Annotated in this window: 51 protein-coding genes (1 of these 51 running past the window's edge); 33 read left to right on the top strand and 18 right to left on the bottom strand. The window is 43.6% G+C overall.

The genetic code is table 11. From position 1 onward, the window contains the following. The 10 genes from ACFPA1_RS26940 to kduD form a co-directional block, all read left to right on the top strand. Nucleotides 1-32 carry the 3' portion of an ABC transporter permease gene (locus ACFPA1_RS26940; RefSeq protein ID WP_378587690.1) on the top strand. The gene continues 940 nt to the left of window position 1, outside the view, so only the last 32 of its 972 coding nucleotides appear in the window; its start codon lies off the left edge, out of view; it ends in the stop codon at nt 30-32. A 20-nt stretch (nt 33-52) separates the two neighbouring features. Beyond that, on the top strand, nt 53-928 hold the full coding sequence (locus ACFPA1_RS26935; RefSeq protein ID WP_213146328.1) for a carbohydrate ABC transporter permease: 876 nt from the start codon (nt 53-55) through the stop codon (nt 926-928). Between the two features lie 66 nt (nt 929-994). Continuing rightward, nucleotides 995-2,587 (top strand): extracellular solute-binding protein, encoded by a 1,593-nt coding sequence (locus ACFPA1_RS26930; protein WP_378587687.1) that lies wholly within the window; start codon nt 995-997, stop codon nt 2,585-2,587. 112 nt (nt 2,588-2,699) lie between these two features. Next, nucleotides 2,700-5,534 carry a hypothetical protein gene (locus ACFPA1_RS26925; protein ID WP_378587685.1) on the top strand — a complete coding sequence of 945 codons (2,835 nt, stop codon included), beginning with the start codon at nt 2,700-2,702 and terminating at the stop codon, nt 5,532-5,534. A gap of 132 nt (nt 5,535-5,666) precedes the next feature. After that, nucleotides 5,667-6,683 (top strand): NAD-dependent epimerase/dehydratase family protein, encoded by a 1,017-nt coding sequence (locus ACFPA1_RS26920; protein ID WP_378587683.1) that lies wholly within the window; start codon nt 5,667-5,669, stop codon nt 6,681-6,683. A 2-nt stretch (nt 6,684-6,685) separates the two neighbouring features. Then, nucleotides 6,686-7,729 carry a dihydrodipicolinate synthase family protein gene (locus ACFPA1_RS26915; RefSeq protein ID WP_378587680.1) on the top strand — a complete coding sequence of 348 codons (1,044 nt, stop codon included), beginning with the start codon at nt 6,686-6,688 and terminating at the stop codon, nt 7,727-7,729. A 47-nt stretch (nt 7,730-7,776) separates the two neighbouring features. Continuing rightward, nucleotides 7,777-8,670 (top strand): Gfo/Idh/MocA family protein, encoded by an 894-nt coding sequence (locus tag ACFPA1_RS26910; RefSeq protein ID WP_378587677.1) that lies wholly within the window; start codon nt 7,777-7,779, stop codon nt 8,668-8,670. Further along, nucleotides 8,654-9,820 (top strand): glycoside hydrolase family 88 protein, encoded by a 1,167-nt coding sequence (locus tag ACFPA1_RS26905; protein ID WP_378587675.1) that lies wholly within the window; start codon nt 8,654-8,656, stop codon nt 9,818-9,820. Before ACFPA1_RS26910 ends, ACFPA1_RS26905 begins: the two co-directional genes overlap by 17 nt. 56 nt (nt 9,821-9,876) lie before the next feature. Continuing rightward, entirely contained in the window at nt 9,877-10,707 is an 831-nt protein-coding gene (gene kduI / locus ACFPA1_RS26900) for a 5-dehydro-4-deoxy-D-glucuronate isomerase (RefSeq protein ID WP_213146334.1), read from the top strand. An 82-nt stretch (nt 10,708-10,789) separates the two neighbouring features. Further along, nucleotides 10,790-11,572, top strand: coding sequence for a 2-dehydro-3-deoxy-D-gluconate 5-dehydrogenase KduD (kduD, locus tag ACFPA1_RS26895; protein ID WP_378587671.1), 783 nt, complete (start codon nt 10,790-10,792; stop codon nt 11,570-11,572). 209 nt (nt 11,573-11,781) lie between these two features. On the opposite strand, the gene ACFPA1_RS26890 is transcribed toward kduD, so the two are convergent. From ACFPA1_RS26890 to ACFPA1_RS26880, 3 genes are all read right to left on the bottom strand, one after another. Next, nucleotides 11,782-12,882, bottom strand: coding sequence for a GerAB/ArcD/ProY family transporter (locus tag ACFPA1_RS26890; RefSeq protein ID WP_378587669.1), 1,101 nt, complete (start codon nt 12,880-12,882; stop codon nt 11,782-11,784). Nucleotides 12,883-13,146: 264 nt separating this feature from the next. After that, nucleotides 13,147-14,331, bottom strand: coding sequence for a Ger(x)C family spore germination protein (locus ACFPA1_RS26885; protein WP_213146337.1), 1,185 nt, complete (start codon nt 14,329-14,331; stop codon nt 13,147-13,149). Next, complete coding sequence (locus tag ACFPA1_RS26880; RefSeq protein ID WP_378587666.1) at nt 14,328-15,905, bottom strand: spore germination protein; 1,578 nt, start codon at nt 15,903-15,905, stop codon at nt 14,328-14,330. The genes ACFPA1_RS26885 and ACFPA1_RS26880 overlap by 4 nt, the downstream gene beginning before the upstream one ends. 111 nt (nt 15,906-16,016) lie before the next feature. Here ACFPA1_RS26880 and guaD point away from each other — a divergent pair, with 111 nt between their 5' ends. Beyond that, a complete protein-coding gene (gene guaD / locus ACFPA1_RS26875) occupies nt 16,017-17,381 on the top strand; it encodes a guanine deaminase (RefSeq protein WP_378587663.1) in 1,365 nt (454 codons plus the stop codon). A gap of 133 nt (nt 17,382-17,514) precedes the next feature. After that, nucleotides 17,515-18,351, top strand: coding sequence for a pentapeptide repeat-containing protein (locus ACFPA1_RS26870; RefSeq protein WP_378587661.1), 837 nt, complete (start codon nt 17,515-17,517; stop codon nt 18,349-18,351). Between the two features lie 170 nt (nt 18,352-18,521). On the opposite strand, the gene ACFPA1_RS26865 is transcribed toward ACFPA1_RS26870, so the two are convergent. Next, entirely contained in the window at nt 18,522-19,175 is a 654-nt protein-coding gene (locus tag ACFPA1_RS26865) for a carboxymuconolactone decarboxylase family protein (protein ID WP_378587658.1), read from the bottom strand. 416 nt (nt 19,176-19,591) lie between these two features. On the opposite strand from ACFPA1_RS26865, the gene ACFPA1_RS26860 reads away from it, so the two are divergent. The 3 genes from ACFPA1_RS26860 (at nt 19,592) to ACFPA1_RS26850 (ending at nt 23,873) form a co-directional block, all read left to right on the top strand. Further along, nucleotides 19,592-21,514: an FUSC family protein gene (locus ACFPA1_RS26860; protein ID WP_378587655.1), complete on the top strand. Its 1,923-nt coding sequence runs from the start codon at nt 19,592-19,594 to the stop codon at nt 21,512-21,514. 161 nt (nt 21,515-21,675) lie between these two features. Beyond that, nucleotides 21,676-22,575: a DUF2971 domain-containing protein gene (locus ACFPA1_RS26855; RefSeq protein WP_213146344.1), complete on the top strand. Its 900-nt coding sequence runs from the start codon at nt 21,676-21,678 to the stop codon at nt 22,573-22,575. Between the two features lie 299 nt (nt 22,576-22,874). Further along, a complete protein-coding gene (locus tag ACFPA1_RS26850) occupies nt 22,875-23,873 on the top strand; it encodes an NADP-dependent oxidoreductase (RefSeq protein WP_378587652.1) in 999 nt (332 codons plus the stop codon). Between the two features lie 143 nt (nt 23,874-24,016). On the opposite strand, the gene ACFPA1_RS26845 is transcribed toward ACFPA1_RS26850, so the two are convergent. Next, complete coding sequence (locus ACFPA1_RS26845) at nt 24,017-24,343, bottom strand: antibiotic biosynthesis monooxygenase family protein (protein WP_378587650.1); 327 nt, start codon at nt 24,341-24,343, stop codon at nt 24,017-24,019. 246 nt (nt 24,344-24,589) lie between these two features. Between ACFPA1_RS26845 and ACFPA1_RS26840 the strand changes: the two genes are divergently transcribed. After that, a complete protein-coding gene (locus ACFPA1_RS26840; protein ID WP_378587648.1) occupies nt 24,590-27,748 on the top strand; it encodes an SNF2 helicase associated domain-containing protein in 3,159 nt (1,052 codons plus the stop codon). Nucleotides 27,749-28,711: 963 nt separating this feature from the next. On the opposite strand, the gene ACFPA1_RS26835 is transcribed toward ACFPA1_RS26840, so the two are convergent. The 7 genes from ACFPA1_RS26835 to ACFPA1_RS26805 all read right to left on the bottom strand — a co-directional run bounded on the left by ACFPA1_RS26835 (nt 28,712) and on the right by ACFPA1_RS26805 (nt 34,597). Beyond that, the gene (locus ACFPA1_RS26835) at nt 28,712-29,806 is read right to left on the bottom strand and encodes a sulfate/molybdate ABC transporter ATP-binding protein (protein ID WP_378587646.1); all 1,095 of its coding nucleotides are present in this window, start codon (nt 29,804-29,806) and stop codon (nt 28,712-28,714) included. 19 nt (nt 29,807-29,825) lie between these two features. Then, entirely contained in the window at nt 29,826-30,677 is an 852-nt protein-coding gene (cysW, locus tag ACFPA1_RS26830) for a sulfate ABC transporter permease subunit CysW (protein WP_417611986.1), read from the bottom strand. Nucleotides 30,678-30,692: 15 nt separating this feature from the next. Next, nucleotides 30,693-31,529, bottom strand: coding sequence for a sulfate ABC transporter permease subunit CysT (gene cysT / locus ACFPA1_RS26825; RefSeq protein WP_378587643.1), 837 nt, complete (start codon nt 31,527-31,529; stop codon nt 30,693-30,695). A 17-nt stretch (nt 31,530-31,546) separates the two neighbouring features. Continuing rightward, complete coding sequence (locus ACFPA1_RS26820; protein WP_378587641.1) at nt 31,547-32,608, bottom strand: sulfate ABC transporter substrate-binding protein; 1,062 nt, start codon at nt 32,606-32,608, stop codon at nt 31,547-31,549. Nucleotides 32,609-32,732: 124 nt separating this feature from the next. Beyond that, the gene (locus ACFPA1_RS26815) at nt 32,733-32,927 is read right to left on the bottom strand and encodes a YezD family protein (protein WP_213146352.1); all 195 of its coding nucleotides are present in this window, start codon (nt 32,925-32,927) and stop codon (nt 32,733-32,735) included. Continuing rightward, entirely contained in the window at nt 32,905-33,360 is a 456-nt protein-coding gene (locus ACFPA1_RS26810) for an RrF2 family transcriptional regulator (protein WP_378587639.1), read from the bottom strand. Before ACFPA1_RS26810 ends, ACFPA1_RS26815 begins: the two co-directional genes overlap by 23 nt. A 322-nt stretch (nt 33,361-33,682) precedes the next feature. Next, nucleotides 33,683-34,597 (bottom strand): phosphotransferase, encoded by a 915-nt coding sequence (locus ACFPA1_RS26805; RefSeq protein ID WP_378587637.1) that lies wholly within the window; start codon nt 34,595-34,597, stop codon nt 33,683-33,685. Between the two features lie 216 nt (nt 34,598-34,813). On the opposite strand from ACFPA1_RS26805, the gene ACFPA1_RS26800 reads away from it, so the two are divergent. Together ACFPA1_RS26800 and ACFPA1_RS26795 are read left to right on the top strand one after the other, a co-directional pair. Beyond that, nucleotides 34,814-34,996 carry a hypothetical protein gene (locus tag ACFPA1_RS26800; RefSeq protein WP_378587635.1) on the top strand — a complete coding sequence of 61 codons (183 nt, stop codon included), beginning with the start codon at nt 34,814-34,816 and terminating at the stop codon, nt 34,994-34,996. After that, entirely contained in the window at nt 34,989-36,413 is a 1,425-nt protein-coding gene (locus ACFPA1_RS26795; protein ID WP_378587633.1) for an amidase, read from the top strand. Before ACFPA1_RS26800 ends, ACFPA1_RS26795 begins: the two co-directional genes overlap by 8 nt. A gap of 21 nt (nt 36,414-36,434) precedes the next feature. Here ACFPA1_RS26795 and ACFPA1_RS26790 read toward each other — a convergent pair whose 3' ends face one another. Next, nucleotides 36,435-37,337: a DMT family transporter gene (locus tag ACFPA1_RS26790; RefSeq protein ID WP_378587630.1), complete on the bottom strand. Its 903-nt coding sequence runs from the start codon at nt 37,335-37,337 to the stop codon at nt 36,435-36,437. A 253-nt stretch (nt 37,338-37,590) separates the two neighbouring features. Here ACFPA1_RS26790 and ACFPA1_RS26785 point away from each other — a divergent pair, with 253 nt between their 5' ends. The 11 genes from ACFPA1_RS26785 to ACFPA1_RS26735 all read left to right on the top strand — a co-directional run bounded on the left by ACFPA1_RS26785 (nt 37,591) and on the right by ACFPA1_RS26735 (nt 50,159). Then, nucleotides 37,591-38,574, top strand: a complete 984-nt coding sequence (locus tag ACFPA1_RS26785) for an ABC transporter ATP-binding protein (RefSeq protein WP_213146358.1) — start codon at nt 37,591-37,593, stop codon at nt 38,572-38,574. Next, nucleotides 38,571-39,581 carry an ABC transporter ATP-binding protein gene (locus tag ACFPA1_RS26780; protein WP_378587626.1) on the top strand — a complete coding sequence of 337 codons (1,011 nt, stop codon included), beginning with the start codon at nt 38,571-38,573 and terminating at the stop codon, nt 39,579-39,581. The genes ACFPA1_RS26785 and ACFPA1_RS26780 overlap by 4 nt, the downstream gene beginning before the upstream one ends. Continuing rightward, complete coding sequence (locus tag ACFPA1_RS26775) at nt 39,578-40,390, top strand: IclR family transcriptional regulator (protein ID WP_213146360.1); 813 nt, start codon at nt 39,578-39,580, stop codon at nt 40,388-40,390. The genes ACFPA1_RS26780 and ACFPA1_RS26775 overlap by 4 nt, the downstream gene beginning before the upstream one ends. A gap of 15 nt (nt 40,391-40,405) precedes the next feature. Further along, nucleotides 40,406-41,989: an ABC transporter substrate-binding protein gene (locus ACFPA1_RS26770; protein ID WP_213146361.1), complete on the top strand. Its 1,584-nt coding sequence runs from the start codon at nt 40,406-40,408 to the stop codon at nt 41,987-41,989. A gap of 151 nt (nt 41,990-42,140) precedes the next feature. Then, entirely contained in the window at nt 42,141-43,076 is a 936-nt protein-coding gene (gene nikB / locus ACFPA1_RS26765) for a nickel ABC transporter permease (protein WP_378587622.1), read from the top strand. Further along, nucleotides 43,073-43,987 carry an ABC transporter permease gene (locus ACFPA1_RS26760; RefSeq protein WP_378587619.1) on the top strand — a complete coding sequence of 305 codons (915 nt, stop codon included), beginning with the start codon at nt 43,073-43,075 and terminating at the stop codon, nt 43,985-43,987. The genes nikB and ACFPA1_RS26760 overlap by 4 nt, the downstream gene beginning before the upstream one ends. A gap of 9 nt (nt 43,988-43,996) precedes the next feature. After that, a complete protein-coding gene (locus tag ACFPA1_RS26755; protein ID WP_378587617.1) occupies nt 43,997-46,981 on the top strand; it encodes a M14 family metallopeptidase in 2,985 nt (994 codons plus the stop codon). Nucleotides 46,982-47,140: 159 nt separating this feature from the next. Next, nucleotides 47,141-47,752, top strand: coding sequence for a pyroglutamyl-peptidase I (gene pcp, locus ACFPA1_RS26750; protein WP_378587614.1), 612 nt, complete (start codon nt 47,141-47,143; stop codon nt 47,750-47,752). After that, nucleotides 47,745-48,488 carry a 5-oxoprolinase subunit PxpB gene (gene pxpB, locus ACFPA1_RS26745; RefSeq protein ID WP_378587612.1) on the top strand — a complete coding sequence of 248 codons (744 nt, stop codon included), beginning with the start codon at nt 47,745-47,747 and terminating at the stop codon, nt 48,486-48,488. The genes pcp and pxpB overlap by 8 nt, the downstream gene beginning before the upstream one ends. Nucleotides 48,489-48,522: 34 nt before the next feature. After that, on the top strand, nt 48,523-49,287 hold the full coding sequence (locus tag ACFPA1_RS26740) for a LamB/YcsF family protein (RefSeq protein ID WP_378587610.1): 765 nt from the start codon (nt 48,523-48,525) through the stop codon (nt 49,285-49,287). Continuing rightward, nucleotides 49,284-50,159, top strand: coding sequence for a biotin-dependent carboxyltransferase family protein (locus tag ACFPA1_RS26735; RefSeq protein WP_378587608.1), 876 nt, complete (start codon nt 49,284-49,286; stop codon nt 50,157-50,159). The genes ACFPA1_RS26740 and ACFPA1_RS26735 overlap by 4 nt, the downstream gene beginning before the upstream one ends. A gap of 79 nt (nt 50,160-50,238) precedes the next feature. On the opposite strand, the gene ACFPA1_RS26730 is transcribed toward ACFPA1_RS26735, so the two are convergent. Next, a complete protein-coding gene (locus ACFPA1_RS26730; RefSeq protein WP_378587605.1) occupies nt 50,239-51,252 on the bottom strand; it encodes a S66 family peptidase in 1,014 nt (337 codons plus the stop codon). Nucleotides 51,253-51,856: 604 nt separating this feature from the next. Beyond that, a complete protein-coding gene (locus tag ACFPA1_RS26725) occupies nt 51,857-52,291 on the bottom strand; it encodes a cell wall hydrolase (RefSeq protein WP_378587602.1) in 435 nt (144 codons plus the stop codon). A 170-nt stretch (nt 52,292-52,461) separates the two neighbouring features. Here ACFPA1_RS26725 and ACFPA1_RS26720 point away from each other — a divergent pair, with 170 nt between their 5' ends. Beyond that, on the top strand, nt 52,462-52,725 hold the full coding sequence (locus tag ACFPA1_RS26720) for a YiaA/YiaB family inner membrane protein (protein ID WP_213146370.1): 264 nt from the start codon (nt 52,462-52,464) through the stop codon (nt 52,723-52,725). 54 nt (nt 52,726-52,779) lie between these two features. Here the strand turns inward: ACFPA1_RS26720 and ACFPA1_RS26715 are convergent, their stop codons facing one another. Beyond that, nucleotides 52,780-53,415 (bottom strand): pentapeptide repeat-containing protein, encoded by a 636-nt coding sequence (locus ACFPA1_RS26715; RefSeq protein WP_378587598.1) that lies wholly within the window; start codon nt 53,413-53,415, stop codon nt 52,780-52,782. Nucleotides 53,416-53,422: 7 nt separating this feature from the next. Further along, nucleotides 53,423-53,689 carry a YggT family protein gene (locus ACFPA1_RS26710; protein ID WP_213146743.1) on the bottom strand — a complete coding sequence of 89 codons (267 nt, stop codon included), beginning with the start codon at nt 53,687-53,689 and terminating at the stop codon, nt 53,423-53,425. A 244-nt stretch (nt 53,690-53,933) separates the two neighbouring features. On the opposite strand from ACFPA1_RS26710, the gene ACFPA1_RS26705 reads away from it, so the two are divergent. The 3 genes from ACFPA1_RS26705 to ACFPA1_RS26695 all read left to right on the top strand — a co-directional run bounded on the left by ACFPA1_RS26705 (nt 53,934) and on the right by ACFPA1_RS26695 (nt 56,507). Continuing rightward, nucleotides 53,934-55,181, top strand: coding sequence for an esterase/lipase family protein (locus ACFPA1_RS26705; RefSeq protein WP_378587596.1), 1,248 nt, complete (start codon nt 53,934-53,936; stop codon nt 55,179-55,181). A 125-nt stretch (nt 55,182-55,306) separates the two neighbouring features. After that, on the top strand, nt 55,307-55,822 hold the full coding sequence (locus ACFPA1_RS26700) for a DinB family protein (RefSeq protein WP_378587593.1): 516 nt from the start codon (nt 55,307-55,309) through the stop codon (nt 55,820-55,822). 73 nt (nt 55,823-55,895) lie between these two features. After that, nucleotides 55,896-56,507, top strand: a complete 612-nt coding sequence (locus tag ACFPA1_RS26695; protein WP_378587590.1) for an FMN-binding negative transcriptional regulator — start codon at nt 55,896-55,898, stop codon at nt 56,505-56,507. Nucleotides 56,508-56,581: 74 nt separating this feature from the next. Here ACFPA1_RS26695 and ACFPA1_RS26690 read toward each other — a convergent pair whose 3' ends face one another. Further along, a complete protein-coding gene (locus tag ACFPA1_RS26690) occupies nt 56,582-57,670 on the bottom strand; it encodes a CdaR family transcriptional regulator (protein WP_378587588.1) in 1,089 nt (362 codons plus the stop codon). Between the last annotated feature and the right edge of the window lies 1 nt (nt 57,671).

The raw sequence follows: 57,671 nt of genomic DNA, 5'->3' as shown, positions 1-57,671 counted from the left end.
CGAAAAAATTTGGTGAAGATGGTTTGTATTAGGAAGGAAAGGAGGAAATTGAATGGACAGAAATACGTTAAGCTCTAAAATTTTTGATAAAATGAATGCTTTGCTCCTTGTGTTGATCGCTTTGACGATGGTCTTTCCTTTTTTCTATGTGTTTTCTGTTTCTTTTTCATCGGTAAGCGACTTTTTGGAAAATGACTTTCTCTTATGGCCGAAGGAATGGGTAACGGATGCCTACGAGTATATTTTAAGCTCCGACCGCTTCCTCCACTCTTTGCTTGTCACCATCTATATTACGGTGGTTGGTACAGCGGTTAACCTAATCTTTACAGCAACGATGGGCTATGCCTTGACAAGGTCAGTCATTGGCCAGCGAGCGATCCTGATGATGGTCATTTTCACCCTGTTGTTCTCTGCAGGAATGATTCCGACCTATATGATTGTCAAAGCTACCGGGTTGATTAACAGCCTTTGGGCCTTGATTATTCCGGTTGCCATCAGCCCATTTAACCTGATCATTATGAGACAGTTTTTCTTGAGCATTCCTGATGAGTTAAAGGAGGCTGCGATTATTGATGGGGCAAATGAGATCCAGATTTTCAGCAAGATTATCCTGCCGTTATCGAAGCCATCATTGGCGGCCTTTGGATTGTTTTATGCAGTTGGCCATTGGAACAGTTATTTTACTGGCGTTCTTTATTTAAGTGATCCGGCAAAATGGCCGATTCAGGTTATATTAAGACAAATCGTCATTGTTAACGAACCAAATGCAGCCTTGGGAGCAAATGAAATGATGCTCGAAACACTGCCGCCGCCGGTAACCATCCAAATGGCAGCCATTCTTCTGGCGACACTTCCGATTTTGGTCGTCTATCCATTCTTACAAAAACATTTTGCTAAAGGGGTGATGCTGGGTTCAGTAAAGGGATAAGCAGTCTCAGCTCTATGGCATCTGTAAGCGCTTTAGAAAAATAATTAAACTACAGGGGGGATTAGGTTGAAGATAGGTAAGATTTCACTCACTATGCTGTTAATACCATCACTACTTCTAGCCGCATGTTCGTCAGAAACGAACCAAGCCAGCAATAAGGAAAAGGAAAAGGAAACAAAGAAAGTAGATCCATTTGATCATTCTAAAAAATATACGATTACAGGGATGACCTTCCGCTTTGGCGATCCGCCGCCAGCTTCAAGTCCCGGACTTGATATGATCAATGAGCGCTTCAATGTGGATTATAAGCCGGAAATTATACCTCAAGGTGACTACGTAGAAAAATCTTCTGCCATCGTAGCTTCAGGATCGATGCCTGATTTGGTCGGTTTCCCAGCGAATGATGCAAGATTTTACCAATGGGCTTCAGAGGGAGCATTTCTTCCTTTAGATGATTATCTAAAGCATTACGAAACATTAGGGGAAATTCCAAAGCATATTTACGATGCGTTTAAAGTGAATGGAAAAATTTACGGAATTCCACGTTATACGCCTGAGTATCCAGTCACACCGATTATCCGAAAAGATTGGCTTGATAACCTTGGCTTAGAAGTTCCGACAAGCTATGAGGAGCTCAAAAAAGTAGCAATCGCCTTTACTGAGAATGACCCAGATCAAAACGGCAAGAAAGATACTTACGGACTCGCGATTGGCGAGAACATCAATCCAAACTTCAATATGGGAACATATTGGGATTTCAGTGCCTGGTACCACCAAGATAAAGATGGAAACTATATTCCTGGGATTATCTCTAAAGGAAGAAAAGATTTAATTGGCTTCTTTGCGGATTTATATGCAAAAGGTGCAATGACGAAAGACTTTGCGGTTCTTAACTGGCAGGATACGAATGCTGAGTTCTATAAGGGCAAAGCAGGAATTTTCATCGGCGGTGTAGCTGGTATGTCAGAACCATATTTACAAGGACTACTGGACCTTAATCCTAAGGCTGAATTAGTTGCCATTCCTCCATTTAAAGCACCAGATGGTTCTGTTGGCTTTACAATGGGTTCAGGTAACTCTGGTATTCTAGCACTTAATGCCAAAATGGCTGACGATGAAGGGAAAATTTATCGTGCCCTTGAATTGGTTGATTTCGGTAAGAAGTTCTATACAAGAGAAGAAATGACCCCGCAAAATAAAGACTTTGATTTCTTCTGGGGTAAAGAGGGCGTCGGTTACAAAATGGAAAATGGAGCGCCAGTACGTGTTCCTGAATTCTCTACTGCTGGTTTAGCGCCGTCTACTTATTTCTTAGACAACCGCGGCCATTTACCTGAGGGTGGAAAGGTTCGTTTTGCGGATGACTACAAGCTTGAACCTATGAAAAACCTGGTTAATTCCCTGCAGGATATGTTTGAGGCCAACAAGCTTTATGTCAATCCTTCTAATGGCGTCATTTCTAAAACAGAGCAAGAAAAAGGTACAGATTTAACGCAGTTCATTATGAATGAGCAGGCGAAAATGATTGCCGGTCAACGTCCGATTTCCGATTGGGATAAGCTTGTAGATGAGTACATGGCCCGCGGCGGTAAGGAAATCATACAAGAAATGAATAAAGGGATTAAAGAAAAGGGCTACAAGAAAAAAGAGTGGAAATAAATAGCACCATGATTAAATAGAGGAGTGAATTAGGAACTCCTCTATTTTCTTGAGAAAGTTAAGTTACAATCTATCAATCTATTAAGACTAACTCATTCTAAAGGAGGAAGTAATGAAAAAGTTTCGTCCTTATTCTACGGCTATTCTTATTGTAGGCCTCATTCTGGCATTACTGTCACCCGCTTTTGAATCATTTGCAGGTGCAGCGGGCGCTCCGCCGCAGTTGTCCCTAGTTAACGGGGGATTTGAGCTCGATGACAGCGGCAATATGCCCGGCTGGCACCCCGATGGTGCTGCAGAAAAGGTATTCAGCAGCCAAGAAAAAGTTTTTGAAGGAAAAAGCAGTTTGTTAATCAAGGATGAATCCACATCTGGTTCTTACGGTGCCATCAGCGATCCGGTAAAAACAGCACCATTTGGGAACGTGGTTCTGACTGCTCAAGTATTCAAGGAGTCTGGTGCAGGGGGCAAGGCCGACCTTCGTTTCTTTAAACAGGACGGTACCCTGCTGTCAGTGGTCAGCGCCCTGGTTGATTCCTCTGTAAGTGAAACAGGGAAATGGAGCAGCCTAAGACTGGCGGCTGCTGCACCAAAGGACGCAGCTTATTTTCAAGCGGCATTCTATACACCTAACGAAAGTGTCGGCGTGTTTTATGCGGATGAAGCCAAAATTTCGACTTCAACAGCTCCAGGAACGATTACAAATCTTGGCCCTCAATCAACTAGTCTTACGATCATGACAGGAGCGTACGGTAAAGATAAACTTGGCCGTGATGTCATGTACACGGTGGCCCAGGGAGATCCGGCGCAATTTATTGTCAGCGATGTGAAAACGAAGGAAATTTACGACCAGGAGCCGTTAGTAGCCCTTGATGGCAGCAACGCAACCGCCGCATGGGCGATTACTGTTGCCACTGATGGCAAGGTATATGTTGGCAGTACACCAAATGGGACGTTATTCCAGTATGATCCAAATACACAGGCCATGCGTACAATCGGCAAGCCAGTTCCATCCGATACCGTCATTTGGGTGCTTGTCCCGGGTAAAGACGGAAAGGTATATGGCGGCACGGGCTATTCTCAATCCATTTTTGAATATGATCCGGCAACAGATAAAGCAACCGTCTTAACATCGTTTAAGACAGCTACTAAGGAACAGCATGTCCGCTCACTGGCCTACGATGCTGAACGCAATACACTGTACGTCGGCGGTGCCGATGTGGCGAAGCTGTATAGTTATAATCTGACCACGGGAGAAAAAAAGCTGATTACAGGGTTCGGCGGCAAGACCTCTGTTTATGACCTTCAATACACTGCCGGCAAGCTGTTTATCCGTGTCGACCCGGGTCCTGTAATGTATGTCTACACCCCAGAAAACAACACCTTAATTGTCAAAAACAACCCTGAATATAATACAAGAGGATTTTCACCGGTTTCACCAGATGGCCGCGTGTTCTACACCTATTATGAGCCAAAGCCGGATGGCGGAAGCCAATGGTCCCTATACGCTTACGATGTCAATACTGGCCAATATGGTTCGCTTGGCATTGATGTAAAAGGACCGGCGATTGCGTTTCACTATGTGGAGTTAAATGATCCAAAGTTCCCTGGCGTGACTTTGGTGGGATTGGCCGGTAACAGCGGACGCGCCTTCTACTATAACTTGGAAACAGGCTATACAGAAACACCGGAACTTCCACTGCCGCCGCAATTTGTCGAACTGTTCAATATCGGCAAGAGTGTCGACGGAAAAATACTTAGCTCAGGCTTTATCTCAGGAGGCGGATTAGGCGTTTACTCTCCGACCCAGGACAAAACAACGCTTTATTCTTCACTTGGGCAGGTAGAGGGATATGCGACATTGAATGGCAAAGTGTATTTTGGTGTCTATCCTCGTGCTTCCATTTTTGAATATGACCCGGCAAAGCCTTGGAATCGCCTTGATCCAAGCGAGCCGTTAAATCCGCCGCGTCTTGCACAGCTTGGACAGGATCAGGATCGCCCTGTTGCGATGGTTGGGGTCGAGGAGGAAAACAGGCTTTATATAGGAACCTATCCGATTGCCGGTAAAACCGGCGGAGCGCTGAGTATCTATAACCCAGAGACAGGAGTATTCGATGTCAAACGCAACATTATTCCGGAGCATTCCATCAATACACTTCTTTACCGTGATGGGAAACTGTATATGGGTAGTGGTGCGATGGACGGCGGCTCTGGCAAGCTGGCCATTTATGATACGACAACAGACACAATCGAATATGAAACCATTCCGGTTGAAGGGAAAAAGACGCTGACTTCATTCATTTGGGGTCCAGACGGAAACCTTTGGGGAATGGCACTCGGAACGCTGTTTATCTTTGACCCTGATACAAAAAAGGTAATCTATAGCGATGATAAGTTTCCAACAGCAGACTATGCCCATTCCAATCCGCGTTTGATGATTGGCACAGACGGCAATGTGTATGCATCTATTTTCATTGGCTATGTTGCGGATAAAACCTATACAAGCAAATTCATTAAAATTGATGCAGCGACCAAGGAAGTATCCGTGATTCTTGAAGGAAACGTAGAAAAATTGGCACAGGACGACTTTGGAAATTTCTATTTTAAATACGGCAGTGAATTGATGAAGTACAGCGATCAAAATCTTGTTGTGAACTTAAGCGAGGTAAAGGCAGAGGTTGAAAAAGCAAGGCTGAAGCCGGGCGACAAAACGTCCATTAAGTTTACAGCACTACTGGAAAAAGGACGCACCACAAAGGAACTGTCTGGTGCAGTGATCAAATACGAATCTAGTAAACCGAAAGCGGCTGAAGTCAGTGAGGATGGAACCATCACTGCCAAACAGCCTGGTAGGACAGAAATAACGGTAACCGTTACGCTGAACGGGGTAACCGTCACTTCAAAACCGATTCCTGTGCTTGTAACAGGACCGTTCCCAGAATAAAGTTGACTAAAAAATAGCGGGCTGCCTTTATCTCTTCAAAAGAGGTAAAGGTGGTCTATATTTTACTAGAATTGTATACAGGTAAAGTACAGGTTACAAAAAATCACTTTAACAGGTAAAGGGGTAATCCTAATGAAGACAGTCGAACAGCTTGAATATGTAATGACAGAGCCATCAGCAGCTTTGGTTGAAGATATGAAGAAATTGGATGGAAATATCCTCATTCTTGGTGTAGGCGGAAAAATGGGCCCGACCTTGGCGAAAATGGCCAAACGAGCCATCAATGCAGCTGGTGTGGATAAAAAGGTCATCGGTGTCTCAAGGTTTTCGTCCGGTACTTTACAAGAGGAACTAGAAATGGCCGGGATTGAGACGATTGCCTGCGATTTATTGGATGAAGAGCAATTATCTAGACTGCCCCATGTGAAAAATATTATCTATATGGCTGGAAATAAATTTGGCACAACGGGCAATGAACATTTTACATGGGCAATGAACACTTATCTGCCGGGCCGGGTGGCTGAGAAATTCAAGGGCTCAAGGATTGTGGCCTTTTCAACGGGGAATGTGTATCCACTGGTTCCCGTTTCAGAAGGCGGATGTGATGAATCCCACCCAGTGAACCCTGTCGGAGAGTATGGTCAGTCATCGTTAGGAAGGGAGCGAATCTTCACTCATTTTGCACACCGTGACAATACACCGTTGACGATTTTCCGGTTGAACTATGCGATTGACATGAGATATGGCGTACTGCTGGAAATTGCCCGGGCTGTTAATGAAGGCAGGGAAATCGATGTGTCGATGGGCCATGTGAATGTCATTTGGCAGGGGGATGCCAATGAATACGCCATCCGTTCGCTGCTTATTGCTGATGTGCCGCCGCAGATTTTAAACGTAACAGGTCCTGAGCAGCTGCCGGTTCGCTGGGTTGCCAAGCAATTTGGCAAACTATTAGATAAACAGCCTATTTTTACGGGAGTAGAGCAGCCAACCGCATTATTAAATAATTCCGGAAAGGCTCACCGCCTGTTTGGTTACCCGAGGGTAGCCATCAATCAATTGATTGAATGGACTGCAGAATGGGTGAAGAACGACGGTGTTACAAGCAACAAGCCGACACATTTCCAAGAGCGAAAGGGGGCCTTTTAACCATGCTTTCCCCAGCTTTAAAGAAATTTCTGCATGAGGGTGCTGCCATCCCGGCTCACCCGCTTGCCCTGAATGAAAAAAGAGAACTCGATGAAGCGGCACAACGACGGCTGACTCATTATTATATTCAGGCAGGTGCTGGCGGGATTGCGGTTGGAGTTCATACCACCCAATTTGAAATCCGTGACCCTGAACATAATCTGTTAGAACCAGTTCTTAGAATGGCTGCCGAAGAAGTGGCAAAGGCAAAGCTAGACCGGCCGTTTTTAAAAATTGCCGGTGTTTGCGGCCCGACAGAACAAGCCATTCAGGAAGCCGAACTGGCTAAATCGCTTGGCTATGATTTGGTGCTTTTGAGCAATGGAGGGCTGACGAACTTCAGCGAGGTGGAACTATTGGAACGGACGCGGCGTGTTGCCGACATCATGCCTGTGTTTGGGTTTTATTTACAGCCATCTGTTGGCGGACGCATCTTTACGTACGATTTTTGGAAGGAATTCGCCGAAATTCCAAACGTGATGGCCATTAAAATCGCTCCATTTAATCGCTATCAAACGCTCGATGTAGTAAGGGCTGTATGTGAATCATCGAGACGGGATGAAATTGCCCTTTATACCGGCAATGATGACAATATTGTTCTTGATCTGTTGACGAAATACTCATTTACGGTAGATGGAAAAGTGGTAACCAAGGAAATTGCAGGTGGGCTGCTTGGTCACTGGGCTGTCTGGACAAGAAAAGCGGTGGAACTGCTGGAGGAGTTAAAGCAGGTCCGGAGCGGCGGTTCGATTGATGCGAAGTATTTGACCCTTGCCCAGGCTGTTACCGATACGAATGCTGTATTCTTTGATGCGGCCCATCAATTTAAAGGCTGTATTGCTGGAATTAACGAAGTATTGGCACGCCAAGGATTGCTTCAAGGCAATTGGTGCCTGTCTGATTATGAAGTCTTATCCCCAGGGCAGGCGGAGGAATTAGACAGAATCTACCGAATGTATCCAGACCTGCATGATGATGAATTTGTAAGAAACTTTTTGGCCGAATAACAGAATCAGTAAGGCTCGTTACGGGATTATTGATAGGAGAGGTTTACATGCAAATTGGAATGATTGGCCTTGATACGTCCCATTGTGAAATTTTTACAAAGCTTTTAAACGATAAAAGCGACCCGTTCCATATACCTGGAGCAAAAGTGGTCAAAGCCATCCCGTTTTACTCTCCGGAGTTATCGATTAGTGCAGATAGGGTGGGGCATTTTACCACCCTATTGCGGGACAATTACAATGTAGAACTTGTTGAAGATCTCGCTGAGTTTTGCAGTGAACTTGATGGCATATTGATTACCGCTGTTGACGGTAGTACCCATCTTGATTGGCTCAAGAAGATCGCACCATTTGGACTCCCTGTGTTTATTGATAAACCGATTGCACTTTCGAGTGAGGATGTAAAGGAAATAAGGGGAATTGCTGAAATACACCGAATTCAAGTGATGAGTTCTTCCTCATTGAGATATGCAGATGAGCTGGTAAAAGCGATGAACAGTATAAAGGATTCTAGTATTCAATCTGCCTATATATACGGACCGCTTCCGATGCAGGAGGGAATCCGGGGGTATTTCTGGTACGGCATTCATATGCTTGAGCTGGCTTTTGCCATGATGGGTAATAATGTGCAAACTGTCGAGGTGGAGAGGTTTAAACACTATGAACTGTGCCGGTTAACCTATGACGGGGGTCGCAGCGCTGTCATCCACGGTGATTACAATATGCATGGCCGATTCGGCTTCGTTGCCCATACACCCTCCAATACCTTAAGTGCAGAGCTTTGGAAGGATGAGAAGCCATACTACGCTGGGTTATTGGAGAAGATCATTGACTTTTTCCAGACCGGAATTCCGCCGGTCAGTTTGCAAGAAACGCAAAAGTTAATTGAAATAATCGAAGATATTAATAGAAAGAGAGAGTACGGCCATGATTCAGCCTATTAATAAATATGAAAATCCTCCAGCTGTCGACCGAGAATTTGTAGAACAAGCAATAGAGCATGTACTGGCAAAAATCGACCAAAATCTAGCTGTGTTCACAGATAAGTTTCCTGATTCCAGCAGTATCAATCAAGTCTATCAGCCCATTGATAATGTCGAATGGACGGCGAGCTTTTGGACGGGGATGCTCTGGCTTGCCTATGAATATACGGGAGATGACAAATACCGAATAGCGGCCGAAAAGCAGGTGGAGAGTTTTAAAGAAAGGCTCGAGAAGCGGATTGAGATTGACCACCATGACCTTGGTTTTTTATACACCTTATCCTGCGTCAGTGCCTTTAAGCTAACAGGTAATGAACAGGCAATGGAAACCGCCATTAAGGCGGCTGACCTGTTAATCACCCGCTATTATGACAAAGCAGGGATTATCCAAGCGTGGGGGAACTTACATGACCCGAAACAGCGTGGCCGGATGATTATCGATTGCAACATGAACCTTCCATTACTTTACTGGGCTTCAGAAGTGACAGGGAAGTCCGTTTACCGTGAAGTGGCAGAGTCTCATATTAAGCAAGCGGCAAAATATATCGTCAGGCAGGATGACTCAACCTTCCATACATTTTATATGGACCCCGAGACAGGGGCTCCGCTGTATGGGAATACCCACCAAGGATACTCGGATGACTCCTGCTGGGCACGCGGTCAGGCATGGGGAATATACGGATTCCCATTAAGCTATTACTATACGAAGGATTGGAACCTAATTGAGTTATCGAAAAAATTGACAGACTACTATTTAGCGAGACTCCCTGAAGATGATATCTGCTACTGGGATTTAATTTTTACCCATGGGGATGAAGAACGTGACAGCTCCGCGGCAGCTATTGCGGTTTGCGGACTGCTAGAACTGGCAAAACATTTGCCATTAACAGATCCGGACAAAAGAATCTATGAAAATGCAGCCCTAGCCATGGTTCAGTCACTGTATGAAAATTACACCACAGATATTGATAGTCCGGCAAATGGAATCTTAAAGCATGCCGTCTACTTTAAGCCAGGCGGCAACGGTGTCGATGAAAGCTGTATTTGGGGAGATTACTACTATTTTGAAGCATTAATCAGGCTTGTGAAAGACTGGAATAGGTACTGGTAAGAAATAAAAAAATGAAGGAACTCTTCGAGAAAAATGGTCAAAAGGAGATTTGAAAAATGGAAACACGTTATGCCCATCATCCGGAGGATATGAAAAAATATACAACGGAAGAATTGCGTCGGGAATTCCTTGTAGAAACCTTGTTTGAAGCGGGTTTTGTTCATTTAACCTATACGCATGTTGACAGGATGATTTTTGGCGGAGTAACACCGGCTGAAAAAGAGTTAACCATTAAGCTCGATAAGGAATTAGGTGTGGAGTATTTCTTAGAACGCCGTGAGCTTGGCATCATCAATATTGGCGGCGGAGGCTCTGTGGTACTCGATGGGAAGGAATATGAAATGCAGCAGCGTGACGGCCTGTACGTTGGAAAAGGTACGAAAGAAGTGTTATTCCGTTCCAAGGATGCAGCCAATCCGGCGAAATTCTATATTAATTCGGCACCGGCCCATCATACGTATCCGACCGTGAAGATTGATATTAACAAAATTGATCCGCTGCAAATGGGTGCCCCTGAAACATTAAATGAGCGGAAAATTTACCAATACGTTCATCCTAATGTTTGTGAGTCCTGCCAGCTGCAAATGGGCTTAACAATGCTTGCTCCTGGTAGTGTATGGAATACGATGCCATGCCATACCCATGAACGCCGGATGGAAGTGTACTTATATTTCGATATGGAGCCCGAAACCCGCGTCTTTCACTTTATGGGAAAACCGGATGAAACAAGACATCTTGTTATGAAAAATGAACAGGCGGCCATCTCTCCAAGCTGGTCCATCCATACAGGAACAGCCACAAGCAACTACACCTTTATCTGGGGAATGTGCGGAGAAAATATCACGTATAGTGATATGGATCATGTAAAAATGGAAGATTTACGATAAAGAGAATTTTGGCCTCGACAAACAGGCGTGCTTTGTTTGTCGGGGGTGGGTCAGGACGGTCTTTTTTAGGAGGTAAAATAGAATGACAAAACAGCTGGATTTATTTTCGCTGGATTACTTCAGCCTTAAAGGGAAGACGGCGATTGTAACAGCTGCGAACAAAGGATTAGGGCAAGCATATGCGGTGGCACTTGCCAAGGCAGGTGCTGACCTTTTTGTTGTTTCAAGGAGTGGAGATTGGGAAGAAACAAGGACATTAATTGCTGGTACAGGGCAAAGGGCAGAATTTTTTCAGGCGGATTTAAGTGACCGGCAGGCGGTTAAAAAAATCGCGGCGGAGTGTCTGAAAGCTTATGGAAGGATTGATATCTTAGTCAATAATGCTGGAACCATCCTGCGTTCGCCCATTCTTTCGTATAAGGAAGAAGATTGGGATAAGGTTATGGAAGTCAATCTTCATTCCTTGTATTTGTTAAGCCAGGAAGCCGCCAAAGTGATGGTGGAACAGCAAAGTGGAAAAATCATAAATATAGCTTCGATGCTCTCATTTCAGGGCGGAAAATTTGTCCCTCCCTACACCGCAAGCAAGCATGCAGTTGCCGGGCTGACGAAAGCCTTTGCGAATGAATTGGCTGAACAGAATATTCAGGTCAATGCTATTGCTCCTGGATATATTGCCACTGATAACACTGCCGCCATTCGCGCGGATGAAAAGCGCAACACGGAAATTCTCTCCAGGATCCCTGCAGGCCGCTGGGCAGACCCATCGGATCTGATGGGCGCTGTTGTCTTTTTAGCAAGTAAAGCCTCCGACTACATGAATGGTCACATTTTAGCAGTAGACGGAGGGTGGCTGGCGCGGTAGTATTGTTTGCCGGTGAGCGGCGTTGTCGTGTTTGGTCTGCTGCAGTTAAAAAAATAATAGAAGTGTACGATGTGGTGTTTGTGCCAGCTTGGGACCCGCTGTAACGAAACATCAGCGGGTCTATTTTCTGTTCGGTAAGCTGTAAACGGGTGTGAGAAGTTAAAAAAAACCAAGGTACGCTGGCTGCCTATGTGGCTTTCCATAATAAATTAGATCGAGGCCGATTTCGCCCTTTTTCTACGTATTACTGCCACACACAAAAGGAAAATGGGTATCAGCAGCTGAACCGTTAGAAAATAATAAGGCACGGTTGTACCCATCCCCCGAATCATGTCCTCAAACGACGGGATGGACCAGATTGAAAATAGAATAATTAAAAAACCAATTGGCAAAACAAATGGTTTATAACTAGGCAATGTCAGCCATTGGGAAGTACCAAGAACGAGCATATAGAAAAAAGAGGAAAGCTGTACGAAACCACCAAGAACCCAAACGGCGATGAGAACGGACTCGATATGTTCAAAAAAAGAACCAATACTAATGAATCTTGCAGCCTCAAACACAGGGAACTGCAGGTTTGAAATAATTCCCCCAAATAAAAAAAGGTTTCCCAGATTAATAAATATCATGGTCAAGACACTGGCAATCACTGAAAACATTCCCCATTTCATGACCTTTTGTTGATTCGATAATAAAGGAATGAGGAACGACATCAATGAAAATTGGCTTAACCAGGCGTGTGGTGCAAGAGAACCTTTAAAGGAAGGCATCACCCCATCTTGCATGATTGGAAAAATATTTTTCACATTCAAGTCAGGAATTAGAAAAACATAAATCAGTACATAGAGAGCCACAACAATGGGCAAAAAAATTAAAGCACATCGTCCAACCGTTTCAATCCCGCCATGAACAGCAATGGCGCAGGAAAGGGCAATACTGGCTGTCACAAAAATCATGGGCGTTTTATGTAAAAAGGCACTTTCAATGAACTCACCGTATTCCCTAAAAGCGATTGCCGTATCATGTAATAGAAAGAACAAGTAAATGAACGCAATGATCTTTCCAAAGGCACGGCCAAGAATAAGATCACAATATTCAATGAGTGTTTTCCCAGGAAAAAGCTTTGAAAGCTTGACAATAATCAAGACGATGAGAAAGCCGCTCAAAGAACCCCAAATCGGAGACAGCCACAAGTCACGCTTTGCATGCTGTGCTGTTACATATGGAATATAAAGAATGGCTGTTGCGACAACAGTTGCATACATTATTAAGGCTAGCTCCAAATGGGAAATTTTACCTTTTTCAATCATATTTGTTCATTCCTTTTCTAAAAGGAGTCTATTACCAAAACGGTTTAAAGGACTTATAGAGAAAATCTATGAATTGCCCAGGTCCCGGCATTTCAGGAAAGAAGACAAGTAAAACAGCTAGGCCCCAGTTCACCACCATCAATGAAAAAAAGGCTATTTTCACCTTTCTCTCATTTTTCTTCAACTTGGGCCATTGGAATAAAAGGATAAGCACGAGTATAACTGTTACCCCTAATATCCCTCCAACCTTCATCGCTCTTCACCTCAGTTATGTTTCGCAGTTCCCAAACCGGTTCTTTCAATCTTTACCTTCGTGTCAAAGGTAACGGCTACCTTCGGGAAAATTTCATTCCATTCAGCCTTCTTTTGTTTCCATATTTGTGGATACTTTCTCTCGAATTCTTCAGCAAACCCAAAAATATCGGCATTTAATTTTTTCTGTACTTCCGAAAAAGCCAACCGCTCTCTTTGTTCAACTTCCAAAACAACCTTCTCCTGGGCTTCTTTTATAATCTTTGGATCGAATAAGTTTCGTTTTGTCGTATTTTGAATGACTTCTAGGTCCGCCATTGTTTTGATGTGCATACGCCACTTGCCGCTTTTGATGGTTGGGGTCAATTCCGTTTTGCTTCTCAAAAGATTTAAGGAGATGAAGCCTTTTTCGTTTTTAAAAGAGATTGTAATGACGCCGTGTTTCATTTCATTTCTTGTCCAAAGAATGCCCCTTGTTTCCTTATCACTTAAGATTCCTGCCAGTTTGCCTTGCTTGAATATGGCTGCTCCGCTAATGATCGGAATGGTTTTTTTCGTTGTATCCATTTGCGAGTGGGGCAGGTTTACAACCCATGGCAGCACTGCTGCACCGGATGCACCGGAAAGCATCTGCGATAAATCCTTCACCGTTACTTTCACCCCTATATGGGTTTTCACGATTTTGCGCAGCTGTTTGGCTGCGTCCTGTTCCAGTTCAGGCATGGCCTTCAATACAGTCTTCGCCTCACCATTTGAAACAAACACGTCGGCACGAATCCGTGGTTCCGAGTGCCGCATCCAAAAATCAATCTGATCGCTTATTCCTTCCTTAGCTAACTTTTCGCCAATCAAAAGTACTTCATTTTGCCCCCAAAAAATCTCCCTCGTGAGTGATTCCTGAAGCCGTGCCATCGCATCTGCAATGGTTTCTCCTTCAGCTGATCTCACAAACGACCGGCCGCTGCTGCTCCCGCCCGACATCCCGGTTTCTTGTCCGCTTTGTTTGGGGCTTGGAATAAAAATAAGGGCAGAAAGTTCTATATTCTCGCTTTTGCTTTTATCCACACCAGCCGCCAAAATAAGCGCCAAATCATTTACCTCAGCACGATCCCAACATCCTGTCAGAACAATCGAGGTGAGGCCAAACAGCAGGAATAAAGTGAATAGCTTCCTTTTTTCTCGAAATTTACATCTCAACCTCCACCGCCACCTTTGCTTGGGCCAGGCTTTTGGGTACTGGACTCACGCCTTAAGTAACTAATATCTTGTGAAAAAAAGTCAGGACGAGTATTCATGGCCCACCATGGAGCCCGAATGAGGACATCCTTCAAATTGTGTATCTTAAGCGGTGCTGCTGAATTGAAATAGGGTACACCAAAGGATTTGAGCGTACACATATGGGCGACAATCGCTGTGATCCCGAGCATAACACCTAATAACCCCAGCATGCCGGATAAAATCATGATCGGAAAGCGGAGAATCCGAATCGAAATGCCAGTCGCATATCTTGGCATTAAAAACGAGGCAACTCCTGTGATGGCGACCACCATGACCATCGGTGACGAGACCAGTCCGGCTGCCGTCGCTGCTTGTCCGATGACGAGCGCTCCGACAATACTGACAGCCGCCCCGACTTGTTTTGGCAGCCTCACTCCGGCTTCCCTTAGCGCCTCAAAAGTGATTTCCATAATAAATGCCTCTACTAAGGCTGGAAAGGGGATTTGTTCACGGCTTTCGGCGATTGTTAGAAGCAAAGAGGTTGGAAGCATTTCCTGATGAAACGTTAAGATCGCCACATACGCCGATGGTGCCAGTAAAGCGATAAAAAAGAAGATATAGCGCAGCCAACGGATAAAGGTACTAATGTAAAATTGATTATAATAATCTTCAGGTGCCTGCAAGAGACTTGCAAACGTACAAGGAGCGATCAGGGTGATGGGGGTGCCGTCAATCAAAATAACAACACGTCCTTCTAAAAGGCAGGCAGCGGCGACATCCGGGCGTTCCGTTGTTAAAAGCTGCGGAAAAGGCGAAAATGGGTAATCTTGAATCAACTCCTCAATATATCCGCTTTCTAAAATACCATCAATTTTGATTCGCTTTAATCTATTGGTCACCTCATCAACTAAAGTGCTGTCAGCAATTCCTTCGATAAAAGCTACTATGACTTGTGTTTCGGTGTAGCCGCCAATATCCATTTGTTTCATTTTTAATAATGGATGACGAATTTTCCTCCGTAACAGGGAGGTGTTCACTCGTAAAGTTTCAATAAAACCTTCTCTAGGGCCACGAATGACAGATTCGGCGTCTGGTTCCTTAATGCTGCGTTTTTCCCACTTCGGCAGGCCAATCGATATTCCCTTCGTTTGTTTTTCAATTAGAATAATTGGGTTGCCAATTGAAATTTGTTTAAAAACATCAGGAATAGAGTGAATTTCCTTAAGGCCGGAAACGGATATTTCCTTTTTCGTGCTCTCCAATATGGAGCTGTAATCAAGGTCTTTTATTCGTAAGAGAGGCATTAACACATGCTGGTCGACCTCTTCCGTATTCGAAAGGCCATCAATGTAAAGAAGAACGGCATTGACACTGCCAGCGATACGAAATTCACGAAATACCACATCAGAGCAATCTTTATAAGCCGACTTTAGTATTTCGATATTTCTATTTAACTCCGAATCAAGAGGAATTTCCGGTAACGTATCCAACGATTCATTTAATTGTTTACTTGGAAAATCAAAATTCTTTTTCCCATTCCCCAAAAATTTCATTAACTGGTTCCCCTTGACCGTATTTACATGTATTCTTTGCAATTTTATATTGATTATGCTAATTTCTAAACCAGTTAGAATCTATGTAAACAATAAAAAGGACGGACAAACATGAAGAAATATTCACAGATTTTCCAAGGGACTGCTTTTTCAAGCAAGTCCCCAAAAGAAGTAGAAATTTTAAAAGATCATCTGTTCTTCGTTAACGATGACGGAGCCATTGAAAAGGTTGTCTCTCCTGACGATCAAAACTATCAAAATTTATTATCAGAACATCAAGGCGGAGCAAACTTTCATCGTTTAACCGAAGGACAATACATCCTGCCAGGCTTCGTCGATTTGCACGTGCACGCGCCGCAGTGGGCTCAATCTGGAACGGCGCTAGATATCCCGCTCTATGATTGGTTAAATACATACACCTTCCCAATTGAAGCAAAGTTTTCGGATTTGGATTTTGCCAAAAGGGTCTATCAGGATGTAGTCAGCACCCTGCTGGCTAACGGCACAACCACCGCGCTTTATTTTGCTACCGTCCATAAAGAAGCGAGCCTGCTGCTGGCAGAAATATGTGCGGAAAAAGGGCAACGTGGCTTAGTCGGAAAAGTGGTTATGGATAACCCTGACCAGACTCCGGAGTATTATCGGGACTCGGACACAGCAACCGCCTTGGCAGATACAGAGGAGTTCATCAAAGCGGTAAAAGAGGTGGCAAAGCGGACGAAACAAGGGGTTTACCCGGTGGTGACACCACGCTTTATTCCAAGCTGTACCGACGAAACTCTAAAAGGATTAGGTGAATTGGCAGCTAAGTACGATGTACATGTCCAGTCACACTGCAGTGAAAGCGATTGGGCACATGGCTATGTGCAGGAACGCTTCGGAAAAAACGATGCCTTTGCTTTAAGTGATTTCGGCTTGTTGCGCGAAAAGTCTGTTATGGCGCATTGCAATTTTTTAAGTGATGACGATGCAGGTTTATTCGCAGAAACAGGGACGGCAATCGCTCATTGTCCTATTTCCAATGCTTATTTTGCCAACAGCGTTATTCCAATTGCCCGTTTCCAGGAGAAAGGGGTCGAGATCGGCTTAGGGTCTGATATTTCCGGCGGTTTCTCACCAAGCCTCTTCGATAATGTCAGGCAAGCCGTGATGTCCTCAAGGATGCTCGAAGATGGAGTGAATCCGGATCTACCGGCTAAAGAACGAGGAGTCCCGAATTCCCGTATCACCATTGATGAAGCGTTCTATCTTGCCACTGCAGGCGGCGGAGAAAGCCTGTCTCTCCCAATCGGCCGCCTTGAGGAAAACTATGTCTGGGATGTCCAAATCATCGATACGACCATAGAAACGGCCCGGCTGCCACTCTATAATGCTGAAGAAAATTTGCATGATATTTTCCAAAAAATCATGTACCTTGCCCGGCCGGAAAACATTCGCGAAGTTTGGGTTCAAGGGGAAAAGGTCCACGTGCGGTAAAATACTAATTACCCTGCTAAAAGCTGGCAGGGTTTTGTTGTTTTAAATATTTTTTACTAATTGACAAAGGAATTTCTGAATAAATAATCGAATTGGAAATAGTATTTTTTTATTTTAAAAGGAAGTGTAAGGGTTGCCTAATCAGAGTGTAATTTTAAAAAATTTAAAGGCCGACTGTGAAAAATGTTTTGCTTTATGCTGTGTGGCGCTGCCTTATGCCAAGTCGGCTGATTTTGCGCTTGATAAGGATAGCGGAACTCCTTGCAAAAACCTGCAATCCGATTTTCGCTGCAAGATCCATCAAAATCTTAGAGATAAAGGTTTCCGCGGTTGTTCCGCTTATGAATGCTTTGGTGCAGGTCAACAGGTTTCTCAACATACATATGGAGGCAAAGATTGGCGCGAGAGCCCGGAGTCAGCTAAAGAAATGTTTAATGTGTTTCCAATTATGCATCAACTTCATGAAATGCTTTATTACTTAAATGAGGCAATGAGTTATGAAGAAACGAAAGCCATTCATCATGAACTGCATGAGGCTTTTGAGGAAATAGAAAGCTTGACCAATTTAACTCCGAAGGAAATCTTGAACCTTGATGTACCATCACACCGGTCAAAGGTAAATAAGTTATTTTTACGTACCAGTGAACTAGTCCGCGCAAAGATTTCACCTGGAAAAAATATAAACAAAATTCGCAAAGGCAGTGACTTGATTGGGGCTAGATTAAGAGGCTCCGACCTAAGAGGAGCAAATTTAAGGGGTGCTTTGTTGATTGCGGCGGACCTCCGGGAAGCGGACCTGAGAGCTGTCGACTTTATCGGCGCTGATTTAAGAGACACAGACTTAAGCGGAGCCAATCTTACAGGGAGTATCTTTCTTACGCAGGCACAAGTGAACGCAGCAAAGGGCGACCGTCACACGAAATTGCCTGCCGCAATAAAGACTCCTGAGCATTGGGCACATCACAAATAAAATAATAGGAAAAAAACGGCTTAGCATCTAGGCCGTTTTTTATGTCGAAGTTGCTGGGCATTAGCTTCCATAATATCTCTGACTGATGTCGCTTAGTACCCTTATGTGGTCATCATCTCTCAGGATATTCGTATAATTTCCTGTTTTTAGAAAGAAATAATATAACAACCTCAGTCTTGATAACTTTGAATCATATTAGCCATATGAACATAGGAACCGCCAGCACGTAATGCGGAAGTAACCATAATAGCTTCTGCGAGTTCCTCGCTTGTTGCACCGAGTTGTTCGGCTTTTTTCGTATGTACGTCAATGCAATATGGACATTGACTGGCTATCCCAGAAGCAGTTGCGATTATTTCTTTAAATTTAGCGGAGAGTTTGCCTTCTTTAGTGGCGGCTGCACTAAACGCTGTATAGCCTCTGAATCCTACATGAGCAAATTTACCAAGCTTGCTTAAATTTTTCAAATTGGAACGGGCATAAAGAACGTCTGATGCATCTGCATTTTTTGCATTATGTACATGTGTACTATGGGTGACCGCACCACCTGCTTCCACAGCCGCAGCAACAAATGCAGCTTCAACTAATTCTTCTAGTGACGCTCCTGCGCTTTTTGCCTTCCTTGTATGAGCATCAATGCAATACGGACACTGAGTAACATGAGCAATTGCCACAGCAATGATTTCTTTCTCTTTAACAGTAAGAGCACCTTCTTTAAATACTGCGGCATTAAAATCGTTAAAAGCTTTTAATTGTTCTGGTGCTAAATCTTTTAATTGAGCTAGGTTTTGAATGTTTTCTTTTGCATATAGGTTTGTTGACATTTTTAAAAACTCCTTTTGAACTTTTTATGATTAGTTTAGCCTTAAAGGTTTATAGAATATCCAATCAAACCAACTAAACAAACCATAATGTTCTAAATTAAAAATGGAATTATCAAATTTTTCCAAAAATGTAAGAGTTGATGGTAAACTTAAGGTAAGAACTTATAGAAAAGAGTGGTCCCTTTGATCAAGGATAAAAAGTCCTTATCTATTTCTATTATTCTATATTTAGCCGTACAATTCAGGCAGTCCATTAATCGGTTACTACAGAACAATATAGGAAATAATAAAAAAGCCTAAATCATCCTGTGATTTAGGCTTTTCTATTCCGATAATATAAGCATTATTTCCTCCTTAAAAAAACATTTGGTTTAGAATGTATTTTGTGACTTAAGTTTTAGAAAGAAGTGGTCGGTATGGAGAAATCTCCATCTATATTAAAACAAGCTTTGACCGTTAATAGGAAGCCATTTCCGTGGCTAAAGGCCTTTACTGCAGGGGTGGCTGCGGCTTTGCCTATTTTGATTGGCTTGTTATTTGGCAACCTGGAATATGGATTAATTGCCGGATTGGGCGGATTTACATATCTATATGTGTTTAATGTTCCCTACGCGCAAAGAGCGAAAAAGATATTTTGGATTGTCATTGCCCTCACTTTTCTTACCGCGTTAGGTACACTGGTGGCCCCTTATCCTATTATGGTAGCGATTTTTATGGGAATCATCGGTGCTTCGGCCATCTTTATTTTCGGAGCATTAAGGATTGCAGGCCCTGCTGCCATCTTCCTGGTCCTTGTTTTTTCGATGGTAACAGGGATGCCGCAGGCACCAGAGCTTGCTCCATTAAGAGCAGGCCTAGTCTTCCTGGGCGGGAGTCTATCGTGGATTTTGGCCATGCTTGGCTGGTTTTCTGATCCTCATGGTCCTGAAACAGGAGTAGTTAAAAGGGGCCTGTTAGAGCTCGCAGCCTTGCTTGATTCAGTAGGGACAGACCGATTCCACGAGTCACGGCACTGTGTCATGTCAGCCTTAATGGATGCGGACGAAACATTGGCATCGGGGCAAACTCCTATCAGGCAAACGAACTATTTCAAACATTTATATGTATTAAACAATTCGGCTCATAATATTTTTACTTATTTACTTGAGGATTTTCCAGAACACCGAGTACCACTACCGCCAGAAGCAGCGCAGTCTGTCCGAAAAATAGCAAACTCGTTAGGCAAAAAAAATAAAAGTGATTCTGCTTCAGAAGTCATTTTACAGCCTGAAGAGATGGATGCTTCGGTCGCTCATTTATTTAAATTGATTTATGATGCAGATGCAGTTATGAATGAACCCAATTCCAAAATCAATCAAGAGGTTGAATTCTCAAAGTTGTCACTTAAGACTGTCTTTGGCGGTGCCTTTGATAAAAACTCGATTATTTTTATTGCTGCCATGAGGTTTGGGATCATCACAATCATTGCTGCTATCTTCGCGTTTGAGGTCGGATTTGCCCGTTCCTTTTGGGTCCCGTTGTCCTGCGTGGCCGTCATGTCAGGCTACTCCATTGTCGCCACTTTCCATCGGGCCGTTCAACGAGGAATCGGTACATTGCTTGGAATTCTGATTGCCAGCTTGATTCTTTCGATTCATCCTGATGGATACATAATCGCTTTATTAGTTTTACTGTTTACGTTCATTACTGAGCTATTTATCGTGAAAAATTATGCGTTAGCGGCATTATTTTTCACCCCTAATGCGTTACTCATGGCAGAAAGCACAAGCCACGGGAGCTTTAGCTTTGCCTATTTTGCCTCGGCAAGAATGATGGATGTTTTAATCGGCAGTATCATTGGTCTAATAGGAGTATGGCTGGTCGGGAGGAGGTCCGCCTCAAGCCGCCTTCCTCACTTAATCAGCAAAACCATTCGCAGTCAGTCGCAATTTTTATTTGTACTTTTCTCTGACCAAGGAAAGGGGTTTAATGCTAGAAATAGCACAGAGTTAAAGAAAATGAGAACAAACATTTTGAATTTGAAAATCCTGTATAATACTGCTTCAGGTGAGATTCCAGTCAATCGTGATGTATTGGATTATTACTGGCCGGTGGTCCATTCTATTGAACATCTAGGTTATCTGCTGGAGAATGCAGCTAAACTAAGCAGCCGTCCGATTCTGGCAGATGATGAACTTGCCCAGCTGCTCTTAGCGTGTGAAACGATGGCGATTGCGGCCCATTTGAAAAAAACACCGCCATTAAAACCGATTCCTAAAATAGAATCATTCTTCAGTATCCAAAAAGAGCTCCGTTACTTACAAAAAGCGCTGCAAAATAATGAAGGAGTTCCTTTATAGTGCGGTTTCGTAAAATTCGTCCCAAAAAGCTAAGCGTGGTCCTGAAGCGGCCACGCTTTTAATTTGGAATTCGGAAGTTTTTCCAAAAAACTGACCCAAACCGATATGTTCACTCCAAAAAATAGAAATACTATAAGAAAAATTTGAAGGAGGAGCAGTCTTTGGGACAAGTCATTTTAGACGATTTCAGCCAAGAAATGGCGGAATACTTTAAAGAGCATATTTTTGAAAACCTGGACAAGATTATGCAGGGCCCGCTGCTTTATCATTATACGTCCATGAAAGCATTGAATAATATCCTGGACCGGGAAAAGTGCTTTTGGATTACCCGTGTGGACTTCATGAACGATTACAAAGAGATCGCCTATGTGACGGAAGTAGTTCGGGCGATTATTGGCGAGATTGAGGACAGCAAAGAAAAAGAGACCTTTATTGCCTTATACAAGGATTTTGCCTCCACCGAAAGTTATTATAAGGATTTAAACATCTTCGCCTTTTCCTTAACGGAAAACCCTGATTCGTTGCCGCTCTGGTATAACTACGGGGCGAATGAGGGCTGCAATATCGGAATCGACGCCTCGAAATTTTTTGGGCAATCATTTAACTCACAAATTACCTTTGTTGGAAAAGTGGTTTATGATGAGGAGAAACAAAGGCAAATTGTGAAAGAAGTGATTACCAGACTGCTGAAATTGGTAAGAAACGCCAATTTATCAGAGGAAAGTTTTTCGCGTGTGCTGTTATTTACTTTCGGAACATTAGGCTGCTTTATTAAGCATCCAACCTTTGCCTGCGAAGAAGAATTCAGATTCATTTTCATCCCAAAATCCGATGAACACATCCATTTTCGGGTGTCCCGAGGGGCATTTATCCCGTTTATTAAAGTACCTGTGGTTGACCAAAAAGGTGAATCACGGGAAGGCAAGCTTTTGGTTCGCAAAATAACGATCGGCCCCCGAACCAAATTAGATATTGTCAAGTCCGGGTTAGAATTCTATTTGTCCGTAAAAAAACTGGAAGGGATAGAACTTTGTACGTCTAAAGCCCCATTAAGATTTTAAGAGGCGAACGGTAAATTGGTGCTGTTCGCTTTTTTCTACTGATATGAAGAGTTGCTGTGTACAGTGTGGGCTGAGTGTTACAATGTTTGGGGCTCCCTAGAAGGGGATGTTAAGGGCAAAGCAGCGTGCAAACTGGAGTCAATATAACAAGGCGAAACAAGAAATCAATCATTCTTACAACTCCTTTGGATTTGAGTTTGATAAACTCAGTATATACGAATTTTGTTAATCCATTTTGGGGGAATTGTAAATTTATTGTCAATTTTATTCCGATAACAGAAGGGAAGATAAACTACAAAATGAAAGCAATGGTCATAGATCGATATGGTAAAAATGTTCCTTTACGCTTAATGGAGAGACCGACGCCTCTGGTTGGTGAACATGAGGTGTTGGTTGAAATTCATGCAGCCAGCATTAATCCTATAGATTTTAAAATTAGAGATGGAATCGTGAGGCTGCTCGCGAAATATGAATTTCCTTTAACGTTGGGGAATGATTTTTCGGGGACGATCATCCAGGTGGGATCGAAGGTAACAAAGTTTTCAAGCGGAGATGAGGTGTTTGGCCGGCCTAGAAAAACCAGAATCGGGACCTTTGCTGAGATGATTGCGGTTCATGAGGATGATATCGCCTTAAAGCCTGCCAACTTATCCTTTGAAGAAGCTGCCTCAATCCCATTGGTGGGATTAACGACAATCCAAGCTTTTGAGATGATGGGGCTAAAAGCAGGACAAAAAGTCTTTATACCTGCAGGTTCAGGTGGGGTAGGCACGTTTGCAATCCAGCTGGCTAAAGAAATGGGGGCATTAGTGGCAACCACTGTCAGCGAAAAGGGATACGACCTCGTTAAGTCCCTAGGGGCGGATGTAATCGTTAATTATAAAAAAGAAAGTTTTGCAGAGATTTTAAAAAATAACGATGCAGTGTTTGATACGGTAGGAAAAGATACGCTGGTCAAGTCGTTTGAAATTTTAAAACCGCTTGGAAAAATTGTTTCCATTGCCGCATTGCCTGATGCCAAATTTGCTAGAAAAGAAAATTTAGGTTTATTTCGAATGATTCTCTTTTCACTCGTCAACCTCAAAACTGCATCATTAGAAAATAAGTATAACGTAGAGTATCTCTATCATTTCATGAAACCAAGCGGTAAGCAGTTAACCTTTATTAAAGGTTTAATCGAGCAGGGCAAAATCATCCCTGTAATCGACAGAGTTTATCCGTTTGTCGATACACAGGAAGCATTGGATTACGTGGAAACAGGACGATCCAAGGGGAAGGTTATTGTTAGGATAAAGTAGAGAGGGCACTGAATCTTTTGTAGAGCTAGTATAATTGAAACGCTCTTTTCTGATAGATTGTTGCTTATAAGGGTCGCTCCTACGGACTAAACTCACTTTGGAATCGATCAAAATCTGGCTCACACTCTGAGCAATGTGCGCCACTATTTATCGAAAGAGTAAGCTCTCTCCACCCTGCAGATTCTCACTTTGTAATGCTTATACCATTCAGTTTGGCCCTTTTCCTGCGCCGCTTTATGTGCTGTATGTTCCTTCCATGCCTTTATCGCCTCCAAAGAGTCCCAGTAGGAGACGGTAATTCCTGTCTCTTTGTCACGGGCACTTTCAATTCCTAAGAAACCTTTTTGCCTTGAGGCTAATTCGACCATTTTTTCTGCCATCTTCTCGTAACCATTGTCACCATCGGTTCGTACCGATGTAAAAATGACCGCATAGTATGGTGGTGCTGGAGTTTTGTCGGTATTACTCAATGTTTCTTCCCCCCCTTAAAAATTGTGGGCTTTATAGAATTTTAGTAACTCGGCAAACGGACGATCATCCTTATTAAATCAATTAAGAGGCAAAAGAGAAATAAACCAAAAGTTGTATTTGATCTTTATATATGATTATAAGGTTGGAACAAATGATAAAGTCTCCTGTATTTCCTTATGTATGAATTTGGGCTGCCCTTATGATAAAATCGTACTATTGAAATCTCTTAACGAAGGAGCGACCGCATGAACATAGAGTTAAATTATAAAATCATCACAGATATGTGTGGAGCAGTCTCCTTCAAAAGAGGAGATTATTTTTATCGGACGAATAAAGTGACCTTCACGGAATATGGTCTGTATCGCTGTCAGGCGACAGTTGATGGCGATTTTCATGTAACTGTTGAAACGGATGCAGATGGTGAGATTCGTACAAATTGCAGCTGCCCAAAGCTAGCTTCTTTTCAAAAGGATTGTCAGCATATTGCGGCGGTTTTATTGGCGATATACGATCATCAACGGCAAGGAACAACACCGAATTTACTGAATCAGGAGCTGACCGCCAGTTTGCTGACTATTTTCGATAATAAGCCCGTCCAGACCAGCGGACACCAGAATTATTTTGAAAAAAGAACCGTGCTGGATGCGAGGTTTAGCTGTAAACCAGTCGCTGCAGGCGAGGGCCGGCGTATTCTGGGCATTGAGATAGAGGTAGAAGAGAACGAGGTTCAAAATATCAGAGAGTTTTTGGACAAGGTCAGTAGTGGAAATCGATATGTTCTATCGGATTCCTTTACTTACGACCCGAGCCTTCATTGCTTTCAAAAAGAAACCGATGCCGTTATTCAGCAGCTGATTAACATGGTTCGAGATGAACAGGCTTATGGAAAGGAAGCTTTGGATCCGCAAGTCCTGCCGATTTCGGCATCCTTATGGGACCGGCTCCTGCCATTACTTATAAAGGCTCCCAGGGGCAAAATACAGTACAATGGCCAAACCTATGAAGAACTCCAGCTGTCAGACGGTTCGCTGCCATTACAGTTTGCTTTTACGGAAAATCTACTGGTGGTTGAAGGATTTGACCAGATACTAATTTTGGAAACCTATCGCTCCGTTCTTTACGACGGGAAAATAACACAATTGAAGAATCAGGATTTCCAGAGGTTATTGGAACTAAAACGAATGCTCCATGGTTCCGGGACCAACAAAATCCCTATCCCGCACGAACAAATTCCGTTTTTTCTTGAAAAAGTCGCCCCGGGATTAAAAGAGCTGGGGCAGGTGCAGATTGCCGATTCCATCACAAAAACCTGGATGAAAACACCGTTGAAGGCCAAGCTCTACTTAGATCGGGTGAAAAACCGGCTCCTTGCCGGAGTCGAGTTTCACTATGAACACATGTTGATCAATCCGCTTGAGGGAAGGGAACTTCCGGCAGGCTCGATGATTGTAAGGGATGTCGAGAAGGAAGCGGAGATCTTGCAAATCATGGAGGACAGCTCATTCGCCAAGACGGATGGGGGCTATTTTTTGCATAATGAGGATCTTGAGTACGAATTTCTGGTCTATGTCGTACCGCGGCTGCAAAAGCTTGCCCAAATTTATGCGACCACGGCTGTCCGCAGTCGAATTTTTCGAGAAAATGTTTTTCCGAAAATCAGGGTGAAGGTAAAGAGGGAGCGGACCAATTGGCTGGAATTCAAGTTTGAAATGGACGGTATTTCCGACAATCAGATTCGCGATATCTTGGAGGCGCTCGAGGAAAAACGGAAGTATTATAGATTGCCGAATGGCTCTCTGCTATCCTTGCAAACCAGGGAATTCGAGGAGATTCAGCGGTTTCTCCATTCACCACTTATGAAGGCCGGTGACTTGGAGAATGGACTGGCCTTGCCTATCGAACAGTGTCTGCAGCTGCTGGATACGGTGGAGGTGAGCGATGCCTTTAAACTGGAGGAATCCTTCAGGAAGTTTATGGAACAGCTCCGAAACCCGGGCAGCCTGGACTTCAAGGTTCCTCGCAGCCTTGAGCCTATTCTCAAAGATTATCAAAAAGTTGGCTTTAAATGGATGAAAACACTCGCTCACTTTGGCTTCGGGGGAATCCTGGCCGATGATATGGGACTGGGAAAGACGATTCAAAGCATCGCTTTTATTGTCTCAGTGCTGCCGGAAATTCGCGAGCAAAAGCAGCCGGTCCTCGTTGTCTGTCCGTCCTCTCTGACCTATAACTGGCTAAGCGAGTTCAGGAAATTTACCGGGAACTCCCAACTGCGGGCAGTGGTCATCGATGGTTCAAAGGAAGAGCGGACCAAGCAGCTTCAGGATCTTTCCGATGTCGATGTCCTTATCACTTCCTATCCATTACTGCGTAAGGACATCCTATGGTTTGAAAAACAAACCTTTCATACCGTGTTTTTTGACGAGGCCCAGGCCTTTAAAAATCCGTTGACGCAAACAGCCCGGGCGGTAAAAAAGCTTCATGCCCATCATCGTTTTGCGCTGACTGGAACGCCGGTTGAGAACTCATCGGAGGAGCTGTGGTCGATTTTCCATGTCGTTTTTCCAGAACTTTTCCTTGGGCTGAAGGAATTCAGCCAGCTGACCCGAAAGCAAATCGCTCGGAGAATCCGGCCATTCTTGCTGCGCAGGATGAAGGAGGATGTCTTATCCGAACTCCCTGGAAAAATCGAATCGCTAGTAGCAGTTGAACTGCTACCCGAACAAAAGAGGTTGTACGCCGCTTATTTGGCCAAGCTTCGGCATGATACATTAAAGCATCTGGACAAAGACACGATTCGAAAAAATCGCATCAAGATTTTAGCAGGGTTGACACGCCTGCGGCAGATTTGCTGCCATCCGGGCTTGTTCGTAGACGGCTATCAAGGCGGGTCGGCAAAATTTGACCAGCTCATGGAAATATTAGAGGAATCACGGCTTTCTGGGAGACGGGTGTTAATTTTTTCACAGTTTACGAAAATGCTGGCGTTGATTGGACGGCGGTTAACGGCAAAAGGACAACCATACTTTTACCTTGATGGGCAGACTCCATCTGAAGAGCGGGTGGACATCTGCGAACGGTTCAATCACGGTGAACGTGACCTTTTCCTAATTTCCTTGAAAGCAGGGGGAACCGGCCTTAATCTGATGGGGGCGGATACCGTTATTTTATATGACACTTGGTGGAACCCTGCTGTTGAGGAGCAAGCCGCGGACCGTGCGCACCGGATGGGCCAGCAAAATGAGGTTCAGGTGATCAAGCTTGTTGCCCGTGGCACCATCGAGGAAAAGATTAATGAACTGCAGGATAAAAAGAGGCACTTAATAGAGGAAATCATTGATTCGGATGAGAAAGCGATGGGGACACTGACGGAAGAGGATATTAGAGAGATACTGATGATATAGTTGTGTGGGGGAACCTAGATAGGCAATTTATTAAACGTATATAAAGGCTTTATACCCCCGAACCGGCTGATTTACCAAACAACCGGTCGCATAGAAAGGGTCTATGCTCCTGAACTGGCGAATTTACTAGACATTCGGTCGCATAGAAAGGGTTTATGCTCCTGAACTGGCGAATTAACCAAAGGTTCGGTCGCATAAAAGGGGTCTATGCACCTGAACCAGCAGATTTACTAAAAGTTCGGTCACATAGAGATCACATAGAAAGGGTCTATGCTCCTGAACTGGCGGATTAACCAAACGTTCGGTCGCATAGAAAGGGTTTATGCTCCTGAACCAGTGGATTTTCCAAACAATCGGTCGCATAGAAAGGTGCTAGTCGACCGAATAAGAAAGGCCGCGCCATCCCGGGTAGTTATGAAAGCTTTATAACGCCTGAACGGGAAAGGCTACGCCCACCCGGGTAGTTATGAAAGCTTTATAACGCCCAAACGAGAAAGGCCGCGCCATCCCGGGTAGTTATGAAAGCTTTATAACGCCCGAACGAGAAAGGCCGCGCCACCCCGGGTAGTTATGAAAGCTTTATAACTCCCGACCGGGAAAAGCCGCGCCACCCCGGGTAGTTATGAAAGCTTTTATAACTACCGAACGAGAAAAGCGGCGCCCACCCAGGTAGTTATGAAAGCTTTATAACGCCCAAACGGGAAAGGCCGTGCCATCCCGGGTAGTTATGAAAGCTTTATAACGCCCGAACGGGAAAGGCGGCGCCCACCCAGGTAGTTATGAAAGCTTTATAACGCCCGAACGGGAAAAGCAGAGCCAGCTCGGGTAGTTATGAAAGCCTCATAACGCACAAACAGGAAAAGCAGCCTCGTTCCGGGTAGTTATGACCCCCATCATAACCCCCGAACTAGTTAAGAACCTCCACCCCGGGTAGTTATCACAAAACAATTCAACATACCTCTATTACGTAAACGCCGAAAAAGCCCCAGCAGCTACCTTTTCCATTACTTTTGCATGATCACGATCCTGTTTAGCCTCAAACACAACGATATTTTTAAAATCTGCATAAAGAATATCACCTTTTTTAAATGGACCAAGTTTCCGAAAGCTGTCCCCCGATAATTCCGCTTCAAAAAAATCCTCCGTATCAATACGTTTCAGGACAACCCGGAGAGTGGAACCAACCGCATTGACATGGGACACTTCTGATGCCACACTGTTCCCGTTGGAAAACCTGCTCAACCCAATCTCATGGGGGCGAATATACCCGACCGTATCCACCGCCGAATCCCTCGCAACTGCAACATCATTATACAAAGCAGCCCCACGGAATTCATTCACCCGACCTAAAAAGCTATAAACAAAAGCATTTGCAGGTTTTTCGTAAACGTCCGCAGGAGAACCAATTTGTTCAATTTTCCCATGATTCATCACCACAACAGTATCGGCCATCTCAAGTGCCTCTTCCTGATCATGTGTCACAAAAACAGTGGTAATATTAAGCTTTCGATGGATTTCCCGTAACCAATGGCGCAGCTCCTGCCGAACCTTTGCATCCAACGCTCCGAATGGTTCGTCGAGAAGAAGCACCTCAGGTTCCACGGCAAGCGCCCGTGCTAGCGCAATCCTTTGTCTCTGCCCACCTGAAAGCTGGGAAGGATACCGGTCGGAAAGGTGCTCAAGCTGTACCAGCCTTAATAACTCCAGTACTTTATCCTTGATTTCACTCTTGGAAGGACGCAATTTGCGAGGCCGCACCTTCAACCCAAAGGCGACGTTCTCAAAAATGGTCATATGCTTAAACAAGGCATAATGCTGAAATACAAAGCCAACCTTGCGTTCTTTCGCAGTTTTGAAAGAATAATCAACACCGTTGAAAAAGATCGAACCTGTATCTAACCCCTCCAATCCTGCAATCAGTCTAAGAAGGGTGGTCTTCCCAGAACCAGATGGACCAAGTAATGCCACAAAATCCCCGGTTGGTATTTCTAGGTTAATATCTTTGACGGCCTCAAAAGCACCAAAAGTTTTCGTTACGCCACTGATTGTAATCCCCATATGGTAATCTCCCTCTCTACTATTTCTTTGTTTTCCATTCCAAAATACTTTTAAAAACTAACGTAACAAGCGCAAGCAGTGCCAGCAGGGAAGCGACGGCAAAGGCGGCGGTAAAGTTGTATTCGTTATACAAAATCTCAACATGAAGAGGGAGGGTATTGGTAAGCCCTCTGATGTGGCCGGACACAACCGAAACGGCGCCAAACTCACCCATCGCCCGGGCATTACAAAGAATGACTCCATAAAGCAATCCCCATTTAATATTCGGTAGAGTCACTCTGAAAAACATCTGCCACCCGCTCGCACCAAGTGTTATCGCTGCTTGCTCCTCCTCAGTGCCCTGCTCCTGCATAATTGGGATTAACTCGCGAACAACAAATGGGAAAGTCACAAAAGTAGTGGCGAGAACGATTCCCGGTACACTAAATATGATTTTTAAATTATTTGCTTCCAGTAACGGACCAAACACCCCATTTGAACCATACAACAACACAAACACGAGACCTGCAATGACAGGGGAAACAGCAAACGGAATATCAATCAGGGTAATCAGGATATTCTTACCCTTAAAATTAAATTTCGCGATTCCCCAAGCGGCAATGACGCCGAAGATGGTATTCAAGGGAACGGCAATGGCTGCGGTAATGAGCGTAAGCTTAATCGCCGAAAGAGCATCAGGCTCTATGATGGCCGCGAAGTATAACTCGATCCCTTTTTTCAACGCCTCAGTAAAAACAGCAATTAGGGGAATGAGGATAAAGACTCCTAAGAATCCGAGGGCTGTTCCAATCAGCAGCCATTTCCTTATCGGAGCCAGGGCAAAACGGCTGGCTCCTGGACTTTTTAGATGGACATGTTCTCTAGCAATCATATTTTTCAAACTCCTCTAGGTCACTTGATGTTTCCTTGCCGTTCTCCATTGCCAAAAATTAATTAAGAATAATAGAAGGAAAGAGATGACGAGCATGACGGCGGCAATGGCAGCGGCACCCCCGTAGTTGTATTGCTCCAATTTTGTAATGATGAGCAGGGGGACAATTTCTGTTTTCATCGGCATGTTGCCGGAAATGAATACGACCGACCCATATTCACCCAAGGCCCTCGCAAAGGCAAGGGCAAAGCCTGTCAACATGGCCGGGAAAATGGCTGGAAAAATTATTTTGAAAAAAATCTGGGCTGAATTGGCGCCAAGTGTTGCAGCGGCCTCTTCGTACTGTTGATCCAATTCCTGCAAGACCGGCTGGACTGAACGGACCACAAAGGGGAGGCCGATAAACGTTAACGCAATCATGATTCCATACTGTGTATAAGCAATCTTCACCCCGGCAGCTTCGAAATATTGCCCAATCCACCCATTTGGAGCATAGATGGCGGTAAGCGCAATGCCTGCAACTGCAGTCGGCAGGGCGAAGGGAAGATCGACAAGCGCGTCAACGAAACGTTTCCCGACGAAGTCATATCTTACTAATACCCAGGCAATAAGCGTTCCAAATAGAACATTCACCATTGCAGCAACAAAGGAGGTGTAAAAAGTCAGTTTATAGGAAGCTACGACTCTATCATCCGTTATAGTCTCCCAAAATTCGGCCAAGCTGATGGTAGTTGCTTTTAAAAATAAAACCGCAATCGGGATTAGGACAATCAGACTGAGATAAATGACCGTATACCCCATTGAAAGTCCGAACCCCGGGAGTACCCGGCGGCGCTTAGATTGATTAAACACGTGAAAGCCTCCATTCATTACGGTTTATAGATTTGGTCGAAGATGCCTCCATCATCAAAGTGAGTTTTTTGGGCTTTCTTCCAGCCACCAAAAACTTCATCAATCGTAAATAGTTTGATATCAGGGAACTGGCTGGCATATTTTTCGGCGACATCTTTATTGCGCGGACGGTAAAAATTCTTCGCGGCAATTTCCTGTCCTTCAACTGTATATAAATAGTCAAGATAAGCTTTTGCCACTTCTTCGGTCCCATGCTTTTTCGCTACTTTATCGACAACGGAAACAGGAGGCTCAGCCAAGATGCTGACAGATGGATTGACTACTTCAAATTTGTCTTCGCCAAATTCCTTAAGTGCAAGATAAGCCTCATTTTCCCAAGCAATCAATACATCACCGATTCCTCTTTCCACGAAAGTAGTCGTCGAACCGCGGGCTCCGGAATCCAATACCGGCACATTTTTAAAGAGCTTTGCCACAAATTCTTGTGCTTTTTGTTCTTCTCCGTTATTTTGCTGCAGTGCATAGCCCCAAGCAGCCAAGTAATTCCAACGTGCACCGCCAGAGGTTTTTGGATTCGGGGTAATAACGGAAACATCTTTTTTCACTAAGTCATTCCAGTCCTTGATTCCTTTGGGATTCCCTTTCCGAACCAGAAAGACAATGGTTGATGTATACGGTGAACTGTTGTCAGCTAGCCGCTTCTGCCAGTCGTCCGCAAGTTTGCCTGCTCCGGCAATCGCATCGATATCATAAGCAAGGGCCAGCGTCACGACATCGGCTTCGAGTCCGTCAATAACAGAGCGGGACTGCTTGCCGGAACCACCATGAGATTGGTTAATCGTTACTTTTTGACCGGTTTTCTTTTCCCAATAAGCAGCAAAGCTTTTGTTATATTCCTCGTATAATTCTCGGGTTGGATCATAGGACACATTCAGCAGTTCAATCGGTTTCTTATTGGTTTCCTTTGCGGCGGCATCTTTTTTGGACTTGGATGGTTCAGTTGAAGATTGGCTCGAGCAACCGGCGACCCCTACAAGAAACATTAGTGAAATTAGCGTAATTAAGATTTTTTTGAGCATTTTTAACTCCCCTTTTTTTTGAATTGGCGGGCTTTTTTCAATAAAAAAAGCCCATTAGTTTTTACATGTACATTGTCACGTACATCTAACTAAAGGGCCTTCGGGGGTCCGATCGGCAGCATATTCATCTTTCGTTTTTCCTGTGGTTGATTACTTGGTTTGTTTTTTTCTGCAATGGCAGCCGATGTCTTTCCAACCGGTCGATTTGCGTGATTTGCGAATCGTGAACGGTGATTTGGACGGTTCCAAATTCTAAGCCTTCCAACAAACTTTCGAGTTTTTCCAGCACTTGCTGATTAAGGTGTATTTTTGATGACAACTAAATCCTCTCCTTTTAATAGACTTATTTTGTTTTCTAACAAATCTTCCAGTGTCGTCCTATCAAGGACATAGGCAATCGTATCTCTGACTAAGGACCATAGCGGCTTTAACTGACATCCCACCTCTAATGGACAAGGTTCATACTTCGTAATGGATGCACATGCCATTGGAGATAGAGGCCCCTCTAATTCTCGGATGATTTCTCCGATATTGATTTCTTGCGGCTCTTTTAGCAGCATGTAGCCGCCTTTTGCCCCTCGTTTACTAGTTACATAGCCTAGTTTTTTTAATTGAAGCAGGATTTGTTCAAGGTAATTAGTGGTTACCAGGGTCTTGTCAGCAATTTCCTGGATGCCGAGGACATTGCCTTGATGACCTCCAAGCAGGAGCAAGGCCCTTAAGGCATATTCACCTTTACTGGATACCTTCATGTAATTCCTCTCCTTAATGTTGAGTATTTCAGTCAACATTCACTGCTAAAAATAAATCCCTAAATGGATTGCTGGGACAGGAATGTTACGAACCGGTATTAGCTTTTAATAAATATATGCAATGAGGAAGCGGAGGGCACTTATCCAATTCCTCTAAAGTCAGCCCATTTTAAGATGCTGAAAATAAATTCCGATAATAACTATAGGATTACTTATTTCAAAATCATAATATGCCGTATTTAAAAAATCAAGAACTTTTTGAATTTTATTCAGGATAAAAAAACGCCTAGAGAATTTATCATTCTAAGCGTGAAAGTTATGGTTAATTGTCTAGTGCCAAACCCAATGCAGTCCGGCCTTCGTTTACTAACCGTTCATCCTTCTGACTATCCCCATACAAAAGCAGCATGATGAGCGAGTAGACTGCTCTAAATCTTGCTATCTTTTTGACCTCAAACGATACGTCACCATATAACTGGAAAAAGTAATCCCTGCCTTCCGCCGGAATAAAACTATACGCTATCGACAAGTCGATCGCCGGACTTCCAATATGGGCATCTCCCCAGTCAATCACCGCTGACACTCTGCCGCTGTCATCGACCAGCATATTTCGAATATGAAAATCACCGTGTACTAATGATTTGCTATCATGCTCAAAAGGTTTCTCAACCGTTGAAAGAAATAACTGCAGCCGCCCTAGTTCATGTCCGCCAATCAAACCTAAATCGACAGCCTTTTCGATGTTTGCTTCCAGCATAGGCTTTCTTTTTAAAATATCAGTCCGACCAAGCTCGTCATAAGGAACGCCGAGCTTTTCCGCTTTGTTTATCGGAAAAGCGTGCAGTGTTTTTAAAAATTGAGCCAATGGTTCTACTGACAGCATCCGCTGTTCTGGAGTTAAGCTGGACAAAGTCTTTCCGCCTAAAAGTTTGTACCCGGAAAATGGCCATAGAAAGCCGCCCTCTGGCATACCTAGAAAAATCGGATCCGGCACCGGGATTGATAGCATTGGTGCCACGACCGGAAGCAGCCGGTTCTCGACCTGAAGCAACTTAACAGCTATTTCCCGTCTAGGAAAACGAAATACAAACTGCTCATTTACCAGAAACACAGAATTGTCATATCCCTCACCTAAAACTTGTATCCTTACAGGTTTCAACTGCGGAAACTGATTTTCAATTAACTCAATCGCTTCTTCCTTCAAAATAACCCTCTCAGGCGACCATGGCACACTCATTCATTAAACCTCCGATTTCATTATACAAATTATATTATTTCTAGCGCAGGAAATATAATAGCCGTTTTAAACAAGAATCGACAACAAGAACTTACAAGCTTTTAATTAGGCGTAAGGTATAGTTTAAATTGAGTGCATCTAAGGTATACAAGCAGTTCTTTATAATAGTTAAAGTTCAAAGACTAATACCAACACTAATTAAGGAGGCTGAGAACCATGAGTGAAAAAATTATTGATCATCTGAAAAAGAAAGGAATTGCTGTACCCGAACACCATATTCAGCCATTATTGGCACAATGGCAATCCTATCAACAATTAAAGAACAACCCGCATCTTGAAAAACTTGCAGACTATAACATTGGTTTAAAACACTTGCCGGGGGGAAATGTGAATGAGTAAAAATTTAGCCGCCATGTCGATTGGGGAAGTAGCCCCGCTGTTACGGGATAAGGAGATTTCTCCAGTTGAATTGACCAAAGCTGTTTTAGAAAATGTTGATCGATACGACGATGAAATCAATGCCTATATTCAAGTTGAAAAAGAAAGCGCTTTAAAATCCGCTGCAACGGCTGAAAAAGATATTCTTCAGGGGAATTATCGCGGCCGACTGCACGGCATACCGATGGCCTTGAAGGATATTTTGTACTTTAAGGACGAGAAAGTCACGGTAGGTTCAAAAATCCACCAGGATTATATTCCGGATCACGATGCAACGGTAGTAAAGAAATTAAAAGAGGAAGGCGTTATTTTTACAGGCAAATTAAATATGCACGAATATGCCTGGGGAGCAACGACAACCAATCCGCATTTCGGTGCGTGCCATAATCCCTGGGATTTAAGCAAAATTCCTGGCGGTTCAAGCGGCGGTTCGGGAGCTGCTGTTGCCGCCGATATGACAATCGCCTCCCTTGGGACAGATACTGGCGGTTCCATCCGAATTCCGGCTTCAAGCTGCGGGATTGTCGGCCTGAAACCAACCCATGGAAGAATCAGCAAGCATGGATGTTTCCCGCTTGCTTGGTCCCTGGACCATATCGGACCAATGACCAAAACGGTGTATGATTCAGCTTTGCTGCTTGAAACTCTTTCCGGTTACGACCCTCAAGATCCGACCTCAGTGGATACTCTAGTGAAAAACTATACCGAGCTGCTATCAGAAGACCTTTCCGGGAAGGTTATTGGCATTAATGAAGAGTACTTCTTTAAAAATGTTGACAAACCGGTAGAGGAAGCAGTCCGCTCAGCCCTTATTCGGCTTGAAAAGCTAGGTGCCAAAATTGAACTAGTCAGGATTCCTACCCTTGCTGCTTCTGAATTTGCCGAGTTAGTCACGATTGTTTCCGAAGCAAGTGCCATTCATCATGCCAATTTGCTCAAGAGGCCTGAGGACTTTGGCGACGATGTTCGCTTCCTGTTGGAATTCGGTGAACTTATTCCGGCAGTGGACTACCTGCAGGCGCAGCAGGTCCGCCTTCAACTAAGCAATGATTTTGCTCAAGCTTTTAAACATGTAGATGCTCTGATTTCGCCTACATTGCCATTCCTGCCGCCTGCTATCGGTGATAATACGGTCGACATTAATGGCAATAAAGAAAGTTTCCTCGACCAGGTTATTCGATTCACGGGACCAGGCAATTTGACTGGACTTCCCGCACTAAGCCTGCCTTGCGGTATCAGCAATGGTCTGCCGGTCGGTTTGCAAATAATGGGTCCTGCGTTTAAGGAAGAAAATGTTTTAAACGTTGCATTTGCAATTGAAAAGCTAAATCTTATGCAAGGGCAGAAGCCAGATTTAACAGGTGTAGTCTCCCATTAAAAAAGAAAGGCCAGACCCCTATTACGGAGAAGTAGTAGGAGTCTGGCCTTTTTTTTCGATTTTTAAATCTACTTTTTCACTTAAAAATGTTGAACCTAGTACGAGGGCACCGCCAATCATCTGTAACCATGTCATGCTTTCGTGCAGGAATAACGCCGCGATGATTACGGCGGAAATCGGGTCAATATAGCTAAGAACTGCAATGGTTTGCCCTTTTAGTTTTTGAATGGAAGTAAAGTACATGAAATAAGCCAAACCCGTATGTACAATACCCAGTATTAAAATAAAAATAATCGAAGTAGAGTTCAATCCAGCAAGGTTAAGCTGCCCTTGCCACAATACATATGGTAACAGTACTAAAGCTCCCGCCATTAATTGAACTAATGTCATTTCAAAACCAGATAGATTTTTAATAAATTTGTTCATTAAAATCACGCTGGCATATAAGGATGCAGCCAAAAGGCCATAGAAAATCCCTAAGGTATGATTGTGTGACCCGCTTCCCCCGCCAGGACCGTTCTGCACGATTAAAAATAAGCCCGCCATAGCCATCACGATACAAATAACCTTCACACCCGTCAGTTTCTCCTTCAGAACCCAAGGAGCTAAAATCATCACAAATATTGGCGCGAAGTAATAACTGATTGTGGCATTTGATATTGTCGTGTACCGATAGGACTCGAATAAAAAAATCCAGTTAAGACCAATTGCCCCGCCTGATAAAAGGAGCAGCACCGCATTTTCTTTCAGCGCCTTCATAGACGGTTTGTGTTTGACTAGAAAACTAGCTAAAAGCAGGAATAGACTGCCAATCACCCCGCGTAAAAAAGCAATCTCACTTGAACTCAAATCAATCTTCTTAACAAACACCCCGATGCTGCCAAAGATGAGCATCGTCATGATTAATCTAAATTTCACACTCATGTAAAACCCTCCCAGATATTCTAATCCAACCACAAACTAGCTAATTTCTCAATATCTAATTGATTGGAAGACCCCTATGTTAATAGAACGGTGAAAAGCTAAAATGCGACAATTTTTACCAAACTATTAATTATTTCGACATTTCTAAATTATTTTCCATCAAATACTATTGAAAATATTCAAATTATTTTATATTATTAAAATCATAAAATGAAATTGCATTTCACAAAATGAAACCGTTAGGAGTGTCATAATGGTTCAAAAAGTGTTAGAGATTGAAAAGTTAAAAGTCGGTATTAATGATGATGGGAATAAAATTGCGATTGTGAACGGAATCAGCTTCTCCCTGAATAAAGGCGAGACACTTGGGATTGTTGGAGAATCGGGATGTGGGAAGAGTATGACATCGCTATCGCTAATGGGGCTCCTGCCGCCTGGCGTGGAGTGGTTCGACGGCGATATCAAAACGGAGAACCTACATTTTAAGGATTTCAAAAAGAAGGATTGGCGAAAAATCAGAGGAAAAAGACTTGCGATGATTTTTCAGGAACCGATGAGCTCGCTAAACCCGGTTTATACAATTGGCCAGCAAATTGTCGAAATGGTTTTAAGCCATGAGAATGTCTCGAAGAAACAAGCGAGAGAACGTGCGCTAGAAATGCTGAAGCTTGTTGGGATTCCAAGACCGGAGCAGGTTCTTGATGAATATCCATACCAGCTTTCCGGCGGGATGCGGCAGAGGGTCATGATTGCCATCGCCTTATCGTGTAATCCGGAAATCCTGATTGCTGATGAACCAACAACGGCTTTGGATGTAACGATTCAAGCGCAAATCCTTGAGTTAATGAAAAAGCTGCAAGATCAATTAAATATGTCGATTGTGTTAATCACACACGACCTTGGTGTTGTGGCTGAAATGTGCGACCGTGTCATCGTCATGTATGCGGGAGAAATCGTCGAAGAAGCACAGGTGGTCGAACTGTTTGACCGCCCAAGGCACCCGTACACGAAAGGGTTATTATCCTCCCTGCCGGATGTGAATGAAGAAAAGGAGTACCTTTCTTCGATTCCTGGCGTGGTACCGGCACCAGGGAAAATGCCTTCCGGCTGCCGCTTTGCCGCACGCTGCCGCTTTGCCCATGAACGCTGCAAGAACACACCGCCATTATTTGAGGTGAACGGTTCAAAGGTAAAATGCTGGCTCTATGAAAATGGTGATTCGGAGGCGGTACTGTGACACAAAATCCAATTTTGCAAGTACAAGACTTAAAGAAATACTTTCCCATAAAGGGTGGGGTTTTTGGCAAGAAGACCATAAAGCAAGTTAAAGCCGTAGACGGAGTTTCGTTCGATGTATTTGAAGGGGAAACCTTTGGAATCGTCGGTGAGTCAGGCTGCGGGAAGAGTACGACCGGACGGACGATTCTTAGATTACTAGAACCGACGAAAGGAAAGATTCTTTTCCAGGGAAGAGATATTGCCGAGCTTTCAAAAAACGACATGCGAAAGCTGAGAAAAGATATTCAAATTATCTTTCAGGACCCGTTTGCTTCGTTAAACCCAAGAATGAAAATTAAAGAAACGATAGAGGAACCGCTGATCAATTTCGGGGTGACCGACCGAAATGAACGGGAAAAACGGGTCTTGGAAGTGGCTGACCAAGTGGGCTTAACCAAGGCGCAGCTAACTAGATTCCCACATGAATTTTCCGGAGGGCAGCGCCAGCGGATTGGGATTGCCCGGGCGCTGATTTCAAAGCCTAAGCTGATTATCGCCGATGAACCGGTTTCGGCCCTTGACGTTTCCATTCAGTCACAGGTTCTTAACCTCATGAGAGATTTGCAGAAAGAGTTTGGACTGACCTATATTTTCATCTCTCATGACTTAAGCGTGGTTAAGCATTTCTGTGACCGGATTGGCGTGATGTATCTTGGGAAAATGGTAGAGGTAGCGGATAAACACCGTTTGTATGATACTCCGCTACATCCATATGCAGAAGCCCTGCTTTCAGCATTGCCAAGTTCCCATCCACTCCAGAAGAAGCAACGGATTATTCTTCAGGGGGATGTCCCAAGTCCTTCTAACCCGCCGAGCGGCTGTACCTTTCATCCGCGCTGCTTTAAGTGCTTAGATGTTTGTAAAACGGAACAGCCAAGCTTGCAGGCGGTTCATGAGGACCATTTCGTTTCCTGCCATTTATATCAAGACGTCAAGGAACAGATTGCTGCAGGTGAATCGCGATGAGTAAAACAGTTAAAAAAGCTTTGCAGCTTCTCGATATTTTTACGGAACAGAAACCTTATTGGAAGCTGGATGAGATTTCTACCTTTACAGGTGTCCCTAAGCCAACCTGTTTGCGCCTGTTAAGAACTTTTGTAGAACTCGGTTATTTAAAAAAGATGACCTTCCAGCAGGAAGGGCTCGTGATTGACGGAGAAAGCTACGGGCTGGGATTGAAATTCCTGGAAATGGGAGAGCGAGTAGCCGGAAGGTTCGATATCCGCCCAATTGCTTATCCTTATATGAAAAAGCTTCAAGAGCAGTTTAATGAGGCTATCCAATTGATTGCCCGAGAGCAGGACGAAGGTGTGTACATTGAAAAGGTAGAAAGTACACTGCCCGTTCGGCTGTACACAAAAGTGGGAAGACACGCCCCGTTATATGCGGGAGCATGCCCGCGTGCCATTCTCGCCTATTTGCCTGAAGAAAAAATACAAGAGATTTTGGACAAGCCTCTGACAAAGTATGCCAGCCAGTCTCCGGCAACGAAAGAGGATGTTCTTCTCTTAATCAAGCAAATACGGGAAAGGGGCTATTCGTACAGCGACTCGGAATTAGAAGAAGGAACTGCGTCGATTGGCGTACCAATTTTTAATAGCAGCGGAGCTGTCCAGTACGCGTTAAGCATTGCCAGTTTTTCAACCAGCCTGCCAAGAGATAAGGTGGATCATTTTGTTGGACCGCTTTGGGAGGCAGCTGCTGAAATTTCCAAGAAATTAGGCTATAACCATCCATATCCATATGGAAAAATGATAGCAACGAATCAATTATAGGGGGCGAGAAAAAGCATGAAGAAGAAATTGTCAGTACTATTTGCACTGTTACTTAGCTTTACACTTGTTTTATCCGCTTGTTCTTCAGGCAAAAGTGAAAAATCCAATGCAGGCTCTTCTGGAAAAAGTAAAGAAGAGAATCCTGTTAAAGACCGTGGAAATGAAATTGTTATCGGTGTTACAAGTGAACCGCAAAACTGGGATCCAATTGATACATTTTTGCTAGATTGGAGCACAGTGGCTACTTCTGTATTTGAAGGATTAGTAGACCGTACGCTAGATTTGAAATTGCAGCCAGGACTTGCAGAAAGCTGGGAATACCTCGACGATAACACACTTCAATTCAAATTGCGTAAAGGTGTTCAATTCCATGACGGCGAGCCATTCAACGCAGAAGCTGTTAAATTTACGTTTGACCGTTTATTAGGGCCAGAAGGACAAAAGGGTCCTCAGTATGCCAACTATAATTCGATTGACCATGTAGAAATTGTGGATGAATATACCGTTAATTTCAAATTGAAATCCAAGGACCCAGTCCTATTAACGAAACTTGCCGGCTACGGTGCTGTTATCGTACCGCCTAAATACATTCAGGAAAAAGGCGACGAGAACTTCAATAACAACCCTGTTGGTACAGGACCATTCAAGATGACAGGCTATAAGCGCGACCAAGAAATCGTGTTAGAAAAGAACCCAAATTATTGGAAACAAGGATTACCGAAGTTAGATAAAGTTACCTTTAAAGTCATTCCGGAATCTTCTACTAGATTAGCAGAACTTCAAACTGGAAAAATCGATATCATGAAGCGTGTCGAAGTGGCCCAGGCGAAAACGGTTAAAGAATCAAGTTTCCTAGAATTGAAAGATGTAGGTACACCAACTGTTTATTCCATGCGTTTTGATACAGCAAAAAAACCGTTTGATAACAAGCAGGTCAGACAGGCGATTAACTACGCTGTGGATAAAGATGCGATTATTAAAGACATCCTATCTGGCTATGGAAAATCAATCAGCACATACCAAAGTGAACTATCATTTGGTAACAACCCAGATCTGAAGCCATATAAATATGATCCGGAAAAAGCTAAAAAATTGTTAAAAGAAGCAGGAGTGAAAGAAGGGACACAAATTGATCTGTTCATTCCTGGTAACGATGCAACATTTAAAGAAATTGCCCAGGCTGTTTCCTTCTATTTAGAAGAAGTTGGCTTAAAGTTAAATATCAATAGTGTAGATAGCACAACATTAATTTCCGATTTGATTCCAAACGGCAAGGCTGGTCATATGTACCGCCAAGGCTGGGGCGGATGGACGCTTGACTTTGATAACACCGCGTACCTGATGTACAGCGAAGGACAGAAATGGAATCCATCCTTTAAAGATGCCAAGGTAGAAGAATTATTGGCTGCTGAACGTTCAACTGTTGACCAAAAAGAACGTGAAAAAATCTTTAAAGAATTAACAGAAGTGCTATATGACTTGGCTCCAGAGCTTAATCTGTACCAAGCAGTAGATTTATATGCCGTCAATAAGCGAGTTCAAAACTTCCAACCGCCGCACGAGGACCGTATGCGCCTGGAAGAAGTATCAGTTAAGTAAAAAATACTGCCCGCTTAACGCTCAGGTCTCCTTATGGGATGCTAAACGCGATGCGTTTTAATGGCTGGATACAAATTCTGATTGGCTTAAAAAAGAGATAGTATGGTCCTCATGCTATCTCTTTCTTTATCAAAGAGGACGGAGGAATAACATGATAGCTTACGTGATTCGAAGATTACTTCACACGGTTTTAGTTGTATTTGCTATATCATTATTAATCTTCTTTTCGATCCGCCTGACGGGGGACCCGGTGACGGTAATGTTTTCCGCAGGTGAACCAACGAAAGAAGCAATAGAAGAAGTAAGAAGAAATCTCGGGCTCGATCAGCCGCTTTATGTGCAATATTTAATCTTTTTAAAAGGACTTGTAACATTTGACTTTGGCGAATCTTTCCGTAGCCATATGCCAGTCATGGATTTAATTATGGAAAGAGCCGGTGCCACATTAGCGCTTGCCATCGGCGGAACAATCGTTTCAATCTTAATTGCCTTTCCGGTTGGAATTATTTCAGCCGTCAAGCGCGGTTCCATCGTCGATTTCTTCGGGCGTATTTTTTCCTTGATTGGTATATCTTTTCCTAACTTCTGGCTTGGAATCATGCTGATTCTGATTTTTGCCGTTAATTTAAAATGGCTGCCTTCTTCTGGTTTTGAAGGACCGCAGCATCTGATTTTGCCATCCATTACATTAGGGATGATTCTGTCCGGTATTTTGGCAAGACTTGTCCGTTCTTCCATGCTCGAGGTCATGAATCAGCAATATGTGTCAACAGCAAAGTCCAAAGGTATTAGCGATTGGTCGGTTATCATCAAGCACGCTTTCCGTAATGCCTTGCTGCCAACCATCACCTTCCTTGGTTTGCAATTTGGCTCCTTGCTCGGCGGAACGGTTATCGTCGAAACGATTTTCTCATGGCCTGGAATTGGACGCTTAATTATCGATGCCATCAACCAGCGTGATTATCCTGTTATTCAAGGCGGCGTTATTTTCCTAGCTGTGATCATGGTCGTAGTGAATTTAATTGTCGACTTAAGTTATTCATTGATTGATCCAAGAATTAAGACCGGAGGGAGTGGACGAGCATGACAACCTTACAGCAGCAGGTTCAGGAGGAGGTTGCCATTCTTCCGAAAAAAAGAACCGTTCTTCAAAGCTTTTGGCGTTTTGTGAAAAAGAATCCGGCCGGCTTTATCGGGATTTTACTTGTTCTTCTCAGTGTGAGCTGTGCGCTGTTTGCTCAATGGATTGCACCGTTCGAGCCAACTAAGGCAAGCCTTTCATCAAGGCTTTCACCGCCGTCCTGGGCAGATGATACCGGCAAATCCGTGTTTCTCCTCGGGGCTGACCAGGTGGGACGTGACCTTTTAAGCAGAATCATTTATGGTGCAAAGATTTCATTAATGGTTGGCTTTTTTGGCGTATTGATTTCCATGATTATCGGAACCATCCTTGGCCTGATTTCCGGTTACTTTGGAAAATGGATGGATGATTTAATCATGCGGGTTGCCGATATTCAATTAGCCTTTCCGTTTATCCTGTTTGCAATTGTTATTATGAGCGTCCTTGGAACGGGTATTTGGAAAATTATCCTTATCCTAGGATTAACGTATTGGGTCGGCTTTGCCCGCCTCATCAGAGGACAGGTTATTTCGCTGAAGGAACAGGAATATATTCAGGCAGCGAAAGCAATCGGCGGCACCCAGTTTAGGATTATCCGCAAACATATTTTACCGAATGTCATGTCATCAATTCTCGTGCTTGGAACGATGTATATTGCGGAGTTTATTTTATTGGAAGCATCGTTAACATTCTTAGGCTTGGGCGTTGACCCGACCGTTCCTTCTTGGGGAGGAATGCTTGCCGACAGCCGGAACTATGTCACAACCGCTTGGTGGACGGCGACTTTCCCAGGGATTGCGATTATGTTGACTGTTTTAGGATTCAATTTACTTGGAGACTGGCTCCGAGATAAATTTGACCCGAATATGAAGATGTAGGTGATGGTCATGAATAATATTCTGGCGATTTGGACGAAGGATGGACTTCTAAGGGATAAAAATGGCGATGGTGTGGTTGACGGAGTTTCTGTTTTTATCGATTTGCCAGAGGGATTGGCGCCGGAAGGTTTAATCGATTTCAGTGCCCGTCTGGGATTTGAAACTACTTCCCTATCATTCACCTTTTTTGAACCAAGCGAAGAGGCTGTGAATATCCGTTTTGTCGGTTCAAGTTCAAAAACAGAAGCACGATGGGAAAACGAAGAAATTTCTTTTTCTTATAAAAATGAATCGGAATTGTCATTGCTCCTTCAGTTACTTGCAGCGATGAAGCCGGAAGCCGGGATGGACAGTCCGGTTGTTGAATTAAGAGACGGCCACTTATATGCAGGTACCGACTTGATTGCGGTGAACTGGGGCTGGGAAGAGGTGAGCCAAACCGGTGCTGAATCAGAACCTAAAGTTTATTCTGATATCCACAGCCTCAGCCATCTTTGGAGTTTTTCCGGGTTTGGAAAAAATCAGGAAGCCTCTCCTTCGAAGCTACTAAACTTAAATATATCAGTTGAAAAACCATTTATGACAACAAGTGTATTACCTGAAATTTGTCATTTTGCAGCTAGAGCTGCCATGTATTCTACGAGTATCGTTTTTCCGATTACGGGGAATCAGGCTGCCCGGTTTCAGTTTGATATAAAAGAGGGCTCTGATGCAGCGGTGCTCGAGCTTTTAGAATCAAACCAACTCCGCTTAACCGGGAAGAGGGAAGCACTGCCTGCCGCTCTGAATGAATTGGCGAAAGCTAAGCATTGGAGTGAAGGAGGAGCATTTGGCTATTGGGAACAGGAATATCTATTATCCCAGAAAAAAGAAGCCCCGCTTTTGTTTGAATCGGTATGGTCCGGTGAGCGGGAAGTGGATTTAGCATTCAAGGTATTAGAAGCATCCAAGAATCTTGAGGCAGTGAATGTTGAGATTTTCTTATCGGAACCATTAGAGGTGAGAAACCGTCTGGTGGCTGAGTGGAAAGCAATTTTCCCTGCTATTCACTCCCTATCCATCCGCTCCGCCTTTAAGCCTGGTTTTCATTGGATGATGGAAGAGGTTCTGCCTTCCTTACAAACGGCAGGGGAGACCATTACGAAAATGGATATTTATGTGCGGGAGGAACAAGGGGAGATGGGCCTTGAGCTTCCGATTCGCTGGATTCAAGAGCTGTATCCTGTAGACCGCTGCCTGGAAGAGAAGCTCGGTCTGAAGGCCGATTGTGTCCATTTCAAGCTGGTGAAGGACCTTGACCATACATATGAGGTCCATATATGGAATGAGAAAGAGGAAAAGCAGCTTGCAGGCTGTTTGGATGTCCCTGTATCCAAGCTTCTTTACCTAGATTATCAGCGTTACGTTTATCCTGTTTCAAGTGTTGTTCGCATCAGTGGTGATGGAGGACGTGAAGAAGAACATCTTATTCAAACGGACCGAGAACGATTTTACTGTTATTATGTCGAAGAAGTGCTGCCGAAGCTTAGAAAAGAAGTTTCGAAGTACAATCCCGGCCAGGGCCGCAACCGTCCATTATTCGACCGAATTGAAATCGATGTCTGGATGAGTGAAGAGGAACAGAAGCTTGGAGTGGAAGAGGAACGTATTTCTTCACTGGAAGCTCTCCACGAAGACCTATATTTTAATACGCTCGATTATTTTGCCTATATGGGAGAAGAACTGGAAGGTAAGTCGTTTGATGCACCTGGGGGCGTTCATCCATTTATGCATGTAAGAGTCGGCGAAAAGCCGGAAGCTCAGATTCGCGTGTACAAATGGGAAGATAAGCCGCTGGAAAACTTAGTGACAAAAGCGATTTCCTTTACGGAAGATGGCAGGTTCTCTCAAGCCGTCATTACCAACGGGGAAGTGGTCGTAAACCTGGAGATTAAGGAGTTTGAAAAACCGACTGAGCATATACATCCCGATGTTCAACAGTGGCTGAACACGCCATCACCATATCGTATTGTCTATCCGGACTACTCCTATCTAGGAAAGGCGATTCCGGTGATTGAGTGTTTCTTGGATGCTGGTGAAGAGTTCTATTCTCCTTTGAAAATGTCTCTTTTTAAAAAGACGGTGTTCATTGAAGCGGGACATCATTCGAATGAGGTATCCAGTACACCTGCGATCCTTCAGTTTATCAATCGTGCCGTGGCTGAATATGAAAACTGGCTGAAGGAAGTCAACGTGGTGATCCTTCCATTGGCAAACCCAGATGGATACGAATTGCTGACCAAGCTGACGGAAGAGCATCCGGAATGGAAGCATCATGCGGCCAGGTACAATGCGGTAGGTTTGGAATATTCCTTGGTTCGCTTCCATGAAACGGTTTTTGGAGAAGCTAATATTTATCCGGAAGTGCTGAAGAGATGGGCTCCTGATGTCATCATTGATGATCACGGCATCCCTTCACATGAGTGGGTACAGCCGTTTGCTGGCTATAATAGTCCGCCGCGTTTCCCGGTATCTTACTTTTTGCCAAGTGCGAAAATCTATGGCATCGCTCGGTTATCGAACGGAGAGTATCGGACTCTGCATGAAGATAATGTAGATAAAATTGTTGGTCAGATCAGCAGTCGAATTCGTGGGACGCTGATTGAGGAAGAGAATGGATACTGGCAGGGGCGTTTTATAAAGTACGGAAACCAGTGGTTGCCAAATGTTTTTCCAATTGAGGAGGCGCCGGGGATTCATTTCTATCGCTCTGCTTCGGTGGCACCGTCGTATAGGACAATTGGAATCTCTAGGTACCCAGAGTGGATTGCGGCCGAAATCATTTCTGAAACAGCGGATGAAGTGATATACGGTGAAGTGCTTCAAAGCTGCGTCGAAGCGCATATCGTCTTTGATTTAGCGATTTTGGAGGCTCTTCAAAAGGCTGAAATCGAGGTTAAGCGTGATGACCGAAACGGCTTCGGTTTGGAACGGAACAGGCCGATTCGTCTATAAAGTACATGGTTATTTTAAGATTCGCAGATATATTTGGAAATTCGCGGATAAAATGAAAAAAACGCAGATAAAATTGAAAATCCGCAGATATATGTATAAAATTCGCAGATATCTTTTAAAAAAGCAATTTTTTTATAAAACCAGGGGGAGGGTTTTGCAATGAAAACACTTTTACTAACAGGCTTTGAACCGTTTCTATCCTTTACGATCAATCCAACAATGCGAATTGTGGAAGAACTGAACGGCCAGGAAATTGGCGGCTACAAGATCCAGGGTGAAATCTTATCGGTAGATTTTAAGAAAGCGGGGAAACAGCTGTTGGAACACCTAGAAACAATCAAGCCGGACGCTGTGATTTCCTTAGGCTTAGCGGGCGGCCGCTTTAAAATGACACCGGAGCGAATCGCCATCAATGTCAATGACGGAGAACCAGACAACAGTGGCAACACCCCTGTCGATGAAGCGATTCAGGCTGAAGGCGCAGACGGCTACATGACAACCCTGCCGATTCGGACCATGGTCAACCAATTGAAGGAGGCAGGTCTGCCGGCTGAAATCTCTAATACAGCAGGAACGTATTTATGCAATCATGTTATGTATCAAAGCCTGCATTATGCAAAAACACAAAACATGAAAATGCCTTCAGGTTTTATTCATATTCCTGCCTCCCATGAGCTGGCGATTCAACACGGAAAGATCCCAAGCTGGTCGCATGAGGATTTAAAACGGGGGATCTACACTTGCATTCAAGTGTTAGCGGAACATGAGTAACACGAAAGTTATTTTTCCAAGAGTAAACATCACGGGGGAACGCAGCATTCGCTTTGCCTTCAGCAATCAGGTTGGGAAAGAAATCTTTAACCAGGTGCAAAGCTTCTGTCACATGTTGGAAAAAGAATCTTTTTTAATTGAAGAAGTGGTCCCAAGCTATCACACGGTAACGGTTTATTTAAAGAAGGATTTGGAAAAAAAAGAACCCTTCATTCAGTCGGTACTGGCAAAATGGGAACATCAATCAAAAGAGAAACCAGACTGGAAATCTAGAAAACTGCAAATTCCCGTTTGCTATAGTGAAGAGTTTGCTCTGGACATGGAAAGAGTGATGGGGCATACAGGATTGCGGGACAGCGAGATTATCTCACTTCACTCCCAAACGGAATATACGGTTTACATGATTGGCTTTTTACCGGGATTCCCCTACCTTGGAGAATTGAATCCAAAATTGACGACACCAAGGCTTCCGAACCCGCGGGCAAAAGTGCCAAAGGGGACGGTTGGTATTGGCGGCAGCCAGACGGGAATTTATCCGATTGAATGTCCTGGGGGATGGAACATTATCGGAAAAACACCGCTTGAGATTTATCGGCCTGACCGGGAGGAACCGTTTTTTATTCGTACGGGAGACACGCTTCAGTTTACAGCAATCTCCCAAACTGAATTTAGCGCCATACAAGTGCAATTAGCAAAGCATCCTGAATCTATCAGTGAGTTTATCGTAGAGAATTAGAAAAAGGGGATTTTTAGAAGGGAGGGGCTCCTGAGTGAGAATCGATATAAATGCAGATATGGGGGAAAGCTTCGGCGCCTATACCATTGGCGATGATCAGAATCTGTTTCAATATATTACATCTGCCAATATCGCCTGCGGCTTCCATGCCGGAGATTATAACGTGATGAACGATACGGTGAAAAAAGCAAAGGAAAACGGCGTGGCGATTGGCGCCCACCCGGGGTATCCGGACCTTCAAGGATTCGGCCGGAGAAACCTGCAGATGACACCGCGGGAAATTTATAATTGCATGGTCTATCAAATTGGGGCACTAAAAATGTTTGCCCAGATTCAGGGGATGGCTATACAGCATGTGAAGCCTCACGGCGCCTTATACAATACGGCGGCTGAGAATCCGGCAGTGGCAAAAGCCATCGCTGAAGCTGTGTATGATACGGTTCCGGATGCTTATTTATTTGGGTTGTGCAATAGTGAACTTGTGAAGGCCGGAAAAGAAGCAGGCTTGAAAACAGCTTCCGAAGCGTTCGCGGACCGACAATATACGGATGACGGACGGCTATGTTCAAGGCTTTTGCCGAATGCTGTTTTGAAAAACCATGATGAGATTTTGCAACAGGTGAAGGAGATTATTTTCCATAAGCGGGTGAAGGGTCTTTCAGGAGGCTGGATTCCTTTGCAGGCAGACACGATTTGTTTCCATGGGGATGGGGCAAATGTGGTTGAACATACCGCACTGATTCGCCAAGCTTTAGAAAAGGAAAATGTTTTTGTCCGGTCAGTAGGAGCACCTGCATGATTCCTTTATTGAAGGTTCGAAAGGCTGGTGTCTACGGATCCATTCAGGATAAAGGAAGGTTCGGCTTTCAGCGCTTTGGCGTTCCTGTATCTGGACCGATGGACGCCTATGCATACGAAATGGGAAATTACATCTTAGGGAATCCAGCCAGCAGTCCGGCGCTGGAATTGTTCTTAGGAGGACAGGAATTCGAGGCTTTGTCGGATCATCGAATCGTAATAACAGGGGCGGATCTAGGGGCCAAGGTGGACGGAAAAGCTGTTCCGCTCTGGAAAACCTTTTCGATTCATCAAGGGCAGTCATTAAAGTTTACTAGTCCTAATAAAGGCAGTATCGCCTATGTGTTTCCTGAAGGTGGGTTCCATTCAGAAGAACTGTTGGGCAGCGCATCGGTTTATCCAAAAGGGCTTCTGGGAAGTTCCATTAAGAAGGATGGTATCCTCTACGCGAAGAAAGAGAAATCGACTGGGTTTCATCGAGGGTTGATTCCAAGTGAAATCCCGGATTACTCGGATGAGGTAGAGGTTAGTGTCTGGATTAGTCCACATTCAGAGATGTTTGTACCGGAAAGCTTACAGGAATTTTTCCAAACTCCGTATACGATGAGGAGCGGGGACCGGATGGGATACCTCCTTAAAGGTCCTGAGTTAAGGTTTAAAAACGGAGGAGATATCCTCTCGGAAGCCACTCAATTTGGGACGATCCAAGTTCCTAACAGCGGTCAGCCGATCATCCTAATGGCCGACGCCCAAACGATCGGCGGCTATGCCACAATCGGAAAAATTGCCAAAGAGGATATATGGAAGATCGCCCAGCTTCGTCCGGGCGGCAAAATCCGCTTTAAAATTAGAGGTCAGGACCCATCGCTTTAACGGGAAAGTGAAGCGGGAGCCTGACCCTTTGCTTTTATGGGGGGAACTTAAGCAAACATGGACCGGTCCTTTGCCGACGTTATTTAAATATTTGCAGGACTGTCCCTTTTCCTTCCTCAACTTCTACCTCCGCAAAAGCCCCATTGATAAAAGTAATCTGTGGCGGAACATGGCCGCAGTCAATATCATAAACAATCGGTATTTGCAGATCTTCAGCAAGGTCCAGGTAAACATCCTCAATAGTATAGTTCTCTACAGGCATATTCGCCGAACTCCGGCCGAAAAGCAGACCCGAACAATTGTCAAACCAGCCGGCGAGCTTCATTTGCACCAATGACCTCCGCAAATCAGTCGTACTTAATTCGCAATTCTCCAAATACCAAATGATAGGTTCGCCAGGGATATGCTGTTTTCTAAAGCTTTGCACATCACCATATGGAGTGCCGACAAGATGTCTGATGATATCAACACACCCGCCGAGCAGGCGGCCGCTAATTTTAACAGTACTACTAGAAGTGGTTTTCCACCGGGTCTCCTCGGTTAAATGAAATACACATGGTGAGGGATTATCGTGCTGCCATTCCTTTTGATAAAGGGGGGAGGAGTGCTGAAGGACAGACCCGCCGCTTCCTGTCGATAAGACGGTCTCCCACATTGCAGTTGTTTCGTCCCAATAATCTCCTCGTATATCGACCAGGTTCGTCCCGTGGGCCGTTGCCATCCCTGTTTTTAAAGTAATCGCCAACAGCAGGCCGCTTGTATCGGAGTATCCCAACACCCATTTGTTTTTGATATTTTCAAAGTCAATATGCTCAAGAATCTCACCCAAAAGCTCGCCGCCCCAAGGAGGGAGAATGAGGTCGATTCCAGCATCGCTCAGCATCGCATTCAATTCCGCTGCCCGTGTTATCGCTAGTGCTGATTTGGCTTTGTCCTGCGTCCAAACTGTTTCGCCGCAGATCGTTTGAAATCCTTTCTGTTCCAGCCGGCTGCATGCTTGCTTGACCACATCGTGCAAGTTAACAGGGACACCCGATGAAGGTGCAGTGACTCCAATTGTTGCTCCTTTTTTCAAAAAAGGATAGGTAATCATGGATAATTCCTCCCTAAGTTAATTTTGATAATTTTACCAGATTATATAGGGATATACTATCATTAACTTAAACTATTATTTATGAAGAAAAATCTTAAAAAAGAAAAATCCCACAAATTCTGTAACGGGTTTACTTTAGGAGGTGCAATCATTTTAAACCACACAGCTAAACACACTTGAATTCACAATAATAAGCGAAGATTTTTCCGCTAAATGGAGAATAGGGCTCATTCCGGCGTAAATAAGGGAAGGTTTTTCGCTTAAATAAAGAAAAATCTCCAATATTGATGTTTTTTGAGTCAATAGGGGAAATTTCTCCGCCTATTTAAGTTATTCTTAATCTTATTTACTAAATAAGGGAAATTTCTACCCTTATTTATCAAACAGTGTCTAATGAACTTATACAATTTACGGTTGCTTTAGTCAGATAAAAAAAATTTGAAAAAGGCTTAGAGATATTTTCATCTCAAAGCCTTATGGACTGTGCAATATACAGTGAATTGTGTTGTGAAAATTACGTGATCTACTATGTGGTTAAGGTTGTGATTTACCGTTTTGCACCTCACAAGTAAACCTGTTGCAAGTTCTGTGAGATTTTCCTTTTTTACCAACTATAGGCATTAGGACATTCTTTCGGCTCATAATAACAATGCTGTTTATATTGCCCAGAATGTGGCTGGTCATACCATGTTGGCGGACATGGAGCATAAGGATTAAAATACCATAAGGCATGTTTAGCCGGTTGTCCCCTCCAATAATCCAAAGTTTGTTTTGCTAACCTTTTCTCTGAACTTCTCGCTGCTTGATAAAAGACATTACCCTTTTGAACAGCCTCAAAAGAATAATTTCCGCCTTGTACTTGATAAATGACTTGTGGAATGGTCCTTAGTCCTTTAAAGTCTAAACAATCTGCTTTTAGACGATTAACGATGACATTCCCTACGAGCAGCATACCCATTTTTCCTTCACCTTCGGCTTCTGCTCTCATCATCCTTGCCATCAGATTAACATCCGATGATCTATATTTTGCTCGCGGCATCCTTTTCACCCCTGTTTTAAATGTATGTTAAAAAGCCTGCATTTGTTAACGGGTCCTAATATTTCGTTATTTCAATATGGAAATAGTTTACTTAAATGCCTGTTTCTACTTATAATAAAATTGCAGTTATTTTTTATTTCAAGAAAGAGATAGAAAAAGGGGGCTACTTGATGTATCCACAAAAACATAAAAGAAGAAACACGGCAGCGTTCACATTCTTGGCCTATTTCACGCTGTTTGCAGGGGTTTGTTTATTTGCGATTGGTATCTACAACGCTGACCTAGAGTTGAATGAAAAGGGATATTATATTGCGGTGATGCTGCTCATCATCGTGGGCTCCATCCTTACCCAGAAAGTCATTAGGGACAATTCTGAGGATGACGAAATCATCGCCGAACAGCAGCGTAGAATGGAAAGAAACGAACAAGCATAGGAAACTAAAAAGGAGTTCTGAAACCAAACTTGGTTCAGAACTCCTTTTTTCAAATTAATCTTTAATAATTAACCCCATCAAAGTAGAAAATTGCAAAGCCTGATGCGTTGATACCTTGCATCCCTTTAAATCTTCAATGGCGACGGTCAGTGTATTGAAATTCGAGGAACTGATATCCACGCCCTTAAGGGAGGTATGGTCAAAGCTGGCTTCATCCAGATTGCAAAATTGAAATTCGGTACTTTTGAATTTACAGTCATAAAAATCAGTACCCTTTAATGAACTATCTTGAAAAAGTACCTTTTCAAACTTGGAAGTGGCCAATGCCGTTAAGTTTAAGACGGAATTGATGAACTGGACGTTTCCAAACCGGGAGTCTTCAAAATTTACCCCTAATAGTTTGCAATCCCTAAAGATGACCCTGTGAATCGAAGATTTGCTTAAATCGGCATTGGATAAATCACAGTTTTCAAAGATTACATCCGTTAGATCCATTTTTTGAAAATCAGTATTGGTGAATCGGCAATTCTTCAACACCACATTGAAAAGCCGGACCCGGACAGCCGCTTCATTTTCAAAAACGGAGTCGCTAATCTTGCACATTTCTAATTCCGGATCTTCTTCATAAAAAATCTCATGGAAATTCCTGCCACGTAACTCGGCAGGAATTTTAGGCGCTTCAATTTTCATATGTTTTTTAAACCCCAATAAAATTAATGGATGAGCGCAGTCCCTCAAGGGCAAATCCGCCGATGTATCGATACACAAATAGGGCAATGATTGGCGAAAAATCGATTGGACCTAATGGAGGAATGAACTTCCTAAAGACGTTTAAATAAGGCTCAACCAGCTTATAAATCCATTCGCCCACTTTTGTTGCCTGAAAACGCGGGAACCAAGAACCAAAAATTGATATTAAAATTAACCAATAATATGCCTCAAAAGCATACTGTCCAATTAGCATAATATAAGAACCCAATTTAATATCTCCTGCCTATCATAATATTTAGAATGGTACAAACATGTATTACGTATTAGTCTATATAAAGTTTCACCAAAAGGGAAGAAAATTGAACAATAAAATGATGCCAATCAGACTTGGGGTGTGTACTTGAACACTTCTATTAATTTGAAAACTGTTTACCACAATATGATATAATAGGGTTAAAAAATTGTGAAAATTCAGCAAAAAGGAGGGGATCAATTTAATGATTGGAAGTTTAACATTGTTTCCAAGCCCATGTCTGTTAACAAGCTGTTTTTCCCCAACGCTCTCGGGAAAAACTAAACCAAAAGCTTCACAAAAATTGAATGATTTTCCGATGATCCTTGTCCATGGATTAACCGGCTGGGGCAGGGATGAAATGGGGGGAATTAAATATTGGGGGGGGGTCCGCGACCTCGAAGAGTACTTAAATGAAAAAGGACATAAAACCTATACAGCCGCAGTGGGACCTGTTTCCAGCAACTGGGATCGGGCCGTTGAGCTTTATGCGTACATCAAAGGCGGAACGGTAGACTACGGGGCGGCCCATGCTAAAGAGCACGGGCATGAACGGTTTGGCAGAACCTACCCTGGGATATACAGCCAATGGGATGCCACCGAGAAAATTCACCTTGTCGGCCATAGTATGGGCGGACAAACCATCAGGACATTGGTCGAACTGCTGGAAAACGGAAGTGCTGCTGAAAGAGAATACTTCGAGCAGCATCCTGAAGAGGGATTATCCGATTTGTTTAAAGGCGGAAAAGACTGGGTCCATAGTGTAACAACCCTTGCGACTCCGCATAATGGCTCAACGTTTGCGGACGAAGAAGAGATGACACCATGGTTGAATCAGATGGTCTTTTACGCTGGGAGTTTATCAGGAGCAAGTGATGAAAACATCGTCTATGATTATAAACTTGACCAATGGGGGCTCCAGCGGGAAGAGGGAGAGTCCTACTTTGTATATGTTGATAGGGTGTTTAATAGTTCCATTTGGACCAGCAAAGACAGCAGTTTAAATGATTTAACTACTTACGGGGCGGCGAAGCTCAATGAATGGGTAAAGACACATCCGGATGTCTACTATTTTTCCTATACCGGAGATGCCACCTATAAAGGAGTACTGACTGGCCGTGCTTATCCGCAGTATTCGATGAATCCGTTAATGAAGGCATCCAGCATGTTAATGGGATTTTATTCGAGAAAAAGCCCTGAGCCTGTTATTGATTCTGCCTGGTGGCCGAATGACGGGATTGTCAATGTAGTCTCCGCGAAATACCCGCACGGTCATGCCCATAAGATGTTTGACGGCCATGTTGAAAAAGGAGTATGGAATCACTTTGGTGTGCAGTCAGGCTGGGATCATTTTGATTTTATCGGGATTGGATCTGAAGATAATCTCGGTTTAAAAGATATCTACAGTTTTTATAAAGGAATTGCGGACAACCTGCATGGGCTGCCGGAATAAGGTATCTCACGCTTAATTTGTAAGCACCGAGGCAGGATATTTTTTAAAATTAAGATTCTGTTGAAGGGATTTTTTAACAATTGGGCGAATATCTTTTTGTTATGATTTGATGGAGGTGAAAGGGTTTGAACGCACAAATTTTAGAATATCATCTCTGGGCAAATCAACTTGTATTAAATCATTTGAAAAACCTGCCGGGGGAAATCTGTTTTCAACAGGTGCAGAGTGTATTTCCAACCTTATACGATACGTTATACCATATGTACCAAGTTGATTATGTTTGGTTAAGAGCCCTGACAGGGGACAGTTTTGAAAAAATAATCGAAGGTGTCAACCAATTAAAAGAGGAAAATGCGGATAGAAGTATGGATCAATTAGAGGAAGACCTTCTGCAATTGGGTAAAAAGTACCACGAATTTATAGATGGTCTTGAAAACCTTAATCAAACCACTGTGGTAAATCATCCGCGTTTTGGGACATTAACAACAACTTACTTTGAACTTCTACAGCACGTCGTAAACCACGGAACCTATCATCGAGGAAATATTACAGCGGTTTTAAGACAGTTAGGACATAAGGGTGTACCGACCGACTATGTTTATTATCTTTATGAGAAAGCTAATTTCGAAGCTGACATTTAACATAAAAGGGACATTTGCTTTAAAATGTCCCTTTTAAATTTATACAATTATTTTAGATAACGAGGTAGAAAAAATGTATATACCCAAACATTTCAAAATCGAAGATGAAGAAATTATTTATGACTTTATGGAAAATAACAGCTTTGCCACGTTGGTTTCGCAGCATAATGGGGAACCATATGCCACTCATCTTCCATTAACCATTCATAAAGAGGAAGGTGTTTTATATGGCCATTTTGCCCGTCCGAACGGACAGTGGAAGGATATTGCAAACCAAAAGGTTTTAGTCATATTTCAAGGCCCGCACTCCTACATCTCCCCTTCATGGTACGAAACCAATAAGGCTGTGCCAACCTGGAATTATGTTGCTGTGCATGTATATGGCCAATTGGAGATTGTGGAAGATGGCCAGGAACTGCTTGATGCGTTAGCAGAAATGGTTACTACATATGAAAAGCCCAATAGTTCCTATCAGTTAAAGGATGTAGATCCTGGTTTCATTGAAGGAATGACGAAAGGTATTGTAGGTTTTCGGATCAATATTACCAAAATTGAGGGTAAAGCAAAACTTAGTCAAAATCACACGATTGAACGTCAGGAATTGGTTATTAAGCAGCTGGAAATCTCGACTGATCAAAATGATAGACTTATAGCTGATTTGATGAGGAATAACCTTAAGAAATAATACTTATTAGGCTGACTTGAATGGTCGTTTAGGGAGGACCGTTTCAAGTCAGCCTTTTTTGTTGTCCGTTGGAATTAGTTTTCCTTCCGTTTCATTTGCAAAAGCCAAACCGCAAGCTGCAGGGTCACCGCATCATTTAGCACCTGCGGGTCGAGTCCAGTTATCTCTTTTATTTTTCTTAACCGATAAATAAGCGAATTGCGATGGATGTACATGTGCTTGGCACATTCCCCGATATTTTGATTGCTTTTGAAAAAATAATCCAATGTTTCGGTCAGCTTGTCCGATAGATTCCCGATGACTCGGTTTAGGTACTGCCGCTTAGCCCGCTCATCCAATCCCGCCAAGAGGGCTTGTGGTTCAATTTCCGCAAAAGTGGTCAAAGCTTGATCTTTGCCTCCAAACAGTAAAGCCTGCTGTGCCTCCTGAAAGGAATGGCGTATTTGAGTAAAATCCATTGCTGTTGAACCGATTCCGATTTTTAAAAATAGATTGGTAGAGTTTAAAACAGTTTTCAACTTTTGTATCAGCTTTGTCTCAGGCAGCTGGGATGTCAGCAAAAAGATTCTGCTGCTGTTTAAAAATCCCACCAGCGAGCTGCCCTCGTCAAAAGAGTTCTCGAGAATTTGCAGTAATTCTCGTTTTTTTAACGGGGTTTGTGAAACTTCAATAATAGCAATCTGGAAAGATGGAGTTAGTTTGATTTCTATTAAATTCAACCGTTGGTTAATGGACTCCACATCGTATTGGTCTTTCAATAACTCTTCAAAGACTTGCTCCTTCAGCCGCTGCTTCCATTCAAATTGTTCGGCGATAAAAGATTGATGAATCATCATCTCAGTGATCATTTTGACCAACGCACCAAACTCCATAATTTCCTCAGGTTTACCCGTGATTCCGATAACACCAATAATCATGTCTTGGAATGTAATGGGAAGATTGATGCCAGGCAGGGAACCCTCCCATTGCTGCGGGTCATCTTCTTTGATAAATAAAGGCTTGCCTGTTCTCAAAACTTCTAATGCTCCGGAGTGGAGCTGATGAATACGACTTTGGTCCCCTGATGCAATAATCGTCCCGGTATGATCCATAATATTGATGTTGCGGTTGAGACGAATCATCGTTTGTTTGACGATTTCAGCTGCCATTTCTTGTGTTAGCATA

Source organism: Neobacillus sp. GCM10023253 (assembly GCF_042653105.1).
Taxonomy (GTDB): Bacteria; Bacillota; Bacilli; order Bacillales; family Cytobacillaceae; genus Neobacillus; species Neobacillus citreus.
This window is presented reverse-complemented; position numbering and strand designations above follow the sequence as displayed.

What these genes read in the sequence shown, in the direction of transcription:
- ACFPA1_RS26935 (WP_213146328.1), top strand. Translation starts at nt 53, where the DNA reads ATGGACAGAAATACGTTAAGCTCTAAAATTTTTGATAAAATGAATGCT.
- ACFPA1_RS26925 (WP_378587685.1), top strand. Translation starts at nt 2,700, where the DNA reads ATGAAAAAGTTTCGTCCTTATTCTACGGCTATTCTTATTGTAGGCCTC.
- ACFPA1_RS26920 (WP_378587683.1), top strand. Translation starts at nt 5,667, where the DNA reads ATGAAGACAGTCGAACAGCTTGAATATGTAATGACAGAGCCATCAGCA.
- ACFPA1_RS26915 (WP_378587680.1), top strand. Translation starts at nt 6,686, where the DNA reads ATGCTTTCCCCAGCTTTAAAGAAATTTCTGCATGAGGGTGCTGCCATC.
- ACFPA1_RS26910 (WP_378587677.1), top strand. Translation starts at nt 7,777, where the DNA reads ATGCAAATTGGAATGATTGGCCTTGATACGTCCCATTGTGAAATTTTT.
- ACFPA1_RS26905 (WP_378587675.1), top strand. Translation starts at nt 8,654, where the DNA reads ATGATTCAGCCTATTAATAAATATGAAAATCCTCCAGCTGTCGACCGA.
- kduI (WP_213146334.1), top strand. Translation starts at nt 9,877, where the DNA reads ATGGAAACACGTTATGCCCATCATCCGGAGGATATGAAAAAATATACA.
- kduD (WP_378587671.1), top strand. Translation starts at nt 10,790, where the DNA reads ATGACAAAACAGCTGGATTTATTTTCGCTGGATTACTTCAGCCTTAAA.
- ACFPA1_RS26890 (WP_378587669.1), bottom strand. Translation starts at nt 12,882, where the DNA reads ATGATTGAAAAAGGTAAAATTTCCCATTTGGAGCTAGCCTTAATAATG.
- ACFPA1_RS26880 (WP_378587666.1), bottom strand. Translation starts at nt 15,905, where the DNA reads ATGAAATTTTTGGGGAATGGGAAAAAGAATTTTGATTTTCCAAGTAAA.
- guaD (WP_378587663.1), top strand. Translation starts at nt 16,017, where the DNA reads ATGAAGAAATATTCACAGATTTTCCAAGGGACTGCTTTTTCAAGCAAG.
- ACFPA1_RS26865 (WP_378587658.1), bottom strand. Translation starts at nt 19,175, where the DNA reads ATGTCAACAAACCTATATGCAAAAGAAAACATTCAAAACCTAGCTCAA.
- ACFPA1_RS26860 (WP_378587655.1), top strand. Translation starts at nt 19,592, where the DNA reads ATGGAGAAATCTCCATCTATATTAAAACAAGCTTTGACCGTTAATAGG.
- ACFPA1_RS26850 (WP_378587652.1), top strand. Translation starts at nt 22,875, where the DNA reads ATGAAAGCAATGGTCATAGATCGATATGGTAAAAATGTTCCTTTACGC.
- ACFPA1_RS26840 (WP_378587648.1), top strand. Translation starts at nt 24,590, where the DNA reads ATGAACATAGAGTTAAATTATAAAATCATCACAGATATGTGTGGAGCA.
- ACFPA1_RS26835 (WP_378587646.1), bottom strand. Translation starts at nt 29,806, where the DNA reads ATGGGGATTACAATCAGTGGCGTAACGAAAACTTTTGGTGCTTTTGAG.
- cysW (WP_417611986.1), bottom strand. Translation starts at nt 30,677, where the DNA reads ATGATTGCTAGAGAACATGTCCATCTAAAAAGTCCAGGAGCCAGCCGT.
- ACFPA1_RS26820 (WP_378587641.1), bottom strand. Translation starts at nt 32,608, where the DNA reads ATGCTCAAAAAAATCTTAATTACGCTAATTTCACTAATGTTTCTTGTA.
- ACFPA1_RS26810 (WP_378587639.1), bottom strand. Translation starts at nt 33,360, where the DNA reads ATGAAGGTATCCAGTAAAGGTGAATATGCCTTAAGGGCCTTGCTCCTG.
- ACFPA1_RS26805 (WP_378587637.1), bottom strand. Translation starts at nt 34,597, where the DNA reads ATGAGTGTGCCATGGTCGCCTGAGAGGGTTATTTTGAAGGAAGAAGCG.
- ACFPA1_RS26800 (WP_378587635.1), top strand. Translation starts at nt 34,814, where the DNA reads ATGAGTGAAAAAATTATTGATCATCTGAAAAAGAAAGGAATTGCTGTA.
- ACFPA1_RS26795 (WP_378587633.1), top strand. Translation starts at nt 34,989, where the DNA reads ATGAGTAAAAATTTAGCCGCCATGTCGATTGGGGAAGTAGCCCCGCTG.
- ACFPA1_RS26790 (WP_378587630.1), bottom strand. Translation starts at nt 37,337, where the DNA reads ATGAGTGTGAAATTTAGATTAATCATGACGATGCTCATCTTTGGCAGC.
- ACFPA1_RS26785 (WP_213146358.1), top strand. Translation starts at nt 37,591, where the DNA reads ATGGTTCAAAAAGTGTTAGAGATTGAAAAGTTAAAAGTCGGTATTAAT.
- ACFPA1_RS26775 (WP_213146360.1), top strand. Translation starts at nt 39,578, where the DNA reads ATGAGTAAAACAGTTAAAAAAGCTTTGCAGCTTCTCGATATTTTTACG.
- ACFPA1_RS26770 (WP_213146361.1), top strand. Translation starts at nt 40,406, where the DNA reads ATGAAGAAGAAATTGTCAGTACTATTTGCACTGTTACTTAGCTTTACA.
- nikB (WP_378587622.1), top strand. Translation starts at nt 42,141, where the DNA reads ATGATAGCTTACGTGATTCGAAGATTACTTCACACGGTTTTAGTTGTA.
- ACFPA1_RS26760 (WP_378587619.1), top strand. Translation starts at nt 43,073, where the DNA reads ATGACAACCTTACAGCAGCAGGTTCAGGAGGAGGTTGCCATTCTTCCG.
- ACFPA1_RS26755 (WP_378587617.1), top strand. Translation starts at nt 43,997, where the DNA reads ATGAATAATATTCTGGCGATTTGGACGAAGGATGGACTTCTAAGGGAT.
- pcp (WP_378587614.1), top strand. Translation starts at nt 47,141, where the DNA reads ATGAAAACACTTTTACTAACAGGCTTTGAACCGTTTCTATCCTTTACG.
- pxpB (WP_378587612.1), top strand. Translation starts at nt 47,745, where the DNA reads ATGAGTAACACGAAAGTTATTTTTCCAAGAGTAAACATCACGGGGGAA.
- ACFPA1_RS26735 (WP_378587608.1), top strand. Translation starts at nt 49,284, where the DNA reads ATGATTCCTTTATTGAAGGTTCGAAAGGCTGGTGTCTACGGATCCATT.
- ACFPA1_RS26730 (WP_378587605.1), bottom strand. Translation starts at nt 51,252, where the DNA reads ATGATTACCTATCCTTTTTTGAAAAAAGGAGCAACAATTGGAGTCACT.
- ACFPA1_RS26725 (WP_378587602.1), bottom strand. Translation starts at nt 52,291, where the DNA reads ATGCCGCGAGCAAAATATAGATCATCGGATGTTAATCTGATGGCAAGG.
- ACFPA1_RS26720 (WP_213146370.1), top strand. Translation starts at nt 52,462, where the DNA reads ATGTATCCACAAAAACATAAAAGAAGAAACACGGCAGCGTTCACATTC.
- ACFPA1_RS26715 (WP_378587598.1), bottom strand. Translation starts at nt 53,415, where the DNA reads ATGAAAATTGAAGCGCCTAAAATTCCTGCCGAGTTACGTGGCAGGAAT.
- ACFPA1_RS26710 (WP_213146743.1), bottom strand. Translation starts at nt 53,689, where the DNA reads ATGCTAATTGGACAGTATGCTTTTGAGGCATATTATTGGTTAATTTTA.
- ACFPA1_RS26705 (WP_378587596.1), top strand. Translation starts at nt 53,934, where the DNA reads ATGATTGGAAGTTTAACATTGTTTCCAAGCCCATGTCTGTTAACAAGC.
- ACFPA1_RS26695 (WP_378587590.1), top strand. Translation starts at nt 55,896, where the DNA reads ATGTATATACCCAAACATTTCAAAATCGAAGATGAAGAAATTATTTAT.
- ACFPA1_RS26690 (WP_378587588.1), bottom strand. Translation starts at nt 57,670, where the DNA reads ATGCTAACACAAGAAATGGCAGCTGAAATCGTCAAACAAACGATGATT.